Genomic DNA, 51,798 nt, shown 5'->3' on the forward strand with positions numbered 1-51,798 from the left:
AAGAGCCCACCGCGCACTCAGTAATGAGTGTGGCAAGGTAAACCCCACCGGGAGCAAGACCGAATAGAAATGACGTGCAAGATTTTACTTGCAGCCAGTTTCCAGGTGAGTCATTTGGGTAGGTTGCACGAGGCGGATGGTAACATCCGTCCCAGATGAATGGTTGCCATGTAGAGTGTAAACTTTACCATACAGAACCCGGCTTACAGGCCGACTGATATTTTTATAGTTTTGGCACAAGTTTTCAAAAAAATTATGTTTAAATTGCACACTTAAAAAAATGTTTTTTAAAATTATAACATTTCTTTAAATATAATGAATTAATGTGTGTATTAGGATAACTTTAACTGCATTTTCTTTTGTTAAGATTAAATGTGAAGGTTAAGGTGTGGTTATGATGACATCATTTGCCATTGGTGGTTATTGATGCGGAAAATATAAATCAAGATGGGTTATTTTGATAGGGCAGGGTAACGAAACTGAGAGCCATATTCCAGTATTGTTGCAGCCAGTTTTAGCTGCGCTTGTACCATTAGCTGGGGCAAAAGTAATTGATGGCACCTTTGGTGCTGGGGGGTATACGCGTGCTTTGCTTGATGCAGGTGCAGATGTTATTGCTCTTGATCGTGATCCTCATGCAATCCGTGAGGGACAATTGCTTGTCGATCAATTTTTTCCACATCTTCGTTTGATGCAAATGGAGTTTTCACGGTTGGATTGTGTGGTGGAAGAAAAGGTGGATGCAGTTATTCTTGATATTGGCGTATCTTCAATGCAATTGGATGAAGCTGAACGGGGATTTTCTTTTCAAAAAGATGGTCCGCTAGATATGCGAATGGCACAGACTGGTTTTACAGCAAGTGATGTTGTTAATTATTTAAAAGTCAATGAATTGTCCCGTATATTTAAGATATTGGGTGAAGAGCGTCATGCGGGTCGAATTGCGCGGATGATTGAAAAGCGTCGTCGTATTCGTCCTTTTTTGCGTACATGTGATCTTGCTAATGCTATTGAGGTTTTAGTTGGTCGTAAACCAGATGATCGTATTCATCCTGCAACACGTGTGTTTCAGGCGCTTCGTATTTATGTTAATGATGAGCTTGGTGAACTTATGCGAGGTTTATTGGCTGCTGAAAAAGTTTTGAAAACAGGGGGGCGTTTGGGAGTTGTTAGTTTTCATTCTCTTGAGGATCGCATAGTAAAAAGATTTTTTTCTGCTCGTTCAGGAGAAGGGGGAAGGTCGCGCTATCTTCCTGAAATAAAATCTAGTCCAGCAACATTTTTGCCTTTGTTTAAAGGTGTGAAGACTGCAAATGAAGAAGAATTACAAAAAAATCCTCGTGCACGTTCTGCAAAATTACGTGTAGGCATTCGTACTCAAGAGGATGTCATTAAAGCGGATATGGAATTGTTTGGTTTGGCAGAAATTACCAGTTTTAAAGGCAGTAAGAAATGACATTTTTTCGTACATTGGATGTGGTTTTAGTGACTATTATGATTTGTATGGCAGCTATTACTTATAAGGTAAAATATGATGTCCAAAAACAAATTGGCGAAGCATACCGTCTTGAACGGGAGATTACAGCAGAAAAAAATATGGTAAGGCTTTTGCATGCTGAGTGGGCTGTGATGATAGAACCATCACGTATGCAAAAACTTGCAGAATATTATCAAAAAGAGCTAGGTTTGGAGATAATACAACCTCGTCAGATTGTAGAATTGAAAGATATTCCAGTACGTTTATATGATCAAATTGACGAATTGATTAAGAAAAATACCTTTGAAGAAGATAAGGCTCTTCTTGTTAAAAATCATGTTTCTCAGAATAATAACGTTATTCAAAAAGGTGTGCAGTAATGCGATTATTGCTCCTGTTTTCACGGAAAAAGAAATATTTAAATGACCAATTGAGCAATCCAGATCTTCCTATTTATCACTCATATTTTAACCGTTCACGATTGATTTTTTCTCTACTGTGTTGTCTTATTCTGTACGGTATTATGGCAAAATGCCTTATTTCTTATGGGCTTCAAGGTGGCCAGATTGAAGAAGCAAAAGGACCGGGAGCATTACAGCTGGCTGCTCGACCTGATATTATTGATCGTAATGGGCGTTTATTGGCAACAGATATTGAAACTTACTCACTTTTTGCCGAACCACGTCGCATTATTGATATAGATGAAACAATAGAATTGATTTCAACAGTTTTACCTCAGCTTAATTGGCAAGAAACTTATAAACGCTTAAAAAGAAAATCTCGTTTTTCTTGGGTCCAACGTGGGTTAACTCCGACACAAAAAGCGCAAATTATGGCACTTGGTATTCCAGGTATTGGTTTTCGTACTGAAGTACGTCGTTTTTATCCAGGTGGGCCTATAGCTTCGCATATTCTTGGTATGGTTAATGTTGATAATCAAGGCATAGCAGGCATAGAAAAATATATTGATGATACGGGTTTGAGTGTTCTTCGAGATGCTGGTCTTGCAACTGAGGCATTATTGAAACCAGTTCAACTTTCGATTGATATACGTGTTCAGGCAATTGTGCGTGATGAGCTTATGAAGGGGATGAAGCGCTATAAAGCGCTTGCTGCAGGAGCTGTTATTTTAAACATCCATACCGGTGAGGTCGTTGCTATGGTATCTGTGCCTGATTTTGACCCTGGGAATCCTGTTGATGCTCTTAAAGGTGACCGCCTTAATCGGATGACAGCTGGAACTTTTGAAATGGGATCAATTATCAAAAGCTTTACTACTGCGATGGCACTTGATTCAGAAGTTTTTCATTTAAATAGTATCATTGATGCTTCAAAACCAATTCAAGTAAGTCATAGTCGTTTTATTCGTGATTTTCATGGGAAAAATCGCTTCTTAACACTATGGGAGGTTTTTGTTTATTCTTCTAATATTGGCTCTGCTCGAGAAGTATTAGAAATAGGAGTTGATGGACATCGTGATTTTTTGAAACGACTTGGTTTACTTGATCGTATGACAACAGAATTACCTGAGGTTGCTACCCCTGTTTTGCCACGTCGTTGGCGGGATATAGATTCTATGACGATTTCTTTTGGTCACGGTATGGCAACAACACCATTGCAAACAGCGGTAGGAACAGCTGCTTTAATGAATGGTGGTTGGCTGATTGAACCCACATTTTTAAAGCGAACTGAAGCGCAAGTTTTGCAACATGCTAAACAAGTGTTACACCCCCGAACTAGCCAGGATATGCGCTACCTTTATCAGTTAAATAGTACTATTGGTTCTGGGCGTAATGCAAAGGTGGAAGGTTATCGTATTGGCGGTAAGACAGGAACGGCTGAAAAAGTTGAAAATGGAAAATATTCTAAGAGGAAGAATTTCAACAGTTTTCTTGCTGCTTTCCCTATGGATAATCCCTCGTATGTTGTTTTAACAATTGTTGATGAACCTCAACCTGAAGATGGTAAACATTCAGCAGTAGCAGCAATGAATGCGGCACCAATGCTTGCGAATATTATTCGCCGTTCAGCTAGTTTTCTTGGAATAAAATCAGATTTAAAAAAAGAATATGAGATGACTTTAAGTGCAAGTAATAATGCTGCATTATTTAAAACAACGGTAAAAAATTAACATAAAGATAAGCGATCATGTTTCTTGGAGCATTGTTTACAGAATGTATAGAAGATAATTGTCTTGCCTCAATTGAAATTACCGGAATAAGTTCAGATTCTCGACAAGTGTTGCCGGGCTACGTTTTTGTGGCTCTTCAAGGGAATAAAGGTGATGGCAGGCAATATGTGAATGACGCTATAAAGCGTGGTGCACGAGTAATAGTTACAGATTATGATTGTATCCTTGAGGAGTTATGTGTTCCGGTTTTGCGTGTTGTGGATGTACGCCATAGTTTAGCCATTGCAGCTGCACGTTTTTATGGTGTTCAGCCTGAAATTGTTACAGCTGTTACGGGGACAAGTGGAAAAACATCGGTTGTGTCTTTTGTTAGGCAAATTTGGAAGCATGTTGGGTTTTGTGCAGCTAGCATAGGGACAGTTGGTGTTGTTTCTCCTAAGCGTAATGATTATGGTTCCCTCACAACACCTGATCCAGTAATGTTGCAGCGCTTGTTATGTGAGATTGCTGGTGAAGGTGTTACGCATGCGGCACTTGAAGCTTCTTCGCACGGTCTTGATCAGGGTCGACTTGATGGAGTGCGTTTGGCAGCGGCAGCTTTCACAAATTTAGGGCGCGATCATATGGATTATCACACGTGTGTGGAAGATTATTTGCGTGCTAAAATGAGGTTGTTTGATACGCTTTTACCATGCGATGCGCCCGCTATTATTTTTGCGGATGATGTTTATTCACAAAGGGTGATTGATCATGTTACCCAAGCAGGGCGCCCAGTATTAACAATTGGACGTAAGGGGAAGTTTATTACAATTAATCGTATTGAGCACCAGCGTTTGAAGCAATGTGTTGAGTGTCGTATAGGAAACGATATTTATACATTTGATTTGCCTCTTGCAGGGGAGTTTCAAGTGACTAATTCACTTATGGCTGCAGGTTTAGCAATTGCGACAAGTATACCTGCAGATAGTGTTTTTCGCTCTTTGAAAAAATTGCAAGGAGCACCTGGCCGGTTAGAGTTGGTGGGAAATACAAAAGATAATGCATTTGTTTATGTGGATTATGCTCATAAACCAGAGGCTTTAGAGCAGGTATTACTTTCTGTTCGCCCCTTTACATTGGGGCGTTTGATTCTTGTTTTTGGTTGTGGTGGTGATCGTGATCAGGGCAAAAGACCCTTGATGGGAAAAATTGCAGCAAGCAAAGCTGATATTGTTATTGTTACTGATGATAATCCTCGCACGGAAGATCCTGCGAAAATTCGAAAAGATATTTTACAAGCAGCATCAGGAGCAATGGAAATGGCAGATCGTGGTGAAGCTATTGATTATGCTGTGAGGTTACTTGAAGCTGGAGATACATTGATTATTGCAGGAAAAGGTCATGAAAATGGTCAAATTATAGGAAAGACAACGTATCCTTTTTCAGATCATTTAAGAGCAGTTTCTGCTTTGAAAGAACGAAATAAATGACAGTTTTATGGGATAAACAGACACTTCTTTCTGTTATGAATGGTCTATCGATTGGATGTTTGCCAGATGCTTTTTCGGGGATTTCTATTGATAGTAGATCTCTTATAGAGGGTGATATTTTTTTCTGTATTAAGGGTAATAGTCTAGATGGTCATGATTTTGCTGCACAAGCTTACGCGAAAGGTGCTGGAGTTCTTGTGGTTGCACAAAATCGTTTGGCTAAAATGAAGAAATTAGCTGCTCCATTGATTGTGGTTCCCGATGTTTTAAAAGCGTTAGAAAAACTTGCGCAAGCAGCACGTGAGCGTTCAAAAGCTAAAATTATAGCTGTCACAGGTTCTGTTGGAAAAACAACGACAAAAGAAGCTCTTAAACAAGCGCTTGGAAGTGTTGGAAGGGTTTATGCTAATCTTGGTTCTTTCAACAATTGTTGGGGTGTTCCTCTAACTTTGGCGCGTATGCCTGCGGATAGTGATTATGGTATATTTGAAATTGGTATGAATCATAAGGATGAAATTCGTCCTTTGGTAAAATTAGTTCGTCCGCATGTAGCTTTGATTACTCATATTGCTGCTGGACATATAGGTTTTTTTAAAAATCTTGAAGAAATTGCAGATGCAAAAGCTGAAATTTTTGAAGGACTGGATGATGGAGGTGTAGCTCTTTTAAATGCAGACAGTCATTTTTTTTCTCGTTTAGTTCAAAAAGCAGAACAATGTGGTGTAAAAAAAATCTTGAGTTTTGGAGAATCGCAGGATGCTAATTACCAGGCAAAAGAGATTCATCTTTTGACAGACTGTTCTTGCGTGACTATGCATTTTTCTAACCAAGATATAACGGTTAAAATTGGTGCTCCTGGACGACACATTGTACAAAATATTTTAGGCGTTTTAGCGGTTTGTGATGTGGTTGGTGCTGATTTAGTACGTGTTTCACTTGCTTTAAATCGTTTTTCTCTTCCAAAAGGCAGAGGTAACCGCTATCGACTATCTTTACCAAATGGAGGAGAATTTTATTTAATTGATGAAAGTTATAATGCCAATCCTGCTTCTATGTGTGCTGCCCTTGATCTTCTTGCTGCGGGGCCAGTCGGTGTACGTGGTCGGAAAATAGCAATTTTGGGTGATATGCTTGAGTTAGGAGTTTATAGCGAAAAGCTTCATCGTGGTCTGGTGAAGCCAATATGTATTTCTGGTGCCAATCCGGTTTTTTTGGTTGGAAAAGCAATGAAATTTTTAGCTAATGAGCTTTCTACTTATGTCAAAGTTCATTATTCTGAACATACTGAGGAACTTTTACCGCTTATTTTAAAAGAAATTTCAGAAGGCGATCTTATTATGATTAAATCATCTCATAGTATTGGTTTGTCGCGTATTGTGGTGGCTCTTCTTGATCGCTATAAAAAAATGTCTTTATAATTTTACCGGGTTTTTTGCACTATGATTTTGTTACTTTCTTCGTTGAGTGATTGGTTACCAGGCGTTAATGTTTTTCGTTATATTACTTTTCGTACTGTGTTAGCTATGCTGACATCAGGTTTAATTGTTTTTTTGTTTGGCCCTAGTATCATTGCCTCTCTTAAAGTGCGGCAAGGAAAGGGGCAGCCAATTCGAGCTGATGGTCCTCAAACCCATTTTAAAAAAGCTGGAACACCTACCATGGGTGGATTAATGATTTTGAGTGGCATTGTGGTGTCGACGCTTCTGTGGTGTAATTTATCGAACGCTTATCTTTGGGTATCATTGTTGGTTATGCTTTCTTTTGGGATGATTGGTTTTTATGATGATTATCTTAAAGTGACAAAGCAAACAGACAAGGGGTTTTCCGGTAAAGCACGGTTGGGTTTAGAGTTTTTAATTGCGACAACTGCTTGTGTGATTATTGTAAAGATAGGTTCACCAGGATTGGCTTTACCTTTTGTGAAAGACTATTTTATTAATTTAAGTTGGTTTTTTATTCCTTTTACTGCTTGTGTTATAGTAGGGACCGGTAATGCGGTTAATTTAACAGATGGTCTTGATGGGCTTGCTATTGTTCCTGTAATGGTTGCTGCTTTATCGTTTGCGTTAATCGCTTATCTGTCGGGTAATATAAATTTTGCTGATTATTTACAAATCCACTATGTACCTGGAGCTGGAGAATTGACTGTTTTATTAGGAGCAGTTGTGGGTTCTGGTCTTGGCTTTTTATGGTTTAATGCACCTCCGGCGGCTATTTTTATGGGTGATACCGGTTCGTTGGCACTTGGAGGGTTGTTGGGTGTTGTTGCTGTAGTGACTAAACATGAAATTGTTTTAGCTGTTATCGGTGGGCTTTTTGTTTTAGAAACGCTGTCGGTTATCATTCAGGTAGGCTGGTTTAAATTGACGAGAAAGCGTGTATTTCTTATGGCACCAATTCATCATCATTTTGAGAAAAAGGGGTGGACTGAAAGTCAGGTTGTGGTACGCTTTTGGATTATTTCGATTGTTTTAGCGTTGATTGGTCTTTCAACACTTAAGTTGAGATAAGATTGTGATTCCAGTTGAATGTTATAAAGGTCAAAAAGTTGCCCTATTTGGACTAGGGCAATCGGGATTAGCTACGGCGCAGGCACTGATTACTGGTGGAGCTGAAGTAATTGGGTGGGATGAGAATCCTTCTAGCGTAGAAGCTGCTTATAAAGAAAATATCCCAACGAGAGATCTTCGTTATGAAGATTGGTCAGAATTTGTTGCGTTGATTTTAGCGCCTGGGGTACCTTTAATTCACCCTCAACCTCATTGGACGGTTGATAAAGCACGTCAGGTAGGTATAGAAATTATTGGTGATATTGAATTATTTGTTCGCGCACGGAATCATTTTTTACGTCAACATAGTTTTTGTGATCAGGATGTTCCATTTATTGCTATTACAGGTACGAATGGTAAATCGACCACTACTACTTTACTTGCCCATCTTTTAGACAAAATGGGTTATGATGTACAAATGGGAGGAAATATTGGAACTGCGATATTAACTCTTAAACCATTTGTTAAAAAACGTATTTATGTTATTGAATGTTCATCATTTCAGATTGACCTAAGTCCTTCTCTTCAACCTACAGTTGGTCTTTTGTTAAATCTAACACCTGATCATATTGACCGACATGGCAGCTTTACTCATTATGCGCAAATCAAAGGGCGTTTAGTTTCTAAAGCTTCTCATGCTCTTGTTTCAGTTGATGATGCCGCCTGTCAAGTTTTATATCAACAACTTATAAATGAGGGGCATCAAGTTAAAGCAATTTCTAAAGAACACCGTATTGATGATGGTTTTTATGCAGAAGGAACAAAACTCTTTTCTATTAGCCATGGGCAGCGTCGCTTTCTTGCAGATCTTGCTACAATAACTTCGTTACGCGGTGCCCATAATGTGCAAAATGCTCTTATAGTTTTAGCGACATTGCAGGTGTTAAAAATTACCGATCTGCATATAGAGAAGCATTTAGCAAGTTATATGGGGCTTGCCCATCGTATGCAGCAGGTATGCAAGATTGGATCGGTTTTGTTTATTAATGATAGTAAAGCTACTAATGCGGAAGCATCAGCTTGCGCGCTTGCTACTTTTAACGATATTTTTTGGATCGTTGGAGGGCAGGCAAAAGAAGGTGGAATTGCTCCCTTAAAAGGATTTTTTGATAAAATTCGTAAAGCTTATTTAATTGGTGCTGCTGCAGAGGATTTTGCCTGCACTATTGGCTCTGCTTTTCCTTTTTCAATGAGCTTAACTTTGGAAAATGCAGTACGGGAAGCGGCTATTGATGCAACTCATGCTAATGCAAAAGAAGCTGTTGTTTTGTTTTCGCCAGCTTGTGCGAGTTATGATCAATTCAAAAATTATGAAATGCGTGGAGAGACCTTTATTTCTTTGGTTAGACAGTTGAAAAAAAACGAATTATAAAAAATTTATTCTACCATTAACAATCCAGAATCTTTTTTAGTGTAATTTAGTTTTTGAAATGCTTGCCAAAAAAAATAGAAACATCATATCGCTTTGAGTGAAATGATAAAAAGGATAAAGTGAAGGTGATGATTACTCGTGCAAATCAAGATCCGATTGCTAATTGGTGGTGGACAATTGATCGTTTTATTTTTGCTGCTTGTCTGATTTTGATGGGGATTGGCGTTATGTTATCTTTTGCAGCTAGTCCCGCTGTTGCAAAAAAAATAGGAATTGCAGATAGTTTTTATTTTGTTCGTTGGCATATCATTTTTAGTATCCTTGCGTTTTTTACTATGGTTACTATTTCTTTTTTTTCGCCCTATAATATTCGTCGTTTATCCATTCTTTTGTTATTTGCGACACTTATTCTTATGGTCGCAACTTTATTATTTGGCTCTGAATTAAAAGGGGCACGGCGTTGGATTTCTTTGTTTGGTTTTTCTTTGCAAGCTTCAGAATTTATGAAACCAGCGTTTGTGGTTGTGTCAGCTTGGTTGTTTTCAGATCAAATGAAACATTATGGTAGGTTGCGCTATACATTGTCTATTGCACTTTATGCTCTTTGTTGCACACTTCTTGTTTTACAGCCTGATATTGGTCAAACACTTTTGATTAGTGCAACATGGGGTGGTTTGTTTTTTGTTGCAGGTGTATCTCTTACTATTATTTTGTTCTTTGTTGTTTTAGCGGTTTTAGGAGGTTTTTTAGCTTATTTTTTTGTTCACCATGTGCGCGAACGTATTAATGGTTTTTTGACAGGTGAAGGCGATACATTTCAGGTGGATGTCGGACGTGAAGCTATTTTAAATGGTGGGTGGTTTGGTCAAGGGCCAGGTGAGGGGATAGTTAAGCGCATTATTCCTGATAGCCATACAGATTTTGTGTTTTCTGTTGCAGCTGAAGAATATGGTATTATCTTCTGTTTATTGATTATGGCTCTTTTTGGTTTTATTGTTATACGTTCACTTTATATAGCGTTGAATACGCGTGATTCATTTACGTGTTTTGGTATTACTGGCATGGCGATAATGATTGGTTTGCAATCGGGGATTAACATGGCAGTCAATCTTCATTTGATACCTCCAAAAGGTATGACATTGCCATTTATTTCTTATGGTGGTTCATCTATGGTGGCGATTGCTATTTCGATGGGTATTTTGCTTAGTTTAACACGCCGTTGGCCAGAAACGCGGTTTTCAGCTTTTCCTCCGCTTACTGTTTAGGATGTTACCTAATGACGCATAAAAAAAAGGTTATTGTTTTGGTTGCTGGAGGTACAGGTGGGCATCTTTTTCCTGCAGAGGCACTTTCTGTTGAATTAAGACAGCGCGGATATGATGTTCATTTGGCAACGGATGAAAGAGCTAAGTATTTTGTACATCATTTTGATAAAAAACATATCCATATTATTTCATCAGCAACATTAACACGATATCATCCTTTTGCACTTATAAAAACATTTTGGCATTTGTTAAAGGGAATATGTCAGTCGTGGGTACTTTTTTATAAATTACGTCCTGTTCTTGTAGGGGGGTTTGGTGGTTATCCTACCTTTCCACCTGTTTTGGTTGCTGCCTTAACGAAACATGTAACATTTATTCATGAGCAAAATGCTGTTATGGGCCGTGCTAATAAAGTTTTAGCATCTAGGGTCAATGCAATAGCAGGTGGTTTATTGTCAGTTAATGGAATTTATGCTTATAAAACGTTTCTTACAGGCAATCCTGTTCGTGAGACTATTTTAAAAGCGGCAGAAATTCCTTATTGTTCTTCTACTGAGGACAAGCCATTTCATCTTTTGGTTTTTGGTGGTAGTCAAGGGGCTTCTACTTTTTCAAAAATTGTCCCTGAAGCGATTGCTTTACTTGATGATAATATCCGTAAACGTTTACGTATTATTCAGCAGGTTCGTGGTGAAGTGATGGATTTGGTACAAATTTATCGCAATATGGAGGTGGAAGCAAAAGTTGCTCCTTTTTTTGATAATATGGCTGAACATATTGCTTGGTCTCATTTCATTATGTCACGTTCTGGTGCTTCAACGGTTTGTGAAATAGCTGTTATTGGTAGGCCAGCTTTATTGATTCCCTATCCTCACGCTTTAGATCATGATCAAGCAGAAAATGCGGCAATACTTGCTACAATAGGAGCAGCTCAAATTATCGCTGAAAAAGATTTAAATGCACAAATACTTTCTTCTCTTTTAAAGAAAGCTTGTCGTGAACCGCATTTATTAGAAAAACAAGCGCTTGCTGCAAAAAAGGTTGGGCAACCTCATGCAACCAAAGTTCTTGCGGATATGGCTGAAGCGTTGATTGCGGGAAGGTCATTATCAGACATTAGAAAGGAGCTTTTTAATGAAAATGCCGCTTGATATTGGCCTTATCCACTTTGTAGGTATCGGTGGTATTGGTATGAGTGGAATTGCTGAGGTTCTTCATAATCTTGGTTATAAAATTCAAGGATCCGATCAAACAGATAATGCAAATGTGGAGCGTTTACGGGGTAAAGGGATTAACATTCATATAGGTCATCGTGCTGAAAATTTAGAAGCGGCAAAAGTTGTTGTTATTTCTACTGCTATAAAAAAAACAAATCCTGAATATATTGCTGCTAAAGAAAAGCATTTGCCAATTGTTAGGCGTGCAGAAATGTTAGCAGAATTGATGCGTTTTCGCCGGGCAATAGCTGTTGGTGGTACACATGGTAAGACAACCACCACATCCGTGGTAGCAGCACTTCTTGACGCTAGTAATTTTGATCCGATGGTAATTAATGGTGGCATTATCAACGCTTATGGAACCAATGCACGTATGGGTTGTGGAGATTGGATGGTGGTTGAAGCCGATGAAAGTGATGGTACATTTTTAAAGTTACCTGCTGATATTGTTGTTGTCACCAATATCGACTCTGAGCATTTGGATTATTATGGTAGTTTTGATGCTGTACGTGAGGCTTTTCGGCAATTCGTGGAGAATGTGCCTTTTTATGGTTTTGCTGTTATGTGCCTTGATCATCCAGAAGTTCAAACATTAGCCAGTCGTATTGATGATCGTTGGGTAGTGACTTATGGTGCTAATCCGCAAGCTGATGTACGTTTTCTTAATCTTTCGATGGAAGGCCAAAAAACGCATTTTGACGTTCTTATTCGATCCCGAAAAACAAATGAAGAAACTGAATTGAAAAATTTGGTTTTGCCTATGTCAGGGCAACACAATATTTCTAATGCTACTGCGGCGATTGCTATTGCACATGAGCTTGGTATTTCAAATGAATCTATTAGAAAAGGGTTAGCAGAATTTTGTGGAGTAAAACGGCGTTTTACACAGACGGGAAGTTGGTGTGGTGTTGAGATATTTGATGATTATGGACATCACCCAGTTGAAATAAAAGCTGTTTTAAGTGCAGCTCGTGAAAGTGCAAAAGGGCGGGTTATTGCGATTGTACAACCGCACCGTTATTCACGTTTGCATGATTTATTTGATGATTTTGTCACTTGTTTTAATGATGCTGATACAGTGATGATTGCACCGGTTTATGCAGCTGGTGAAGAAGCAATTACTGGTTTTGGTTCTAAAGAATTGGTTGAGCATATTCAAATGGCAAGCCATCGTGATGTGCGCTTGGTGAATACTCTTGAAGATATTACTTTAATTATAGCTACATTAGCAAAGTCTGGTGATTATGTTGTTTTTCTTGGTGCAGGTAGCATTACACAATGGGCTTATGCTCTACCTAAACAATTAGCGGAACTTAATAGAAATGGTGAATTTTCAGCCAATTGATGGTAAAACGCTGTTGGCGCAATTACAGCCGGCGTTGAAGAACATACGGGGTAAATTTGCTCCCAATGTTGAGATGCGTAAGGTGACATGGTTTCGTACTGGTGGATTAGCTGAGCTTTTTTACCAGCCTTCTGATGAAGCAGATTTAGCTTTGTTTCTTCAAGTGCTACCGGAGTCTATTCCTATAACAATTGTGGGGATTGGTTCTAATCTTCTTGTACGTGATGGGGGGATTCCTGGGATTGTTATTCGTCTTTCAGCAAAAAGTTTTGGGCAATTGGAGCAGGTTTCTCCAAAGCGCCTTTTGGTCGGTGCTGCTACGGCAGATAAACATTTAGCAGCAGCGGCTTTAGAAGCTGAGCTTTCTGGTTTTCATTTTTATTATGGTATTCCTGGTAATTTGGGCGGAGCATTAAAAATGAATGCAGGGGCTAATGGTATTGAAACAGCTGAACGTGTTGTTGAAGTCTATGCGCTTGATCGTAAGGGTGAGCGCCATGTCTTGAGTCTAAACGATATGCATTATTCGTATCGTCATTGTAATGTTTCTGAGGAACTTATTTTTACTGCAGCTGTGTTGGAAGGAAAGCCAGGAGATAAAGATAATATTCATGCTGCTATGAATGAAGTTGTTCTGCATCGGGAAAAAGTGCAACCTGTTCGCGAGAAAACAGGTGGGTCAACTTTTCGTAACCCTAAAGGTACATCTGCATGGCGCGTTATTGATGAAGCAGGGTGTCGTGGTTTACAGATCGGTGGCGCTCAAATGAGTAAGATGCATTGTAATTTTATGATTAATACAGGTCAGGCTACAGGCTATGATCTTGAACAGTTGGGTGAAACTGTACGTGCTCGTGTTTTTGCTCATTCAGCCCATTATTTAGAATGGGAAATACAGCGCGTTGGTCAATTTGAACAAGATCATATTGTTCCTTGTTTTGATCAGTTTTATTGATTTATTTAAATCACTAAAAAACTGAGTCATTTCAAAGAGATAAGAAAAATTTTCTATTAAAAATCAACAAATTAACAGAAAAGCTCTTGCTTCATGCTCTTGATTCTGATTCATTATAGAAAATGCTAGGATGTTGATTCGCAAAGATAAATCTAGTTTGTTCTTATGTATAGTATGCGTTGTTTTAGTAGAGTCTATATCTAGTATGTCAAGAGGAATAGATTGTTATGAAAGATAAGCGTATAGCTGTATTGATGGGCGGATTTTCATCTGAGCGCTCTGTAAGCTTATCTTCAGGTGCTGCTTGTGCTGATGCTCTTGAAAAGCAGGATTACCATGTAATTCGTGTGGATGTTGATGAGCAAATTGCTGCTGTTCTTAAGCAGTTGCAGCCAGATATTGTTTTTAACGCATTGCATGGACCATTTGGTGAAGATGGTTGTATCCAAGGTATTCTTGAATATTTAAAAATTCCTTATACTCACTCTGGAGTGATGGCGTCAGCTTTAGCAATGGATAAAGGACGTGCGAAAGTCATTGCTGCTAGCGCTGGTGTACATGTTGCCCCTTCTTGTGTGATGAATCGCTTTGCTATAAGGCGAGAGCATCCTATGGAACCACCGTATGTCATTAAACCAGTGCGTGAAGGGTCAAGTTTTGGTGTGGCGATTGTAAGTGATGATGAGGCTTTGCCGCTGCGTAATATTATAAGTAGTGAATGGGCTTATGGAGATGAAGTGATTGTCGAGAAATACATTCCTGGGCGTGAACTTACTTGCGCGGTTTTAGGGGATGAAGCTTTGGATGTTTGTGAAATTGTGCCTGATAAACATTTTCAATTTTATGATTATGATTCAAAATATAAGCCTGGTGGTTCTTTTCATATTTGTCCTGCACAACTTTCATTAAATATTTACCAAAAAGTGCAAAGAATGTCTTTGGCGGCACATCAAGCTATAGGTTGTCGAGGTGTTAGTCGTTCAGATTTTCGTTTTGTTGAGGAGACAGAGGAGCTAGTTTGGCTCGAAATTAATACGCAGCCTGGTATGACACCGGTTTCTCTTGTTCCTGATATAGCGAAAGCGAGTGGCCGTACTTACGGTGATATTGTTAAATGGATAGCGGAGGACGCGTCGTGTATGCGTTGAGTATTGATAAAATAAATGTTCTGATGGTGCAGTCAGTGCCAGTTTTTCCGCGTCTTTATCGTCGCTTTCGTCGGTTTATATTTCAGTTTGTTGCCAGTATTTATGTGCCTCGCCATTTTGGTTCTTGTGCCGTTTTGTTTTTTTTCTTTCTTTCGGTGCTTTATGGGATTTCGTTTAATGGTCAGATGGATAGTATTATAAAATCTGCACCATTGAATTTTGGTTTTGTAGTAACTGATGTCGATATGAATGGCAATAAGCGTGTAGCAAGACAGGATATTTTGAAGATTTTAAGGCTTGATGCTTATCCGTCAATTATCAATTTTGATGTTAATAAAGCGCGTTTTATTTTAGAGCAACAGGCTTGGATTCAATCGGCTGATGTTCAGAAGATTTATCCTAATCGTGTGCGTATTTCAGTGATAGAGCGTGAACCATATGCTATTTGGCAACATGATGGTATAATGGATATTGTTGATCATACAGGGTGTGTGATTGCTCCATTTCAGGCGGGTTTGGTTCAGAATTTGCCTCTTGTGGTTGGTCACGGTGCGCAAAGTGCAGCAAAATTATTTATTCAAGAACTTTCGGTATATCCGCAGTTGAGCGACCGTGTCCGTGCTTATGTACGTGTAGGTGATCGGCGTTGGGATATTGTTCTAGATAATGGGATGCGTATTATGCTGCCTGAAAAGGGAGCTATTAAAAGCCTTTCTTCTCTTATTAAAACAGGTGCAGTGCAAGATCTTTTTGTACGTGATGTTTTAAGTGTTGATTTGCGTCTTTCTGATCGGATAACGGTTTCTTTATCGGATGAAGCATTGGCACGTCATCGTGCTGCTGTGGCAGAAGAAGAGCGCGTCTTGAAAGCGGGGGGTGTATAATGTTGCTTGGGTCGCATCATAGTGGAGGGCGTAAAACACGTTTTTTAACAGTTCTCGATGTTGGTTCAAGTAAGATTGTGTGTCTTATTGCTTGTTTGCATCCTTTGAGGCATACACACCATTTACATGCTCGTACACATTCTATGGAAATTTTGGGTTTTGGTGTGCAACGTTCACGTGGTATTAAATCTGGTGTTGTGATGGATATGTATGCGGCAGAACAGTCTATACGTTTGGCTGTTGGTGCAGCAGAAAAAATGGCTGGTTTAGTGGTAGATTCAGTAATTGTGAATTTTTCTTCAAGTCGGTTAAAGAGTGCCTTTGTTAATGGTGTTGTGCGTTTGGGGGGGCGTAAAGTTACTACACGTGATATGCGTATGGCATTAGCAGATGTTTCGCGTAAAGCTTTTAAGGCTGAACGTCACGTTATGCATTCAGTTCCAGTGTCTTATGCATTGGATGGAGATAAGGGAATTTCTGATCCTGTTGGGATGATGGGAGAGTTATTTGGTGTTGATGTGCATGTTGTGACGGCAGAAACAGCACCTTTGCGTAATTTAGAAGCGTGCATTAACCGTGCTCATTTAAGTGTTGAAGCGATGGTGGCAACACCTTTTGCGAGTGGTCTTTCGGTTTTAGTTGATGATGAGGCACGTTTAGGAGCAGCGTGTATTGATTTTGGTGGTGGAACAACGACATTTTCTGTGTTTTCTGAAGGAAAATTTGTTCATGCAGATGCATTTGCAATTGGGGGGCATCATATAACTCTTGATGTTGCTCGTGGATTATCGATGTCTATTGAAGAGGCTGAGCGTTTAAAAGTTGTATATGGCTCAACATTTTCAGCAGATTGTGATGAGCGTCAGATGATTAATGTATCAGAAATTGGAAATGAACGTCGTGAAATCCAGTATCCATGCGCTGTTCTTGGTCGTATTATTCGTGCGCGTGTTGAAGAAATATTAGAAATGATGCGTGATTGTTTGAACCGTTCAGGTTTTGGTCACATCATTGGTAAGCGTGTTATTTTGACCGGGGGAGCAAGCCAATTAGCGGGTTTGCCGGAAATAGCACGTAGTATATTGGGGAGAAATGTTCGTGTAGGGCGGCCTTTGGGTATTTCCAGGCTTCCTTCCTTTGCTAAAGGGGCGGCATTTTCATCTGCTGTTGGATTGTTAATTTATCCGCAATTGGCGGGGTTTGAAGAAAAAACAGTCCAAACTGCAGTGAATCATTTATCGACAAGCGCGGATGGATATTTCAAACGTGTTGGTCAGTGGTTGCGTGAGAGTTTTTAGTAAATATAGGAATGAAATTAATTTTTACCGTCTTAATTTGCGGTGCTTTATGAGAAGGAAAAGAAAATGACGATTAATCTGCACCGGCCAGATATCGCGGAATTGAAACCACGCATTACCGTTTTTGGTGTTGGTGGTGGTGGTGGAAATGCCGTCAATAATATGATTAATGCTGGCCTTCAAGGAGTTGATTTTGTTGTTGCCAATACAGATGCACAAGCTTTGGCTATGTCAAAGGCTGAGCGTGTAATCCAGCTTGGTGCAGCAGTTACAGAAGGTTTGGGTGCTGGTGCTTTGCCGGAAGTTGGGCAGGCAGCTGCAAATGAATGTATTGATGAGATTATGGATCATCTTGCAAATTCCCATATGGTTTTCATTACGGCAGGTATGGGTGGAGGCACTGGAACAGGGGCAGCACCTGTTGTTGCTCGTGCAGCGCGTGAAAAAGGTATTTTGACTGTAGGTGTTGTAACAAAGCCATTTCAATTTGAAGGTGCACGCCGTATGAAAACAGCGGAAGCTGGTATAGAAGAATTACAAAAATCTGTTGATACATTAATTGTTATTCCTAACCAAAATCTATTTCGTATTGCAGATGAAAAAACAACATTTGCCGATGCTTTTGCTATGGCTGATCAGGTGCTTTACTCTGGTGTTGCTTCTATCACGGATTTAATGATTAAAGAAGGATTGATTAATCTTGACTTTGCTGATGTTCGTTCTGTTATGCATGAAATGGGTCGTGCGATGATGGGAACAGGTGAGGCTTCTGGTGAAGGACGTGCTTTAAAAGCTGCTGAAGCTGCTATTGCAAATCCTCTGTTAGATGAAACCTCTATGTGTGGGGCTCGTGGTCTTTTGATTTCCATTACAGGGGGCCGTGATATGACTTTGTTTGAAGTGGATGAGGCTGCTAATCGTATTCGTGAAGAAGTTGATGTTGATGCGAATGTTATTTTTGGTGCCATTGATGATGATTCACTTGAAGGTCTTATTCGTGTATCGGTGGTTGCAACAGGTATTGACCGTGTGGTTAGTGATGTTGTTCAGCCTTCTGGTGCTAAATTTCAACGACCTGCAGTTTCAATGCGTAGGAGCGATGGTGCACTAGAACAAACTACTTCTCAATCATCATCATCTTCTTCTGAATCAATGGTAGATGTAATGGAAGCGCTTGAATTGGAAATGAATCAATCAGTTGAAGAGCCATTTCGCCCTAAAAGTCAAATTTTTACGCGACCTACAGATACAGTTGCTACACGAAGTACAAATGCTCTTCCTTATGGGCAAAATATGCCTCATGGGCAGATATCAAATACACCGCGTATGCAGGTTAATCGTGTTTCTGCACAGCCTTTAGCTGCAGCAGTTAGTATGGAGGCGACTGCGCATGTTCTTAATGAAATGACTGAAATTGTAGAACAGAAGGAAAAGAAAGTACAAATACAGCCTCACTCAACGTCGGCGCATATTCCTGAATTAAAAGATTTTTCTTCCGTTTCTCTTGAACAGGATGTGCATTCTTCCATTTCTGATCAGGGTCCACGTAATCTTTGGCAGCGTTTAAAGCAGAGCTTAACGTATCGTGAGGAAGATAAACTAGAAGCCCGGTTGGAGCCTGCTGTAAGACCTTCTCAGCATGAGGAATCTGAAAATTCTAATGAAAACAGTCAAATGCTTTCTCAGGATGCTTCTGTTTATGTTCCACGTTGTTCTACTGAATCACAGCCACGCGTATTACAAGATCAGCGTACTTTGGTAAGTGAAGAAGATCAGTTGGAAATACCTGCATTTTTGCGTCGCCAAGCGCATTAATAAGATAAAAGGGTAGGAAGGAAGACTCTTTATCGTAATAAATTATAAGTAAAATATGTTGAGTTTTTATATAAGATTCTATATTTTTTATAAGCCCGCTTTATAAATAAGTGGGTTTATTATTTTACGCAGAAATAATTTGTTGCGGATTTTGTTAAGACCTTTAAAGATCATCAAGAAAATTAAGAAGTGATATTATGCGTTTGATGAAAAGGTATCAATCGACTCTTAAGGATGCAGTGACGTTTAAAGGATACGGTGTGCATAGTGGGTGCTTATCTGTAGTAAAAGTTTGTCCAGCCGATGTTGGGTGTGGTATTATCTTTAGACGTTTTGGGGAAGACGGAAAAGAACAAACGTTTCAGGCACATGTATCGCAAACGGGAAAGACTGAATTATCAACAGTGCTTGGCCATGGAGATGTAAGGGTTGAAACAATTGAACATTTGATGGCGGCAATTGCTGCTTATGATTTAGATAATCTTATCATTGAAGTGTCAAGTAATGAGATACCTATTTTAGATGGTACTGCATGGCAATATTGTCAGCTTTTCGAGAAAGTAGGTATTGTACAGCAGGCAGTGTTGCGTCCTTATTTTATTATAAAAAAACCAATGCGAGTTGAAACAACCAATGGCTTTGCAGAATTTTTGCCGTTTAATGGCCGCCGTTTTGATGTTACAATCGATTTTGCTTCATCTGCTATTGGGAAGCAGCAATTAAGTTTTGATCTTACGTCACAAGCATTTCGAGATGATTTATCACGTGCACGTACCTTTGGTTTTGTTAAAGATGTAGAAAAATTGTGGACTTCTGGGAAAGGATTAGGCGCCTCTTTAGAAAATTCTCTTATTATTGGTCTTAATAACCAGATCATTAATTCAGATGGCCCTTATTTTGAAAATGAATTTGTTAGGCATAAAACTCTTGATGCAGTTGGTGACACTGCTTTGCTTGGTGCGCCTTTTATTGGATTATTTCGTTCACATTGCAGTGGGCATGCACTTAATTCACAATTAGTTAAGGCTGTTTTGACAGATGAGTCGTGTTACGAAAAAAGTATTTTGTAGTTGGAATAAAAAGAGTTGAAAAATTTTATTTAAGCTTCTTTGATTTTTAAGGGGATGATTGACCAAAAACTACTAAATTAGTTAGTCAGTTTTAAAATGATATGACATAAAGCTTTTTGATAAATAGCTTTTACTCCAAGGTGATATTTTTGGGAGGCTGGGAACATTATGAAAAGGTCTAATATGTATATTAAAAGTATGGCACATAGACAATCTAACATTGTACGCAAAATATTGATTGGGATCTTAGGAGGGGGGCTGTGTTTATTAGCGGGTTGTTTAAGCAAAGATACAGATGCTTTTAATCCAACTATGCATGTTTTAATAATGGACCCACCAGATGTATTATATAATCAAGCGCTTACTAACCTTGATCTAGGGCGATATGATGAGGCATTGAAGAAGTTTTCTATTATTGAAAAGCAATACGCTTATACTGAGTGGGGCCGTAAATCTTTAGTTATGGGTGCTTTTGTAAGTTACCGATTAGCCAAGTATGATGATGCAATTAATATGGCACAGCGCTATATTACTCTTTATCCAAATGCCAGTGATTCTGCTTATGCTTATTATATTGTTGGTCTTTCTTCTTTTCATCAGATTCGTGATGTTACACGCGACCAACGAGATACCAAACGCGCTATTGCCGCTATGCAGCTTTTAATAGAACGCTACCCAAACTCTAAGTATATAAAAGATGCTAAAGATAAAATACGCTTTGGCCGAGAACAATTGGCTGGTAAAGAAATGCAGATTGGACGCTACTATGAGGAAGGCCGGCAATATCTAGCAGCAAGCAGAAGATTTCGCACAGTGGTTGAGGAGTATTCGGATACAAACCAAATTGAGGAAGCGCTTTTCCGCTTAACTGAGGTTAATCTTGCTCTTGGTTTAATTGTAGAAGCGCAGACAGCAGCAGCTATTTTAGGGCGCAATTATCCAGAAAGTAAGTGGTATAAATTCTCTTATGATTTGTTACAGAAAAATAGAGTGTTACCGCAAGAGCATAAGTCTTCTTGGATTTCACGTGCTTTAAGTGATGATAAAAATGAGGCACGTTGATTTCATATGCTGATACAGCTTTCGATTCATAATATTGTTTTGATCGAGAAGCTCGATATTAGTTTTCCCATGGGGTTATTGGTTTTAACTGGGGAAACGGGTGCTGGAAAATCTATTTTACTTGATTCTTTATCATTAGCTCTTGGAGGGCGTGGAGATGCTTCACTTGTACGCCATGGTGCAGTGCAAGGGCAGGTGACAGCTGTTTTTGATGTGCCTATTTCACACCCTGTGCGCCAGCTTATACGTGAGAATGGTTTTGATAATGAAGGAAATATCATTTTACGACGTGTGCAATCAAATGATGGTCGTAGCCGTGGTTTTATCAATGATCAGGTGGCTAGTGTTGCATTGATGCGCAATGTTGGTCGTATGTTGGTTGAAATTCATGGACAGCATGATGATCGTGCACTTGTTGATGTTGATACGCATCGCCAGTTATTAGATGCTTTTGGTGGACTTGAGAGTGAGGCAGAAAATGTACGCAAATGTTATCGGATATCACATGAATTAGAGGAACATGTGCAACAGCAGCGTATCAAAGTGGAAGCTGCTACACGTGAGGCTTGTTACCTTCGTGCAAGTGTGGAAGAACTTGAAAAATTTGATTTTACAATTGATGAAGAAAATACACTGTCTCTTCGTCGTGCAGATATGTTGAAACTGGATAAAATAGCGACTGATATTAAGGAAGCTGATGATCTTTTCAATGGTCCAAAATCACCAATTTCTATTCTGTCCAATTTGGTGAGACGTTTAGAACGGAAAATTCCTGAAGCACAGACAATCATTACACCTGTAGTTAAGTCCATTGATGATGCATTGCAGGCACTTTCAATAGCGCAAGATGGTATTGAAACAGCAATGCAAGCATTGAATTTTGATTCTGGTGAATTGGAGCGAATAGAAGAGCGTCTTTTTGCTCTTCGGGGATTGGCGCGTAAATACCATGTTTCTGTAGCTGAATTATCTCAGTTATGTGATAAAATGAAGGAAGAACTTTCTGATTTTGATTCTGCTCAGACCACATTGGAGCATTTAGAAGCAAAAGCACAGGAGGCACAAAAAAATTATGATACATCTGCACAAGCCCTTTCCATGAAACGCCAAGAAGTGGCGCACCGTTTATCTACGAGCGTTATGGCTGAGTTGCCAGCGTTGAAGTTAGAAAAGGCAGAATTTACTGTGAACGTGCAAAGTAATTCTGAAAAGCGTAATGCAGATGGTATAGACCGTGTTGAATATTGGGTACGAACAAATCCTGGATCACGAGCTGGACCAATGTTGAGTGTAGTTTCTGGCGGTGAATTGTCGCGTTTTTTATTAGCATTAAAGGTTGTCTTGGCTGATCGTGGATCAGCTCCTACGCTGATTTTTGATGAAATTGATACAGGAATTGGTGGGGCTGTGGCTGCTGCGATTGGGCAAAGGTTGCTGTGTTTATCAAGAAGTGTTCAGGTTTTTGCTATTACACATGCACCTCAGGTTGCAGCCAAAGCTCATATTCATTTTCTTGTTTCAAAAGTTGAAGGCGATAAAGGGCATTTTGTTACGCGTATTCATAAAATGGAAGAGTGTGAACGTACTGAAGAAATTGCACGTATGTTGGCAGGGGAACAGATCACTGAAGAGGCACGTGCAGCAGCCCAAAAACTTTTAGCGCAGATATAATTGATTAATGATTAAGAATACAGGCGAATATATATTTGTTTGAATTCTATTGATAACAAAGAATTGAGATTCATATAATTATAAATTGCACGGCTTGGAATAAAGTATATGGACAAAAATGCGGTTAAAAATCTTACTGCTCTTGAAGCGGCAAGTGAGTTAGAGTGGTTAGCAAAAGAAATCGCACGTCATGATGTTCTTTATAATAATAATGATCAACCTGAGATTTCTGATGCACAATATGATGCTCTTCGTCGTCGCAATACGGAAATTGAAACTCTATTTCCTGAATTAATTCGTGCAGATTCCCCTTCGTATAAAATTGGTGCACCAGTTTCAGAAAAATTTGAAAAATCTGTTCATGCACAGGCGATGCTTTCTCTTGATAATGCGTTTAATGTTGAAGATGTCAGTGAATTTATTGAGCGTGTTCGCCGTTTTTTAAAATTTCCATCAACACAGACATTAGAAATGACGGCTGAACCAAAGATTGATGGCTTATCTTTATCTTTGCGTTATGAGCAAGGGAAACTTGTGTGTGCTGCAACGCGTGGTGATGGGTATACAGGTGAAAATGTAACTGCAAATGCACGAACAATTTTTGATATTCCAAAGGTTTTACAGGGTGAATTTCCTGATATTATTGAAGTTCGTGGTGAAGTTTATATAAGGCAAGAGGATTTTCAAGTACTCAATATTAACCAGCAAAAAGAAGGAAAATTAGCTTTTGCAAATCCTAGAAATGCAGCGGCTGGCTCTCTACGCCAGCTTGATTCACGGATAACTGCTAGCAGAAAGCTTAAATTTTTTGCTTATGCTTGGGGTGAGGTGAGTGAAATGCCGGCTAAAAGCCAAATGGAGATGGTGAATAAGCTAAAAGAATATGGCTTTGTTATTAATCCATTTACAAAAGTTTTCGAAAAAGTAGAAGATCTTATCTCATATTATCATTTTATTGAAGAACAGCGGCAATCTTTAAGCTATGATATTGATGGGGTTGTTTATAAGGTTAATGATTTAGGGTTACAAATGCGTTTGGGATTTGTATCTCGTTCACCACGTTGGGCAATTGCACATAAATTTCCATCAGAAAAAGCTACAGCACTTTTAGAAGGTATTGATATTCAAGTAGGCCGAACTGGAGCACTAACGCCAGTTGCACGCCTTGCGCCTATCACTGTAGGTGGGGTTGTGGTTACCAACGCAACTTTACATAACGAGGATTATATTAAAGGGGTTGGTCGTAAAGGTGAACCAATCCGTGAGGGGCGCGATATCCGTGTAGGTGATACAGTGATTGTACAGCGTGCTGGTGATGTGATTCCTCAGATTGTTGATATTATTTCTAGCAAGCGTCCAAAAGACGCAATTCCTTTCGTTTTTCCTCATTATTGTCCTGCTTGTGGGAGTCATGCTGTTCGTGAAGTAGGTGAGGCAGTGTGGCGATGCACAGGTGGGCTTATTTGTTCGGCACAAGTGATTGAGCGTATTCGTCATTTTGTTTCACGTAATGCTTTTGATATTGAGGGGCTTGGTAAAAAACAGGTGGAATTTTTCTTTAATATTCAAGATGAAACGCTTTGTATCCGTTCACCGGTTGATATTTTCACTTTAGAGGAACGCCAAAAAAAAGCTTTGACACGTTTGGAAAATATAGAGGGTTTTGGCAGTCTTTCTGTCCGCAAGCTTTTTGACGCTATTAATGCACGTCGAGAAATTCCTTTAAGTCGTTTTTTGTTTGCATTAGGTATTCGTCATGTTGGTGAAGTTAATGCACAACGTCTTGCACGTGTTTATCGAAATTATGCTGCTTTTGAAGCTGCTATAATGGCAGCTATTGTGCCACATGATAAGGCAGATGAAGGTAATGAGGAGTGGACAGACCTGATCAGTATTGAAGGGATTGGAGTTCGTGTTGGCAGAGCAATTATTGATTTTTATCAAGAAGCACATAACCGTGATGTGTTATCAGCCTTGCTTCAAGAAGTGACACCTCTCCCTGAGGAAGCTATTGCAACAGATTATTCGCCAATAGCAGGAAAAATAATTGTTTTTACGGGAACTTTAATGTCTATGTCGCGAGATGAAGCAAAAGCATTAGCAGAGCGGTTAGGTGCCAAAACATCTGGTTCTATTTCTAAAAAGACTGATCTTCTTATTGCAGGGCTTGGAGCGGGGACAAAATTGACCAAAGCAAAAGAGTTAGGTGTTGAGGTTATCGATGAAGATAACTGGTCCCAGTTGATTAAAGAGTATTATATTTAAATTTTTTTGATGATATATTCCAATTCGTTACCCTTTGTACAATTATAATTTATAGTTTTTTATCTCTGCTTACGAGAAGTACGCATTTGTTTTTCCAAAATGCTAAAAAGAACGCTTTGATAACAGAATAAATGTGTACTTTTATTCAATTAAAGAGGCATTGTGGCTTCTTTTGCCCATTTTTTTTCTTCTGTACTAAGATAAGGTGCATTCACTTTATAAACGTGCGCATGATAGTCATTAAGCCATTGTCGCTCTTGAGTTGTCAGAAGCTCTGGTAGGATTAGCCGTTGATCAATAGGGCAATTTGTGAGTGTTTCAAATGATAGCATGTCTATATCGCCAGAAGTAATTTTTTGTGCAGGTTTCACAATCATCAAATTTTCAATACGAATGCCAAAAGCTCCTTCACGGTAATATCCTGGTTCATTAGAAATAATCATTCCGGGAATGAGTTCTTGACTTCCGTAACGTGAAAGATTTTGTGGACCTTCATGAACAGAGAGGTAAGAGCCAACTCCATGGCCGGTACCATGTGCATAATCAAAACCAGCTTTCCATAAAAAGATACGTGCTAGAACATCAATATCTTGTCCGCGTGTACCTTTTGGAAATCGTGCGGTTGAAAGAGCAATCATACCTTTAAGAACAAGAGTAAAACAGCGTTTTTCTTCTTCTCCAATAAGGCCAATTGCTATTGTACGTGTGACATCTGTTGTGCCGTTGCGATATTGTCCACCTGAATCAACAAGATAAAGCTCACCGGCATTGAGTGATTTGTTTGTTTCAGTCGTTACGCGATAATGAACAATTGCACCATTTGCGCCTGCTGCTGAAATCGTATCAAAGGAAAGGTCTTCGAGTTTTGTTCCCATTTTTTTTGCTGTTATTATACGAAATTCTTCTAATTTTTGTGCGGCAGAAATTTCACTAATTGTGCCTGGCGTTTGTTTATCCAACCAAGCAAAAAAGCGGGTAAGTGATACACCATCGCACAAATGAGCTTTACGTGCACCGTCTAATTCTGTGCTATTTTTTATAGCACGTGGCAAGGCAGCTGGGTCAGTAAGCGTAATGAAAGAATTATTTTCATCTTCAATAATAGTACGCAATTTTTCGCATGTTCGCAGTGGATCTAAAGCAAAAATCATTCCTTTTTGAACATGATCTTTGATCTTTAGAATGAGTTTTTCCGGTTCATATAATTTTACGTATTGTTTTAGATAGTTTTTCTGTTCTAAACTAAGTTTTTTGCTATCAATAAATAAGGACGACGTTTCTTTGGTTGAAATGAGAGCAAAACAAAGGGCAAAAGGTGTGTTGGAGACATCATTGCCCCGTATATTGAATGTCCATGCAATGGAAGCAGGATCTGTGAAAATAAAAGCATTCGCTCCGGCTTGCTGTATGTTTTCATAAATTAATGCTAATTTTTCATCGGCTTTACATCCTGCATATTCAAGAGGATGAATTGATAAAGCAGTTTGCGGTAATTGTGGTTGGTCTTGCCAAATAAGGTCAATAGGATTGGCTTTGGTTGCTATAAGCTTTCCTCCTACTTTAAATTCTAATGCTTTTCTTAATGTGGCGGTAGCAGCAATAGTATGAAGCCATGGGTCAAAGCCAATGGAAAGTTTGTGCCCATTTTCTTCTAACCATTGTGAGGGTGAGCAAGCCATCAGATCTTCATAATCAAAAATCTGAGGATCAGTTTGCTGGCGGACTTGGAGTGTATAACGCCCGTCTGTAAATATAATAGCTTTATTTTTTAAAATTAATGCCATACCAGCAGATCCAGTAAAACCAGTTAGCCAGCTAAGGCGCTGAGCGTGCGGTGGAATATACTCTCCTTGATGTTCATCTGCTCTTGGTACAAGAAAACCATCTAGCCCTATACGTTCGAGTTCTTGACGAAGGGCAAAAATACGCTCTGCAGCATGGGTTGGATTTGTTATAACATCAAAAGATTGATACACACGATGTCCTTTTTTATTTGAAATGTAAAGTAACCCATCCTTGGCGGTGGTATGTTTTAATATGTTGTAAGCCTTGTTTTACATAAGCTTGTAAAACATGGTTATGCTGTTCTTCAAGGATACCCGATAATATAATAGATCCATTTTTTTGCAAAGCTTGGGTCATTTCTTGTGCAAGTTCGATAAGAGGGCCGGCGAGGATATTAGCAACTATGAGGTCAAAGGGTGCATGTGATGCAATTGTATCATGATTAAAGCCCGTTGCTGTAATAGCTGTGATATATCTTTTAACACCATTGAGTTTAATATTGTGTTGTGCAATTTGAACAGCAATTGGATCGCTATCAGATGCAAGTATAGAAATGGGTTTAAGCATTGCCATACCAATGGCTAATACGCCACTCCCTGTACCAAGATCGAGAGCATTTTGCGGATTTTCAGTTTGCATAATTTTGGTGATCATTTCTAAACAACCAGATGTTGTTTCATGGTGACCTGTACCAAAAGCTTGATTGGCTTCAATTTCAATTGGCAAAACATCAGGTGGGATATTTTTTCGGTCATGACTTCCATAAAGAAAGAAAGGACCTGCATATACAGGTTTTAGCCCTTTAAGACTTTGTTGGACCCAGTCAATATCAGGTAAAATTTCTATATTAATTTTATTAGAGTCTAGAGCAAGAATATCTGCAAAGCGTTTGTACGCACTGTTTTGGTTTTCCTTGTCAACATAAAGTGACAGTTCATAAATAGCGTTTTTTTCATCTATTTCTACCAAAGCAAGAGGATATCCTTCTTCCTCAAAGGCTTCTTCCATAAGAGTATAAAACTGCTCTGCCTCGTCTTTGAGGGCTGTACAGAATAGACGAATTTGTTGAGACATATTTTTTCTTTATTAAACGCTTTTTAATTTAGTTTGAAATGAGCTTTTTAAGCCGTTTAATGGCAATATCATCTTTTAATTGATTTTCATTTTCTTCAGTATTGTAAGGAATAATACCAGCTAGTTTTCCACCTTTTTTAAGCAAGAAAATTGCAGCTGTATGATCGTAAGTATAGTTACCATTTGTTCCGGGCACTTTTTCTGCAACAATGTTGAAAGAAGATACCATTTTATGGACTTTTTCAGGATCTCCACTTATACCAATAATATTGTTGGTAAAATTGCTTAAATAATCACGTAGTACTTCTGGTGTATCACGTTCAGGATCGACAGTTATAAACCATATACCTAATTTATCAGCGTTAGGGCCAATTTCTGTAAGCCACCGATCAAGATCTGTCAATGTAGTAGGGCAACTTTCAGGGCACATGGTGAAACCGAAAAAAATTGCTGAAGGTTTACTTCTAATATCAGCTTCAGTAACAGTTTGGCCATTGGAATCGATGAGTGTAAAATCATCACCGAGTGGCTTATTTTTCCACGCATCATAAGTAAAAACGCCAGCGAGAAATATGATTGTTAACCCAAAGATGTACATTACATTTTTCATAGCTTAACCTCTTTGAATTTTATAGCTTAATTTTAAAGCATCAGGAGTGCTATAATGCTGACAGATTAGTTTTGCAATCTTTGTTTCAACATTACGAAGCGTGATTTGTGCTGTAAGTTTCATAAAAGAATATAGATCATAAAATTATCATATCACCAATGAGTAATAATGAGCAATGAAGTGTTGTATTTTCTATGTGAGGGGTAATTTTATTATCTAAAATCAGCATGCTGTTTTATTGTTTTGTAATGCAAAACAACTGATATGAGATGAATAAATTTTAAAAAAATTTTAGAGGCTGTAAAAATTATTCTGATATTAAACGGTAATAAAATTGCGTAAAGCCAGTTATTTGGAAATAAGCGTGCTAATGGTTTTTTGTCGTTAAGCTTTAGTTACAAAGTCATCGAGAACACGTTTTTCACCGGCTTTATCAAACAAAATAGTCAATTTATTACCACCTATTGCTGAAATATGACCATAACCAAATTTGATATGAAAAACGCGATCATTAATTGAAAAAGCTGATGGTGTATCAGACGCAGATTGAGAGATGCCTTTTTTTTCAATATTTTTTTCCTGATGAAATTGAATGGGACTAAAATCTAAATCACTATTTTCATAATCAGTTTTCTTAATATAACCGGATAATTGTGAGCTCCAATTATTATGTCTTGCTTCTGTTTGATTTTTGTGTGCACTCTTCCACCCTAGTTTTGAGTACTGACCGTAACCACCATAAGATGTTTCATTTTCTAGCACTTCTATATGTTCTCTTGGCAATTCATCTAGAAAACGGGAGGGAAGGGTAGATTGCCAAAGCCCATGAATGCGTCGATTAGAGACAAACCATATATGCAGATTTTGTTGTGCTCTTGTTAGACCTACATAAGCAAGCCTGCGTTCTTCTTCTAGTCCTGCACGGCCACCTTCATCTAGTGAGCGTTGATTTGGAAAAAGTCCTTCTTCCCAACCAGGAAGGAAAACTGTTTTAAATTCAAGCCCCTTAGCTGAATGAAGGGTCATAATATTAACTGCATCCATATTTTCATTATGTTCAACATCCATGACCAATGAAACATGTTCTAAAAAACTGTGAAGATTTTCAAATTGTTCCATAGAACGAATCATTTCTTTAAGATTTTCTAGACGTGTTGGTGCTTCTGGCGAACGATCTTCTTGCCACATTTCCAGGTAGCCTGAATCATTAAGAATCATTTCAGTAAGCTCTGTAAGTGGTGTACGTTGTGATAGGTTTTGCCAGCGATGGAAGTCTTCAATAATGTTGCGTAAAGCGTTTCGTGCTTTAGGTTTTAGTTCATCCGTTTCGATTATTTCAATAGCAGCAGAAAAGAGAGAGATAGCGCGTGCACGTGCGTTATTATGAAGGTGGCGTAATGTTGTCTCTCCTAAGCCACGTTTGGGTGTATTAATAATGCGTTCAAAAGCTAAATCATCAGAAGGTTGAGCAACAACACGCAAGTAGGCCAAGGCATCACGTATTTCCATTCGTTCATAAAAACGCGGCCCTCCAACGACACGATAGTTAAGACCAAGTGTTATAAAACGTTCTTCAAATGCGCGCATTTGAAATGATGCTCGCACTAATATAGCCATATCATTTAACAAATGCCCAGATTGTTGTGCTTGTTCAATTTCTTTCGCAATGGCACGTGCTTCTTCTTCCGAGTCCCACGCAGCATGGACTTTTACTTTTTTTTCTTTGTTGTTTATTTTATCTGAGAAAAGTGTTTTTCCAAGTCTTCCCTGGTTGTGAGAAATGAAATGAGAAGCCGTTTTAAGAATATGCGATGTAGAACGATAATTGCGCTCTAAACGGATGATTTTTGCAGGAGGAAAGTCTTGTTCAAAGCGTAATATGTTATCAACTTTAGCACCACGCCATCCGTAAATAGATTGATCATCATCGCCAACACAGCAAAGATTAACCTCCCGCCTTGAAGATTGTTGCGCTAAAAGACGAAGCCAAAGATATTGCGCTGTATTCGTGTCTTGATATTCATCCACAAGAATATAGCGAAATTTACCATGATATTCATGAAGAATATCTGGATTATGTTGGAAGATATTAATGGAATGAAGCAAAAGATCACCAAAATCACAAGCATTGAGACTTTTTAACCGATCCTGATAGCTGTGGTAGAGTTCACGCCCCATACCTTTAGCAAAGGAATAGGAATCACTTTTTGAAATATGATCTGGTAAAAGCCCTTGATTTTTCCAAGCATCAATCATTGTTGCCAAACTACGTGCCGACCAGCGCTTGTCATCTAAACCTGCGGCTTGAATGAGCTGTTTTAGAAGACGAACAACGTCGTCAGTATCAAGAATGGTAAAATTGCTTTTTAAGTCGATAAGTTCTGCATGGCGGCGTAAAATTTTTGCACCGATGGAATGAAACGTTCCAAGCCACGGCATACCTTCAATAGCTTCACCAACAAGTTCAGCAATACGGGTTTTCATTTCACGCGCTGCTTTATTTGTAAAAGTAATCGCTAATATTTGCTTAGGGTGGGCAAGACCAAGGTGCAAAATATGAAAAATGCGTGTGGTAAGAACACGTGTTTTTCCCGTGCCAGCCCCGGCAAGAACTAACAGAGGCCCTTCTGTGTTTATGACAGCTTCTCGTTGTTCTGGGTTAAGTTTTTCCAAATATTCGGGCTCGTATTGTGCTTTTTCTTTTGCTATTATAGCGCCGGGAGTTAATTCAGAATTATTTTCAGGCTTATGGGGGAGCTCTTCATCTTCAAAAAATGGTACGTGATTAGAAAAGTCATTCATTATATTTTTTATGTATTATTTTTTTGATTGAAACGCTAGTTTTAAAATTCTTCTCGGGGAAAATCTCAACATTTTTAGGTGAATGAGTTTATAAAAATAACAGAAACGAAACAAAAGCAGTATTAAAACTGTTAGGTGAGAGATTATAAAGTACGGTAAAACACATAATAAAACTGAAATATTAAATTTTCAGTCTTTTATTTTCAATATTAAGGGTCATTAAATATAAAAATTATTTTTTTTGCGAACTATTTTTTATCTCTGAAATGGTTATTCTAAAAATCTACTTGTAAAAAGCTTATCAATATAAGCGAATAGTTTTTTATGAGCTGTTTTTGACCAAACATTTATTTTCCTCTTTTTTCTCATCATTGTTAGATAGATGGTTTTGATCAAGAAATTTTTGAGTTTTTAAAAGTTCTTTTTTATCAAAAAGTTTCTCAAGTTTTGTTCGTCCAAAACGATAACGATTTTCCTCTGCACGAGTAATTTGCTCAATACGTTTCTGCTGTTTTCGAAATTGGCGAAGGTTAATCACTTTAGTCATGGACAGATTCATTTATTTTTTCGAAAAGAGTCTAAAGAAACAACATCAGCACTTTGTTTGGTATCATTGTTTGAAGGTTCTTTATCCATTTTGAGATTCTGTGTTTTTATGAGCTCATTTTCTGTTTTTTGTTTGTTTAAAGAAATATCGGATGTATGTAGAGCACTTTCTGGATTTTCATTTTCTTCAGAGGCGGGATTAGCGGGCAAATCAAATGCCGCTTCAAATGCCGCTATAGGGTCATAAAAAACTTGAATGGAGGCAAAAGGAATAATTAATTTTTCAGTAATTTCTCCAAAGGATAAAGTGACTTCAAAAGCGGTTTCTGATACGTTCAAGTCTCTAAATTGATGTTGTAATACGATTGTCATTTGATCAGGATAACGACTTTTGAGTCGAGAAGAAATTTTGACTGCTGGTGCTTTTGTTGAAAAGGTAATAAAAAAGTGATGATTACCCGGAAGACCTGCTTTAGCGACTTCTAGCAAAACTTTGCGGATAACTCCACGGAGCGCATCCTGAACGAGAATATCGTAACGGATTTGATCTTGAACCATTGAAGTTTATTCCTTTTAATTTATGCAGTTATTGAAGTGCAAGTAATATAGTGCAAGCGAAATATTTCTTTAAGCTGGCAATATTTTTCTACCACATATTTGATAATAATTCATATATCTTGTCGATCAAAATAAATACTTATAAAAGTGAAGGCTTCTGTTGCCAGGTGCCTCCGAACCCCGCTTAAACCTGCGACGGTTTAAGGCTTAATTTGAAGCCTTCGCACTGCTTAAGCAGCGAGACGTACTTCCGCATAGTTGTCGTTTGCAACTACTAATTTAGTCCGATGACGGTGGTACAATGCCGAGTAAAAGAGCAATCTTTACACCCTTGTCGATCCTATTTCGCCCCCACCAAAGTATAAACTTTGTTGATTATATTTTGGTGGAGGCGCCGGGTACCGCCCCCGGGTCCAATGAGTTTATTCCATTGTCCATTTATTACCATAGCTGGAAAACCAACACTTTAAATATAGATGAAGAACAGTCTTTGGGAAAGAGGGAATTGTTAATATTTTAAATCTTTTCATTATTGATAGGTTTCAAGATTTTATAATGTGATTGTAAAGTGTAATTATTCATTCTTAGTTTTATGTATGAAATGACATATTATTTAGTAGGGTAACTTATATAAAACGATTTTGATGAGGTAGGCTAAAAAAATGCTTAGATATCGCTTAGCTTTGACTATAGGTAACTAAATGCAGCCACTTTCTGCTGGATAAAAGAGAGTGTGAAGTGAACGCAAAACTTATTGGATGATAAAAACAAAACACTGAAACGGCTATTCCAAAAGCGATGGTATGATATTGAGAAATTGTGAAAAATTATACAGCTTTTTATTATAGTTACTAAAAAAGCAAATGCACTTGATAAAATTTGAGATTTTAGCGTCAAACTATAAACTATTTTATACAGTCAAAAAAAGCCCGAGAAAACTGGGCTTTTTAAATTGATGTTTTTAAAAAATGAAAAGCTTACTGGATTTCATCTTTTTGAAGATATCCATTTTTTCGAGGATCTGGCATCAAAACAATTGCGATGAATGCAATTATCATCATGCCGGTTATATAAAAATAGAAGACGGATCCATATCCAATATCTTTTAATCCAAGTGCTACAGATTCGGCAGAACCACCAAATAGCGCGTTAGCAATGGCGTAAGATAAACCAACCCCTATTGCACGAACTGAAGAAGGGAACATGTCTGCCTTTATAATACCAGAAATGGATGTGTAGAAACTTAGAATGCATAGCATTCCAATAATAATTGATAAGGCAACCCACATATTATTGGTGTTACCAATTATCTTAAGTCCGGGAATGGTGAAAATGATAGATAAAAGACTCCACATAAAGAGTGAAGCTTTTGTTCCAATTTTGTCAGCTAAAGCACCAAATGCTGGCTGGAATAACATAAAAACAAAAAGAGCTATTGTCATTATGGTTGTAGCTGTGTGTTTGTCAAACCCGCTGGTAGTGATCAAATACTTTTGCATATAAGTTGTATAGGTATAAAATGTGAGTGATCCTCCAGCTGTAAAACCAATAACCAAAAAGAAAGCTTTTCTATGGTTGCGCAGAAGTTCCATAAGGCTACCTGCTTGTTTTTTTAAACGACTTTCTTCAGTGGTTGTTTCATGGAGAGTACGACGTAAAAAAATCGCAACAATCGCTGCTAGTCCACCAATGGCAAATGGAATACGCCACCCCCACGCTTTTAACTGATCTTCTGTAAGATAAAGTGCCAGAATAAATATAACAAGGCTAGCTAGAAGCTGACCACCAATCAGTGTAGTATATTGGAAAGAACTAAAGAAGCCCCGGTGATTTTTAAGAGCAACTTCACTCATATAAGTTGCTGTCGTACCGTATTCACCGCCAACAGAAAGTCCTTGAAGCATACGAAGTAAGAGAAGAAGAACTGCTGCTGTTGCTCCGATAGTTTCGTATGTGGGAAGTATAGCAATTAAAAATGAACCTCCGCACATCATAAAAACAGAAATAAGCATTGAACGTTTGCGGCCATAACGGTCAGCGATATAACCAAAAAGCCATCCACCAATTGGGCGCATAAGAAAACCAATAAAAAAGATTGCGGCAGTTTTTAAGAGTTGGGCAACAACATCACCATCTGAGGGAAAAAATTGCGACGCAAAGTAAATAGAAGCAAAGGAGTAAACATAAAAGTCATACCATTCTACCAGATTACCTGATGCACTAGATACAATAGATATAATACGTTTTTTTGTATCATGTGCTGCTAAAGTTACATTATTTTCCATATTATCCCTCTTGAGTTCATATTGGCTTATTTCCTTTTACAGTATTTTATCTTTTACGTCATCAAAATTTAGATTACATAATAATAATTTCCTGTGAAAGGTGCTTTTTGGTTTATTTAAATTGTGTTTTTATGAATTTTGGAATTTCAGTTTCCTGTAATAAGTAGAATCAGCCATAATACTTTTATGAAAGTTTATCTTGATCTTTTATCCCATGTTTTAAGTAACGGTGTTGATCGTTTAGATAGGACAGGTGTGGGAACGCGATCGATTTTTGGATATCAGATGCGATTTAATTTGCAAGCAGGATTTCCACTTTTAACAACAAAAAAGTTGCATTTGCGTTCAATTATTTATGAGCTTTTGTGGTTTCTTAAAGGCGATACAAATATTGCGTGGCTAAAGGAACATGGCGTATCTATTTGGGATGAATGGGCCGATAAAGATGGAAATCTTGGTCCTATTTATGGTTTTCAGTGGCGTTCTTGGCCTACACCTGATGGGCATTATATTGATCAAATCAATAATCTTTTAGATATGATTAACACAAATCCTGATTCGCGCCGTTTGATTGTATCAGCATGGAATCCTGCATTAATAGAGGAAATGGCTTTACCACCTTGCCATTGTTTATTCCAATTTTATGTTTCTGATGGCAAATTGTCATGCCAACTTTATCAGCGTTCGGCAGATATTTTTTTAGGGGTTCCATTCAACATTGCTTCTTATGCGTTATTAACGATGATGGTTGCTCAAGTTACTGGTTTGAAAGTGGGAGATTTTATTCACACTCTTGGCGATGCTCACCTTTATGTTAACCATTTTGAACAGGCAAAACAGCAATTATCCCGTACACCGGGTGTTTTACCTGTGATGTTTATAAATCCAGAGATAGCAGATCTTTTTTCTTTTAAATTTGAAGATTTTAACTTGCTTAATTATGAAGCTCAACCTCATATCAAAGCGCCGGTGGCAGTATGAAGCTTCCAGTTTATTTAATTGCGGCTGTTGCTCAAAATGGTGTTATCGGTTGTGAAGGCACAATGCCTTGGCGTTTATCAACAGATTTGCAGCGTTTTAAGGCTTTGACTTTGGGTAAGCCCATTATTATGGGGCGGAAAACTTGGGATTCTCTTGGGCGTCCCTTACCAGGGCGCACAAATATTGTAATTACGCGCAATCATACTTTTACAGCTGAAGGTGCTGTTATCGCTTACTCTTTGTCTCAAGCTTGTGGTATAGCAGAAGAGGTGGCCACTCAAAATGGTGTAGATGCAGTTTTTATTATTGGGGGTGGTGAAATTTTTCAACAAGGATTAGTGATTGCTCATAAAATATTCTTAACAGAAATTTTTGCATCTATTGAAGGTGATAGTTTTTTTCCCATTTTTGATAAAGAAAAGTGGACTATTATTGAAACACAATATATTCCACAAGGAGACAAAGACAATTATCCGACGCGTTTTGTAATTTATGAACGGCAGTAGCCATTTAAATGAAAGAATTTATAGATTGATTGTAAACAGGTCATAGACCTTCTATAAGGTCAATGGTTAAGTTTTGAAAATGGTTGGTTGTGATTCATAGCACTATTAAAGAGGTGATGATGCCCTGGACAAATCAAAATGGCAATGGCCCATGGGGCGGCGATAGAAATAAACTTGGTGGTGATAAAAAATTACCACCTAAGAATCCTTTCGGTTCTGGTGGCAATAGCGGTGGTGATAATGGCTCTAATATTGATGATATTCTGCGTAAGGGGCAGCATCAGCTTAAGCAGTTTGGTGAGAGCGGTATTTTCATTGTGTTAGTTTTGTTTGCTATTCTTTTTTGGTTATTTCAGTCTATTTATATTGTGCAGCAAAATGAACAGGCAGTAGAATTGCGCTTTGGTGTTCCTAAAACAGGCGTCGTTGGTGATGGTTTGCATTTTCATTTTTGGCCAATTGAAACCTATATGAAAGTGCCTTTAACGGAGAAAACAATTGCGATTGGTAGCCAGTCTAATCAGGCACAACAAAGTGAAGGTTTGATGCTTTCAAGCGACCAAAATATTGTTAATGTAAATTTTTCTGTATATTATAGGATTTCAAATCCTAGCCAATTTTTATTTAATGTGAGCGATCAAGAAGGAACAGTACGTCAGGTTGCTGAGAGTGCAATGCGCGAAGTGATTGGTTCACGACCTGTTGATGATGTTTTACGCGATAAGAAAGAAGAAGTGGCTGATGATGTCAGAAAGATTATTCAGTTAACTGCAAATAAATATCAACTTGGTGTAGAAATAAACCGTGTATCAATTAGTGAGGCTGCTCCCCCTACTAAAGTTGCTGCTGCGTTTAACTCTGTCCAACAAGCAGAGCAGGAACGTGGGCGGATGATTGAGGAGGGTAATCGTGTGCGTTTTACTAAGATTGGCTTAGCTAATGGTGAAGCTTCACGCACACGGGAAATTGCAAAAGGTGAAAAAGCACGGATGATTGAAGAAGCAACAGGGCGTGCTCAACATTTTCAAGCTATAGCTCGTGAGGCTGCAATTGCGCCTGAGGCTGTTCGCTACCGTTTTTATATGGAAACAATGGGGCGTATTCTTTCTTCACCTAATAAATTAGTTTTGAATCAAACAGATTCTCCAGCAATACCTTATTTACCACTGAATGAATTGTTGCGTAATTCATCAGAAAAAACAGCGACAACATCAACACATTCCTCATTATTATTGGGGCCTAGTGTTTCTGGAGGGCGTTAATTATGCAGCAATTTCGTTTCTTTTTTATTTTGGGTATTATAGTATTTGCTCTTATTACTTTATGGGCATCTATTTTTATTGTTTATCCTCGTCAGCAGGTGGCGATTAAGCGTTTTGGACAGATCGTTAAAGTAGAATCTAATCCTGGTATCTATTTTAAGGTCCCTTTTTTGGATCAGACAGTTATTATTGATAACCGGCTGTTGCGTTATGATTTGCCTACACAATCTGTGCAAGTGCGTGGTGGTGCCTATTATGAAGTAGATGCATTCTTTATCTATTGCATTACAGATCCTAAGTTGTTCTTGCAACGCATTGCATCGGGCCGTCCACACATTGCTGCGCGTGAAAATCTTGCACCACGTTTTATTGATGCTTTGCGCGCTGTTTACGGTAAACGAGAATTCAAAGCAGCTTTATCGGACGAACGTGGAGCAATGATGGCTGAGGTACAACGACAATTTTCTGTGGATGCAGGTTCGTTGGGTATTACTATTGTTGATGTGCGTATTCGTAAAACCGATTTAACTGATGCTGTTTCTGAAGATGTATATCGACAAATGGCGGCTGAACGTGAGGCAGCTGCGGAAAATATTCGTGCTCGTGGTCAACAAGAGAGAGATCGTATTGTGGCAGAAGCTAACCGTGAATATGAAGAAATTGTAGCAGCAGCAAAACGTGATGCTGAAATTACACGTGGTGAAGGGCAGGCTGAAAGTATTCGTCTTTTATTAAATGCTAGAAAAACCAATCCATCGTTTTATGATTTTTGGTTGGCAATGGAGCAGTATAAGAATTTGGAGCAAACTTCGATGGTGATTTCATCAAAGGAGGATTTCTTTTTCTATTTCCGTAATTTACCGCAAACAAAATCAAATGTTAGCACTGATGGTTGATATGGGGTAATAAAACTGATAAAAAATGAAGAAATAGATCACAGCTGTGGGCTTTGCTTTTTCATTAAAAGCTTAACGTGTGGCCATTTTCTTTTATGATGAAGTTTGTATGGTATTGTAATGGACATGTTAGTTTTGCAGAAATGAATTTAATAATGCTTTTTTCGGCATTAAGCAGACGCATGTTATAGGTAGAAATATGTTACTGAAACGCTTTGTCACGATAATCATTATCTGTATGGTTTTGTCTTTATTAAGATCAGTAAGTTGGTCTAATGTTACTTTACAGAAAGATATATCATTATCAGTTCCTGATTTAGCTGCTACCCTTTTAGATACAGTCGTAAATATTTCTACAACGCAAATAGTTTATGGGACTGAGCAAGATGAACATACTCCTGCTCCTGTTATTTCGAAAGATTCATTACTACAGGAGTATTTTGATGATTTTTTTACACCAAAAGATGGTCAGGAGAGGAGTCAGTTTCAAAAAGTACGTTCTCTGGGATCAGGTTTTATAATTGATGCGCAAAAAGGGCTTATTGTTACAAATTACCACGTTATCGTAGATGCTGATGATATTGAGGTTAATTTTACTGATGGCACAAAGCTAAAAGCGAAATTACTTGGAAAAGATAGTAAGACAGATTTAGCTTTACTTCAGGTAACACCAGGAAGCAAAAAATTAACAGCTGTACGTTTTGGTAATTCAGAAAAAGTACGTATTGGTGATTGGGTTATGGCTATCGGTAACCCTTTTGGTTTTGGTGGTAGTGTAACGGTTGGAATTATTTCTGCACGTAATCGTGATCTTAATGCTGGTCCTTATGATAATTTTATTCAAACAGATGCAGCAATTAACCGAGGAAATTCTGGAGGTCCATTATTTGATAGAAATGGTGAAGTGATTGGCATTAATACAGCAATTGTTTCGCCTTCTGGAGGATCAATTGGGATTGGTTTTGCTATACCATCTGATATGGCTATTTCTATTATCAATCAATTGCGTGATTTTGGGGAAGTAAGACGCGGTTGGTTGGCTATTCGTATTCAACCTGTAACAGATGATATTGCAGAAAGTTTGAAATTAGACCAGGCTGTTGGGGCATTAGTTGCGGGTAAAATCGAACATGCAAAAGTAGATAATAGCCAATTACACGTTGGTGATGTTATCCTTTATTTTGAGAATACTAAAATAAAGAATGCACGTGATTTACCGCGTTTAGCAGCAGAAAGTCCTGTAGGGAAAGTGGTAAATATTACGGTTTTACGTGATGGACAGGAAAAAACAGTAAAAGTTAAACTTGGTCGTTTAGTTGAAACTGATTCAAATGAAAATAAAGCGGAAAAATCTGATAAGAAAAAAAGTAGCGCAGATACTATTACAATGCAGCTTATGGGCATGACATTATTGGCACTTAACTCTGATTTACGCCAACGTTATTCAATTAATGATAAGCTTAATGGATTAGTTGTAACATCTGTAGCACGAGATAGTGCGGCTGATAAAAAACGTATTGGAGTTGGTGAAGTAATAGTTGATATCAATCAAAGTGCGGTCACAACAGTTGATGATGCTAAAAAACGTTTTCATAAATTACGTGAAGCAGGACGCAAAAACGCTTTATTTATTATTGCTCGTCCTGATGGAGAATTGCGATTTGTAACAATCCGAATGGATTGATGTTTTGCAATACCTTTGTTTTCGTTGTAAAAAATAATTTTTATAAGGCAGTGCTTTTATGCGTAATGCCAATTAAAAAGAGCTGTTATCGTTTATAGATAACGCAGTAATGTTAACAATATCTGTATGCAAATTCTAATTTTTAACCCATTTAGAATATATTTTATCGTAATTGAAATTCATACGTACAAAAAAAAGTTTTTATAGAGAGTAGTTTTAATTTCTTTATTAATCGTAATGCTTTAATCTTATTTTAGAATTATTGTATTGCTTGTTTTACCTTTTAAAGAATAAAAATACTGTTGCGTTAGCTTTTTCTCTTTATTTAAGTGTGTCAATGCTTCTTGTGTTCACATTTTAAGGAATTCTATTTACAACGTTATAGGTAAATACTGAATTTAATATTAATGATGGGCATTGCAATTAAGTGATTGATTAATGGATATAAAAGGCTTCCATTCATGACACAGAGAATGGTTACATTGATAGCTGGTCCAACGGCAAGCGGAAAGTCAAAACTTGCATTTAAAATAGCTCAAGAGAAAAATGCTATTATCATTAATACTGATTCTATGCAGATTTATGATGTGTTGAATATTTTAACAGCAAGGCCAACAAAAGCTGATACTTTGATTATTCCACACTATCTTTATGGTTATGTAAGTCCCGCTTTTAACTATTCGGTAGGGCAATGGTCGAGCGATGTTGAAAAGCTTTTAAGCTCATTTCCGTTAAAACCACTTATTTTTGTTGGGGGAACAGGGCTTTATTTTCGTGCGCTTTTAGAAGGGATTTCAAAAATCCCTTCTATTCCAGATGCTATACGAGAAAAATGGCGAATGCGACTTTATAAGGAAGGAGCTGAAAGTCTTTATCATGAGTTATTGCAGGTTGATGCTGCTCTTTGTGAAAAAATTGCTCCACAAGATGGACAACGAATTATTCGTGCTTTGGAAGTTTATGAATCAACAGGTAAGAGATTAAGTTGGTGGCAAAAGAAAAAAACGAGATCCTTAATTGCGCAAGATTGTTCAGAGAAAACTCTTCTTATTCCCCCACGTCAATTACTTTATGAACGCATTAATGAGCGGTTTAACCATATGGTTGAAAGAGGAGTGTTAGAAGAAGTAATTGCTATGAAGAAGCTCATGCTTTCTCCTTTACTACCAGCGATGAAAGCTATAGGGGTACGTGAACTTATGGCTTATTTAGATGGATATAAAAGTTTTGAAGATGCTATTGAAGAAGCAAAAATGCAAACTAGGAGATATGCAAAAAGGCAAATGACATGGTTTAATAACCAATTTGATGACAAATGGAATCTCATTTATTCATAAAACAAAGAGTAGGAAAAAATATCACAATTGTTTAAAAAAAAGAGAATATTTTGAATGAAAAATTTTTCAAAAAGCAATTTTCAATTGACGAATAACATTAATGAAATTAAAATCTTTGTCTATAGAAAGTGCTCTTATCGTTGCTTATAAAGATAAGAAGTTCGATTTATGATATTTTCTCCTTATATGCTATAGGCTCCTTTGGAGCCTTTTTTGTTATGCTGTAAGAATAGACGAGTAGAAAAAATGACAGATCATCCAAGAACAAAAGAGAGAGCAGATGGGAAGATAATGTCGGGGGCTGAAATGGTAATTCAGGCTCTCATTGATCAGGGGGTTGAACATATTTTTGGTTATCCTGGTGGAGCTGTTCTTCCTATTTTTGACGCGATTTATAAACAAGATTCATTTCAACATATTTTAGTGCGTCATGAACAAGCAGCAGGTCATGCGGCGGAAGGCTATGCACGCAGTACCGGAAAAGTTGGTGTTGTGCTTGTAACTTCTGGTCCGGGAGCAACCAATGCTGTAACTCCTTTGCAAGACGCATTGATGGATTCTATCCCTATTGTTTGTTTTTCTGGTCAGGTACCTACAACTTTGATTGGAACAAATGGTTTTCAAGAAGCGGATACAGTTAGTATTACGCGGTCTTGTACTAAACATAATTGGCTTGTTAAAGATGTGAATGATCTTGCACAAATTATTCATGAAGCATTTCATATTGCTCGATCGGGGCGTCCAGGGCCAGTTTTAGTTGATATTCCTAAAGATATTCAATGTGCTTCAGGTGTTTACAGGGCGCTTCAAGCTATAACATCTATACATTATCATGCCCAACCAAAAGAGGATACAAAAGCTATTGAACATGCTGCTTCTCTTTTAGCAGAAGCTAAACGACCTGTTATTTATTCTGGTGGTGGTGTTATTTCATCAGGACTTGAAGCTGTACGACTTTTACGTGATTTAGTTCAATTAGGAGATTTTCCGATCACTTCAACATTAATGGGGCTTGGTGCTTACTCTGCTTCTGGCAAAAATTGGCTTGGAATGCTCGGAATGCATGGAACTTATGAAGCTAATATGACCATGCATCATTGTGATGTCATGTTAGCTCTTGGTGCACGGTTTGATGATCGTGTTACTGGGCGGCTTGATGCATTTGCACCTCATGCGCGCATTATACACGTTGATGTTGATCCTTCTTCTATCAATAAAATAGTTAAAGTAGACGTTCCTATTATTGGGGATGTCGCCTATGTTTTAAAAAATATGATACAATATTTGTGTGCACTACAACCTGTATTTAATAAGAAAAGTCAGGATGAATGGTGGACACAAATTAATCAATGGCGTGCTCGTAATTCATTAGTATATGTCAAGAAAAAAGATGTTATTATGCCGCAATATGCTCTTGAACGGCTTCATGCTCTTACCAAAGATGCCAATACTTATATTACAACTGATGTTGGGCAACATCAGATGTGGGCTGCACAATATTGTCGTTTTGAGGAACCAAACCGTTGGATGACTTCTGGTGGTCTTGGAACAATGGGGTATGGTTTTCCTTCTGCTATTGGTGTTCAAATTGCACATCCTAATGCACTTGTTATATGTGTTTCTGGTGATGCTTCAATTCAGATGAATATTCAAGAACTTGCAACAGCAGTTCAGCATAATACACCTGTAAAGGTTTTTATTTTGAACAATCAGTATATGGGTATGGTCCGCCAGTGGCAGCAATTATTACACGGCAATCGTTTTTCTAATTCTTATATAGAATCGATGCCTGATTTTGTTAAATTGGCACAGGCTTATGGAGCAGTTGGTATTTGTTGCTCAAAACCAGATGAACTTGATGATAAAATTCAGCAAATGATTGATTGCGATAAACCGGTTTTATTTGATTGCCATGTTGATAATTTAGAAAATTGTCTTCCTATGATTCCGTCTGGGTGTGCACATAATGATATGCTGTTGCCTGATGAGGCCAATGATGAAGTAGTTGCTAATGCTGTTCCTGTTACAGGAAAATTATTCGTATAGAGAGTTTGAAATCTGTTATATTCAATTGAAAATTTTATTTCAGCTTATTTCACTATTTGTGATCATGATTAATAGAAATTGGTATGTCGGTTTTAAGTTGATAATAAGCCGGATATTTTAGCATATATCATTGATTTATTTTTAGAATATGGAGATTATTGCCGTTTATTGTATGTGTTGATTTGGCTATTTGTCGGTCAATTGGAATTTTTCTTCAATAAGAATAGGCTTAATTAAGGGGTTATAGGCGATGGATAGTACAAGTTTTGTAAATATGGTGAAAGTATTTTGTGTAAAATTAGTATGACGATGGACTATTTTAATTTTTAAATTATTGAAAACCTATCTAACATTGATCAATTTGGTAAATGCTTTACGTTTTTTGAAGTTTATAAAATATACTAAAGTTTGGCTCAAAAATGAGCTGAGATTTTAAAACACCATAAGGAATAAGCTTATCTTTGATAATAGTTTTTATTTTCAAAATGCTTGCTCTTTTTGCTCGAATCTTGTCTTGATAGGCCATGCAGTTTTCATCAGAACAAGATAATGCGCTGAAGGCTGTAGCCACGTGGTTGAAAGACGGAAGTTCTCCTGTTTTTCGCCTTTTTGGCTATGCAGGAACCGGAAAAACAACACTTGCTCGCTATTTTGCAGAAACAATAGATGGTTCTGTTCAGTTTGCTGCGTTTACAGGTAAAGCAGCACAAGTTTTGCGTTCTAAAGGGGCAAGTAATGCTCGTACTATCCATTCATTAATTTATTGTCCTCGTGGTGAGCAAGAAGTTTCTGATGAAGTAACAGGTAAAACATCTATAACACCAACATTTTCATTAAATCGACAAAGTCCAATTGCGCAGGCTAAGCTTGTTGTTGTCGATGAATGTTCAATGGTAGATGAACAATTAGCACGTGATTTGATGAGTTTTCGCACGCCAATTCTTGTCCTTGGTGATCCAGGTCAGTTGCCTCCCATATCAGGGGGCGGTTTTTTTTCTAGTGGTACACCAGATTTTCTTTTATCAGAAATTCATCGACAAGCGTATGATAATCCAATTATTCGCCTAGCTATGGATGTACGTGAGGGGCGTGATATTGCTTATGGAGATTATGGGCTAGCACGTGTTGTTAAGCGCAAAGAACTTGATCAACAATTGGTATTAGATGCTGATCAACTTTTGGTGGGGCTGAATCGAACGCGCTATCTTTATAATAGGCGTTTGCGTGAGTTAAAGGGATTTATAGAAAAATATCCGCAGGTTGGGGACAGGCTTGTATGTTTGCGCAATGATTCAACAAAACGTTTGTTAAATGGCTCTTTGTGGACAGTTATGACTTCAAAGAAGGAACTTGTTAAACTAGGTATTCATCTTCTTGTTAATTCGGAAGAAAGCGAATGGGGAGTTGTAAAAATTAAACTTCTCAAAGCAATTTTTGAAAATCCTGAAGATGAAATTTCATGGCAAATAAAAAAGAGATATGATGACTTTGATTATGGGTATGCATTGACTGTTCATAAAGCTCAAGGATCTCAATGGGATAATGTAGTTTTATTTGATGAAAGTTTTGCATTTCGTGATATGAATGCATGTTGGCTTTATACGGGGATTACGCGCGCAGCAAAACAGTTAACAATTGTTAGATAGGATGAGAAATAATTTTTATTGCCTGATTTTACAGGGAATTGTATTTTTCTCTGTCTTTAAAATTTAATAGAAATGGAAGTGTGTATGGCAGTAAAACTTTCAGTTAATCTCAATGCTGTTGCTGTTTTGCGTAATCGGCGTCATCTGCCATGGCCGAGTGTGACAGATATTGGGTATAAAGCACTTACAGCTGGTGCAGCGGGGTTGACAGTTCATCCGCGGCCGGATGAAAGACACATTTGTTTTTCTGATTTACCAGATATACGTTTTTTAATTAACAATAATTTTCCCACTGCTGAATTTAATATTGAAGGTTATCCAAGTGATATGTTTTTAGATATAGCAGAAAAATATGCTGATCAAATTACACTTGTGCCTGATGATCCAGCTCAGTCGACATCCGATCATGGTTGGGATTTTTCTAATGATGCGGAGTTTTTAACACCTATTGTACAACGCTTAAAAGAAAAGAAAGTTCGTGTCTCGTTATTTGCTAATCCAGTTGTAGAAGGTCTTGATATTGTTAAAAAGATTAATGCCGATCGTGTAGAGTTTTATACCGGAGCTTATAGTGGAGCATTTAAAGATAAAGAAAAACAGAAGCAGGAGTTAGATAAACTTGTATTGGCGGCCAAAAAAGCCAGAAAGTTGCAATTAGGTATCAATGCAGGACATGATTTAACAGTTTCTAATCTTCCTGCTCTTGTTGATCGAATACCTTGGCTTGATGAAGTTTCCATTGGCCATGGGCTTATCGCTGATGCGTTAGAATATGGAGTACATGAGACTGTTCAGCGTTTCATTCGTTTATTAGTATAAATTTTTACTTATATTAGTTTGTTAATGTGGGGTAAAATTTTCTTGTAAATCGGAAAAATTGCTTGTTTTATGATTTATCCAAAATCATAGTCGTTAGAAAATCGCGATTGATATTATTTGCGATTTAATAGCTTTATTCCAAATAGCGAATTAGATGTTCGTTTTAGGTTAAAATGAGTCTTTAACAAGTGTAGAATCAAAATATTACAATGTGTCAAGTGCATTGTTTATGGTTGACGTAAATATTTTATTGTATAGTCGGTGTTTTTATAATTGTTATCAGTCGTTTAACATGGTATTTACCTATTTAATCTGAAAATAAAAGTAAGAAATAAGCTTTAAAAAATTATTTTTGTTAAATAAGTGGAACTGTACAGATGATTATCAATCATTTTGGAGAGCGGTTGTATTTTATCATAGGGTAGGTAAGATTGGTTTTAATGCCAAAGTATGACTAGGTTATCATGTTTATTATGATTTTTTACTATTTATTTTGAGATCTAAATATATTTAAAAAAAATTCTTCGAATTTATAGCTTTGTTGTTTGCAATATGCGAATTTAAAAATTATTCAATTACCATCTTATTATGAGTGGAAGTTTGAGCATTTGTAAGGTGCAAAATACGTAGAGTGGTTTTTTACTCTTTATTTATTGAGTGAAAGACATTTAAGCTTCAATTAAATGTGGATATAAAGGAATATTTTCATGCGTGTTTATTATGATTGTGATGCCAACGTTAATTTAATTAAAGAAAAAAAAGTAGCAATTATCGGTTATGGTTCACAAGGACGTGCACACGCGTTAAATTTAAAGGATTCTGGTGTTCAAAATATACAAATTGCTTTACGTCCAGGATCGGCAACGGCTAAAAAAATCAAAACAGATGGTTTTAAAGTTGTTGATGTTTCTGAAGCAGCACAGTGGGCAGACCTTATTATGATGGCAACACCTGATGAGTTGCAGGCTGATATTTATAAAGAATATGTCCATGATTATTTGCGTGATGGGGCGGCGATTGCTTTTGCTCATGGTTTGAATATTCATTTTGGCTTGATTGAGGTTAAGGAAACCATTGATGTTGTGATGGTTGCTCCCAAAGGTCCAGGCCATACAGTGCGTGGCGAATATCAACGCGGTGGTGGTGTTCCTTGCTTGATTGCGATTGCACAGGATGCTTCAGGTAATGCGCATGATGTGGCGTTGTCTTATGCTTGTGGTATTGGTGGTGGACGTGCCGGTGTGATTGAAACAACTTTTAGAGAAGAATGTGAAACAGATCTTTTTGGTGAACAAGCTGTTCTTTGTGGTGGGCTTGTTGAGCTTATTCGTGCAGGTTTTGAAACATTGACAGAAGCAGGTTATGCACCTGAGATGGCTTATTTTGAGTGTTTACATGAGGTTAAATTGATTGTTGATCTCATTTATGAAGGCGGTATTGCAAACATGAATTATTCAATTTCCAATACAGCGGAATGGGGGGAATATATGTCTGGTCCACGCGTAATCAATGGTAAGGCCAAAACAGAGATGAAACGTATTTTAAGGGATATTCAAACAGGTAAATTTACATCAGATTGGATGCAAGAATATAAAGCTGGTGCGGCCCGTTTTAAAAGTATTCGACGTTTAAATAATGCACACCCTATTGAAGAAGTTGGTAAGAAACTACGCGCTATGATGCCTTGGATTAGCTCTAATGCTTTGGTTGATAAGGAACGTAACTGAGATTTGTTGGGTTATGTGTAAAAAAGCTTAAGTATAAAGCTGGGTAACAAAAACTCTTTTTTATGATGTGCTTTTACGCATAACCTTTATTTTTTGTGTCTGATAAAATTCTTCTTTCCAAATATAAAGTACATAATACTTAAGAAAACAAACCAAAGTGATGTGTATTTTAAAGCTGCTAAAGTATCGGATTCTAACGTCAATAAAGAGATAATAAAGGCGAAGAAAGCCAGAGTAACCCAGCACATAAAAACACCTCCTGGCATTTTATAGATAGATATATCATGTTGCGTAGGGTAGTTGCGGCGGTAAGTAATATAGCTGATTAAAATCACAGACCATACAAATATAAATAAAATTGCTGAAATGGTTGTAACGATTGTAAAAGCACCTATAGCAGTTGGAGATAACGATGAGAAAGTGTAACCTAATAAAATGCACAGGCAAGAGAAGACTAATGCATTGGCTGGAACGTGGTTGTTGGAAAGTTTTCCTAAAAAAGCAGGAGCTCCCTGTTTAGTGGCAAGGCCGTATATCATACGGCTAGTAGAAAAAATACCGCTATTTGCAGAAGATGCCGCTGATGTGAGAACGACAAAATTGACTATGCCAGCAGAGATTGGAATACCAGCAAGTAAAAACATTTCTACAAATGGACTTTTATCTGGAACAACTTGATTCCAAGGTATGACTGACATAATTACAACAAGAGAGAAGATGTAAAAGAGTACAATACGAATAGGTATTGAGTTGATTGCTTTTGGTAATATCTTTTCAGGTTCTTTGACTTCAGCTGCGGTTGTTCCGGCCAGTTCGATGCCAGTAAAAGAAAAAATAGCAATTTGAAATCCAGCAAAAAATCCAGTGATTCCTCGAGGGAAGACATTTCCATCATTCCATAAGTTACTAAGAGAGGAAACAGTGCCATTTGGGGAAGTAAAACCGATAAAAACCATATAAAATCCAACAATAATTAATACCAGAATTGCTATGATTTTGATAAGACCGAACCAGAATTCAAGTTCACCAAATAATTTTACGGCTACAAGGTTAAACATTAAGAAAAAAAGGATACAAATAGGAACGGGAATCCATGGGTTGAGTGTAGGCCACCAAAATTGTGCATAACTAATGATAGCAATAATATCTGCAACTCCGGTTACAATCCAGCATAACCAATAAGTCCAACCAATGAAAAAACCAATAGTCGGTCCCAATAATTCGGATGAAAAGTCCATAAAGGATCGATATTGTGTATTAGAAAGTAACAATTCTCCCATAGCCCGCATTACAAAATAGAGAATACAACCAATAATGGCGTAAACTAGTATAATTGAAGGGCCTGCAACGCTGATTGTTTTGCCTGATCCCATGAAGAGACCTGTTCCGATAGCACCACCAATAGCAATAAGTTGTACGTGGCGATTATCTAATCCACGTTGTAATTCCTTTTTATAATCTTCAGCTAAATTTGGTTTATGGTCCATTTTTAGGAGATCCCCTTTATTATTTAAGACTAAATTACGCTAACAAAAAGACAATTTCCATATGGAAGCATGATACAAGTGAGTCGTAAAGTAGAAAAACACTTTCAATAACTTTAAAGGTGTCGGGTGGTTCATAGAGAAGAAAAGTGAATATAATATTGGTAAGACTACATCAATTTATTAAAATAGAACAATGGAAGTTAACCTATAAGCTTTAAGATATTACTTTTGTAAAGCAGGCTGATGATTGATAAAATAAGCGTAAAATTTATTATTCAAGTGATAACTGTAATTATGTTTTCTACACAAAGGGGACATGATTATAGCCGTTTTACTTACTATACTTTTTTATGAGTGAAGTTTGTTGGCAAGATGAGTGTATACTGAAATGAGTTACAATCAACAAACCTTAATAAGAATTGATATAGCCTATTTCAACATTCATAAATATGTTTTCAATGTTAATTTATTTTATTGAGAAAGTTATTGTATTTATAGTTTTGTCATAGTGTCCAATTTGCCTATATTATTTAATATAATGGACGACTCTTATAAAGCATTTTTGCTATAAAATTTAAAAGAGAGTGATAAGAGAAAAGGCACAATGAATATTGAAAGTTGTTGGTAATAAAATGAGAAGGAGTTTCAATTTTTAATAGAAATGTTGTGATATTATCACTAAATTTAACAATAAAATCTTATAGAATAAATGGTGGGTGATGAGGACGTACCGGTTATTAATAAAATCAATAAGTTACTGCAAAGGTAAGGGAACTTGTACTTATTGATTCTATTAAGTTTTTTTGCACTCTATCCCGCACCTTTTTGAAATCTTTTTATCGCTTATTCCTATCCATTTTTCTTAGATAGTCAGATTTGTCGACATGATACTTGACTTTTATTATTAGTAGTCGTATAGTTATAGTATACGATAAGGAATGGTAATGGCAATTGTGAGCTTCAAGCATAAAGGCTTAAAATTATTTTACACAACGGGCTCCACAAAAGCTATTCAAGCAGCTCACACAAAAAAGTTACGTATTATTTTAACGGCTTTAACAAGTGCTACGTGCCCTGAAATGCTGAAAGCACCTGCTTTTAAAATGCACTCTCTTAAAGGTGAATTTGCGGGCTACTATTCCATATGGGTTAACGGCAATTGGCGCATTACCTTTCGTTTTATCGGAACAGATGTTGAACTTGTTGATTATCAAGATTACCATTGATGAAAGGAAGTAAAACAATGATGCATAATCCTGCACATCCAGGTGAAGTTCTAAAAGTAGCTTTTTTGGAAGAAATGGAGATAACAATACAAAAATTAGCCGACCATCTCCATGTGACAAGAGCTTCTCTATCAAGAGTTATTAATGGACATGTTTCTATGAGCACCGAGCTTGCAGTTAAATTAGAATTAGCGGGTTTTAGTAAAGCGAAGTTTTGGTTAGATATGCAAACAAACTATAATTTATGGCAAGCAATGCAACGGGCACAACCATCTATTCGTCCTCTGGTTTCTGATACTACTCAAATGTCGCTTTGATTTCATCACTGATTTTGATAGCTTTTAGTTTGTTTTTAAGACTAGGGTTCATAACACTAACTTTTTTGAAGCTTTTTAATTGCTTCTATAGCGAGTCGTTTTCTATCAGCAGTTTTTGTGTAGAGAGATGCCATGTCATCTTCGGTCCATCCAAAAATTGCCTTAAGTTGTGCAACAGTAGCCCCTGCATTGGCAGCTCTTGTTGCAGCTAATTTTCTCAATCCATGTGCTGATTTTTTTACACCAGCTTCATTACAAGCATTTTTAAATAAGTTACCAAAGGTTTCTTTGATTAGTTTTTTGCCTCCTCTCCCACAAATAAATGTCTCATTTCCGACGGGACCCGTTTCAAGAGTTTTTGCTAATTCGGGTAAAATGGGAAGAAACACATCTGTCTGAAATTTGCTTTTTTCCGTTTTTAAATGAATGACATTATCTTTAACGTCTTTCCAACCAATGCGTACAACATCCCCCCTTCGTAAGCCTGTGTAGAGAAGAACATCAATCCACACACGTTCATGAGTCCCAAGAGGCCATTGTTGATAGTATTTATTGATATCTTCTTCCGTCCAAGCAGGGAATCCATCCTTGTTTTTGAGAGACGGTCTTTTAACCCCTAAAGCAGGATTATCTTCCAAAAGTCCTTGTTCAACGGCCCACGTAAAAAGGCCATTAACTGTTTGTAGAAAATTCCGGGCATTTGCTGGTGTTTCCTTGCGTCGTTCAACACCAGCTACAATATGTGACTTTTTAATTGCTTTGTACGGAATATCTCCTATAGCATCTGATACTTTCATTAAAATGAGTTCTTTTTGTCTTTTCGTAGCATGAGCTAGGTTATGCCAGGTGACGCTGTTAAAATATTGTTTTAGGAGCCATATGAAACTACCTTCAACCAGTTTACCAGGTTTAGATTTAGGGAGTGTGTATCCTTGTAACTCAGAAAGCGCTTTTTTATAGTCGTCGACAAATTCTTGTGTCCCATAGGTTCCACGCACTCTACGCCTTTGACCATGCCCGATACGCACATACCATATGGTTTTACCATAGCGTGTAATTTCCTTAACAAGGTGAGGAGGCCGTTGTTTAGGCATAGCATGACCTTACATACCAATATCAAAATCATAATCACCCTTTAAGAGATCTAATCTGTCTGGATGAGTAGCTGTATTTGGTACGGCGATATCAGCTTTAAGATAAATTAAGAGTTC

The 51,798-nt window shown here is 37.6% G+C and carries 40 protein-coding genes and 2 other RNA genes (1 of these 42 cut by a window edge); 32 read left to right on the forward strand and 10 right to left on the reverse strand.

Features of this window, described 5'->3' with window-relative positions; genetic code table 11:
* From rnpB to ligA, 20 genes are all read left to right on the forward strand, one after another.
* Positions 1-222, forward strand: an RNA gene (gene rnpB, locus ME3_RS06710) — RNase P RNA component class A; it begins 167 nt to the left of the window's first position.
* 235 nt (positions 223-457) lie between these two features.
* The gene (gene rsmH / locus ME3_RS02560; RefSeq protein ID WP_007476852.1) at positions 458-1,456 is read left to right on the forward strand and encodes a 16S rRNA (cytosine(1402)-N(4))-methyltransferase RsmH; all 999 of its coding nucleotides are present in this window, start codon (positions 458-460) and stop codon (positions 1,454-1,456) included.
* Entirely contained in the window at positions 1,453-1,857 is a 405-nt protein-coding gene (gene ftsL / locus ME3_RS02565) for a cell division protein FtsL (RefSeq protein ID WP_007476853.1), read from the forward strand. Before rsmH ends, ftsL begins: the two co-directional genes overlap by 4 nt.
* Complete coding sequence (locus tag ME3_RS02570; RefSeq protein ID WP_007476855.1) at positions 1,857-3,608, forward strand: peptidoglycan D,D-transpeptidase FtsI family protein; 1,752 nt, start codon at positions 1,857-1,859, stop codon at positions 3,606-3,608. The genes ftsL and ME3_RS02570 overlap by 1 nt, the downstream gene beginning before the upstream one ends.
* Before the next feature lie 17 nt (positions 3,609-3,625).
* Positions 3,626-5,077: a UDP-N-acetylmuramoyl-L-alanyl-D-glutamate--2,6-diaminopimelate ligase gene (locus tag ME3_RS02575; protein ID WP_007476857.1), complete on the forward strand. Its 1,452-nt coding sequence runs from the start codon at positions 3,626-3,628 to the stop codon at positions 5,075-5,077.
* A complete protein-coding gene (locus ME3_RS02580) occupies positions 5,074-6,495 on the forward strand; it encodes a UDP-N-acetylmuramoylalanyl-D-glutamyl-2,6-diaminopimelate--D-alanyl-D-alanine ligase (protein WP_007476858.1) in 1,422 nt (473 codons plus the stop codon). The genes ME3_RS02575 and ME3_RS02580 overlap by 4 nt, the downstream gene beginning before the upstream one ends.
* Before the next feature lie 21 nt (positions 6,496-6,516).
* Positions 6,517-7,587 carry a phospho-N-acetylmuramoyl-pentapeptide-transferase gene (mraY, locus tag ME3_RS02585; RefSeq protein WP_007476859.1) on the forward strand — a complete coding sequence of 357 codons (1,071 nt, stop codon included), beginning with the start codon at positions 6,517-6,519 and terminating at the stop codon, positions 7,585-7,587.
* A gap of 4 nt (positions 7,588-7,591) precedes the next feature.
* The gene (gene murD / locus ME3_RS02590) at positions 7,592-8,998 is read left to right on the forward strand and encodes a UDP-N-acetylmuramoyl-L-alanine--D-glutamate ligase (RefSeq protein WP_007476860.1); all 1,407 of its coding nucleotides are present in this window, start codon (positions 7,592-7,594) and stop codon (positions 8,996-8,998) included.
* A gap of 128 nt (positions 8,999-9,126) precedes the next feature.
* The gene (locus tag ME3_RS02595) at positions 9,127-10,263 is read left to right on the forward strand and encodes an FtsW/RodA/SpoVE family cell cycle protein (protein WP_198002713.1); all 1,137 of its coding nucleotides are present in this window, start codon (positions 9,127-9,129) and stop codon (positions 10,261-10,263) included.
* 11 nt (positions 10,264-10,274) lie between these two features.
* Positions 10,275-11,414: an undecaprenyldiphospho-muramoylpentapeptide beta-N-acetylglucosaminyltransferase gene (murG, locus tag ME3_RS02600; RefSeq protein WP_007476862.1), complete on the forward strand. Its 1,140-nt coding sequence runs from the start codon at positions 10,275-10,277 to the stop codon at positions 11,412-11,414.
* Positions 11,398-12,825 carry a UDP-N-acetylmuramate--L-alanine ligase gene (murC, locus tag ME3_RS02605; protein WP_007476863.1) on the forward strand — a complete coding sequence of 476 codons (1,428 nt, stop codon included), beginning with the start codon at positions 11,398-11,400 and terminating at the stop codon, positions 12,823-12,825. Before murG ends, murC begins: the two co-directional genes overlap by 17 nt.
* Positions 12,803-13,780: a UDP-N-acetylmuramate dehydrogenase gene (gene murB, locus ME3_RS02610; protein ID WP_007476864.1), complete on the forward strand. Its 978-nt coding sequence runs from the start codon at positions 12,803-12,805 to the stop codon at positions 13,778-13,780. Before murC ends, murB begins: the two co-directional genes overlap by 23 nt.
* Positions 13,781-14,007: 227 nt before the next feature.
* Positions 14,008-14,928, forward strand: a complete 921-nt coding sequence (locus tag ME3_RS02615; protein WP_007476866.1) for a D-alanine--D-alanine ligase — start codon at positions 14,008-14,010, stop codon at positions 14,926-14,928.
* Positions 14,895-15,812: a cell division protein FtsQ/DivIB gene (locus ME3_RS02620; RefSeq protein WP_198002711.1), complete on the forward strand. Its 918-nt coding sequence runs from the start codon at positions 14,895-14,897 to the stop codon at positions 15,810-15,812. Before ME3_RS02615 ends, ME3_RS02620 begins: the two co-directional genes overlap by 34 nt.
* Positions 15,812-17,110: a cell division protein FtsA gene (ftsA, locus tag ME3_RS02625; protein ID WP_007476870.1), complete on the forward strand. Its 1,299-nt coding sequence runs from the start codon at positions 15,812-15,814 to the stop codon at positions 17,108-17,110. The genes ME3_RS02620 and ftsA overlap by 1 nt, the downstream gene beginning before the upstream one ends.
* 66 nt (positions 17,111-17,176) lie before the next feature.
* Positions 17,177-18,925, forward strand: coding sequence for a cell division protein FtsZ (gene ftsZ, locus ME3_RS02630; protein WP_007476872.1), 1,749 nt, complete (start codon positions 17,177-17,179; stop codon positions 18,923-18,925).
* Positions 18,926-19,122: 197 nt separating this feature from the next.
* Entirely contained in the window at positions 19,123-19,995 is an 873-nt protein-coding gene (gene lpxC / locus ME3_RS02635; RefSeq protein ID WP_007476873.1) for a UDP-3-O-acyl-N-acetylglucosamine deacetylase, read from the forward strand.
* A 168-nt stretch (positions 19,996-20,163) separates the two neighbouring features.
* Positions 20,164-21,057: an outer membrane protein assembly factor BamD gene (locus ME3_RS02640; RefSeq protein WP_007476875.1), complete on the forward strand. Its 894-nt coding sequence runs from the start codon at positions 20,164-20,166 to the stop codon at positions 21,055-21,057.
* 6 nt (positions 21,058-21,063) lie between these two features.
* Entirely contained in the window at positions 21,064-22,728 is a 1,665-nt protein-coding gene (gene recN, locus ME3_RS02645; protein WP_007476877.1) for a DNA repair protein RecN, read from the forward strand.
* Positions 22,729-22,836: 108 nt separating this feature from the next.
* Positions 22,837-24,993, forward strand: coding sequence for an NAD-dependent DNA ligase LigA (gene ligA / locus ME3_RS02650; RefSeq protein ID WP_007476879.1), 2,157 nt, complete (start codon positions 22,837-22,839; stop codon positions 24,991-24,993).
* A gap of 149 nt (positions 24,994-25,142) precedes the next feature.
* Here the strand turns inward: ligA and ME3_RS02655 are convergent, their stop codons facing one another.
* From ME3_RS02655 to ME3_RS02685, 8 genes are all read right to left on the reverse strand, one after another.
* Positions 25,143-26,969 carry an aminopeptidase P family protein gene (locus tag ME3_RS02655; protein WP_007476881.1) on the reverse strand — a complete coding sequence of 609 codons (1,827 nt, stop codon included), beginning with the start codon at positions 26,967-26,969 and terminating at the stop codon, positions 25,143-25,145.
* Between the two features lie 13 nt (positions 26,970-26,982).
* Positions 26,983-27,852 (reverse strand): 50S ribosomal protein L11 methyltransferase, encoded by an 870-nt coding sequence (locus ME3_RS02660; RefSeq protein WP_007476883.1) that lies wholly within the window; start codon positions 27,850-27,852, stop codon positions 26,983-26,985.
* A 28-nt stretch (positions 27,853-27,880) separates the two neighbouring features.
* Positions 27,881-28,462, reverse strand: coding sequence for an SCO family protein (locus tag ME3_RS02665; RefSeq protein ID WP_007476884.1), 582 nt, complete (start codon positions 28,460-28,462; stop codon positions 27,881-27,883).
* A gap of 384 nt (positions 28,463-28,846) precedes the next feature.
* On the reverse strand, positions 28,847-31,264 hold the full coding sequence (locus tag ME3_RS02670; RefSeq protein ID WP_007476886.1) for an ATP-dependent helicase: 2,418 nt from the start codon (positions 31,262-31,264) through the stop codon (positions 28,847-28,849).
* 322 nt (positions 31,265-31,586) lie between these two features.
* A complete protein-coding gene (locus tag ME3_RS02675) occupies positions 31,587-31,811 on the reverse strand; it encodes a DUF4169 family protein (RefSeq protein WP_051011126.1) in 225 nt (74 codons plus the stop codon).
* An 8-nt stretch (positions 31,812-31,819) separates the two neighbouring features.
* A complete protein-coding gene (locus tag ME3_RS02680; RefSeq protein ID WP_007476891.1) occupies positions 31,820-32,368 on the reverse strand; it encodes an SspB family protein in 549 nt (182 codons plus the stop codon).
* A 146-nt stretch (positions 32,369-32,514) separates the two neighbouring features.
* Positions 32,515-32,870: a transfer-messenger RNA gene (ssrA, locus tag ME3_RS06815) on the reverse strand.
* A 475-nt stretch (positions 32,871-33,345) separates the two neighbouring features.
* Entirely contained in the window at positions 33,346-34,653 is a 1,308-nt protein-coding gene (locus ME3_RS02685; protein ID WP_007476893.1) for an MFS family transporter, read from the reverse strand.
* Between the two features lie 186 nt (positions 34,654-34,839).
* Between ME3_RS02685 and ME3_RS02690 the strand changes: the two genes are divergently transcribed.
* From ME3_RS02690 to ilvC, 10 genes are all read left to right on the forward strand, one after another.
* On the forward strand, positions 34,840-35,634 hold the full coding sequence (locus ME3_RS02690; protein WP_007476895.1) for a thymidylate synthase: 795 nt from the start codon (positions 34,840-34,842) through the stop codon (positions 35,632-35,634).
* Complete coding sequence (locus ME3_RS02695; protein WP_007476896.1) at positions 35,631-36,140, forward strand: dihydrofolate reductase; 510 nt, start codon at positions 35,631-35,633, stop codon at positions 36,138-36,140. Before ME3_RS02690 ends, ME3_RS02695 begins: the two co-directional genes overlap by 4 nt.
* Positions 36,141-36,259: 119 nt before the next feature.
* A complete protein-coding gene (gene hflK / locus ME3_RS02700) occupies positions 36,260-37,402 on the forward strand; it encodes an FtsH protease activity modulator HflK (RefSeq protein WP_007476898.1) in 1,143 nt (380 codons plus the stop codon).
* A gap of 2 nt (positions 37,403-37,404) precedes the next feature.
* The gene (gene hflC / locus ME3_RS02705) at positions 37,405-38,298 is read left to right on the forward strand and encodes a protease modulator HflC (protein WP_007476899.1); all 894 of its coding nucleotides are present in this window, start codon (positions 37,405-37,407) and stop codon (positions 38,296-38,298) included.
* 199 nt (positions 38,299-38,497) lie between these two features.
* Complete coding sequence (locus tag ME3_RS02710) at positions 38,498-39,982, forward strand: Do family serine endopeptidase (protein ID WP_007476902.1); 1,485 nt, start codon at positions 38,498-38,500, stop codon at positions 39,980-39,982.
* A gap of 461 nt (positions 39,983-40,443) precedes the next feature.
* Positions 40,444-41,319: a tRNA (adenosine(37)-N6)-dimethylallyltransferase MiaA gene (gene miaA, locus ME3_RS02715; protein WP_007476904.1), complete on the forward strand. Its 876-nt coding sequence runs from the start codon at positions 40,444-40,446 to the stop codon at positions 41,317-41,319.
* 246 nt (positions 41,320-41,565) lie between these two features.
* Positions 41,566-43,365, forward strand: a complete 1,800-nt coding sequence (locus tag ME3_RS02720; protein WP_007476906.1) for an acetolactate synthase 3 large subunit — start codon at positions 41,566-41,568, stop codon at positions 43,363-43,365.
* 524 nt (positions 43,366-43,889) lie between these two features.
* Entirely contained in the window at positions 43,890-45,011 is a 1,122-nt protein-coding gene (locus ME3_RS02725; protein WP_007476907.1) for an ATP-dependent DNA helicase, read from the forward strand.
* Positions 45,012-45,095: 84 nt separating this feature from the next.
* Positions 45,096-45,830: a pyridoxine 5'-phosphate synthase gene (locus tag ME3_RS02730; protein ID WP_007476910.1), complete on the forward strand. Its 735-nt coding sequence runs from the start codon at positions 45,096-45,098 to the stop codon at positions 45,828-45,830.
* Positions 45,831-46,537: 707 nt separating this feature from the next.
* On the forward strand, positions 46,538-47,557 hold the full coding sequence (gene ilvC, locus ME3_RS02735) for a ketol-acid reductoisomerase (RefSeq protein ID WP_007476911.1): 1,020 nt from the start codon (positions 46,538-46,540) through the stop codon (positions 47,555-47,557).
* An 86-nt stretch (positions 47,558-47,643) separates the two neighbouring features.
* On the opposite strand, the gene cycA is transcribed toward ilvC, so the two are convergent.
* On the reverse strand, positions 47,644-49,044 hold the full coding sequence (gene cycA, locus ME3_RS02740) for a D-serine/D-alanine/glycine transporter (RefSeq protein ID WP_007476914.1): 1,401 nt from the start codon (positions 49,042-49,044) through the stop codon (positions 47,644-47,646).
* 944 nt (positions 49,045-49,988) lie between these two features.
* Between cycA and ME3_RS02745 the strand changes: the two genes are divergently transcribed.
* Complete coding sequence (locus ME3_RS02745) at positions 49,989-50,270, forward strand: type II toxin-antitoxin system RelE/ParE family toxin (protein WP_007476916.1); 282 nt, start codon at positions 49,989-49,991, stop codon at positions 50,268-50,270.
* Positions 50,271-50,287: 17 nt separating this feature from the next.
* Positions 50,288-50,587: a HigA family addiction module antitoxin gene (locus ME3_RS02750; protein WP_007476918.1), complete on the forward strand. Its 300-nt coding sequence runs from the start codon at positions 50,288-50,290 to the stop codon at positions 50,585-50,587.
* 56 nt (positions 50,588-50,643) lie between these two features.
* On the opposite strand, the gene ME3_RS02755 is transcribed toward ME3_RS02750, so the two are convergent.
* Complete coding sequence (locus ME3_RS02755; protein ID WP_007476919.1) at positions 50,644-51,681, reverse strand: tyrosine-type recombinase/integrase; 1,038 nt, start codon at positions 51,679-51,681, stop codon at positions 50,644-50,646.
* Positions 51,682-51,798 lie beyond the last annotated feature (117 nt).

Origin of the sequence: Bartonella melophagi K-2C, assembly GCF_000278255.1 — a bacterium.
Lineage (GTDB): Bacteria > Pseudomonadota > Alphaproteobacteria > Rhizobiales > Rhizobiaceae > Bartonella > Bartonella melophagi.

Excerpts from the sequence above, each read along its gene's own strand:
- ftsL (WP_007476853.1), top strand. The coding sequence starts at position 1,453 with ATGACATTTTTTCGTACATTGGATGTGGTTTTAGTGACTATTATGATT.
- ME3_RS02570 (WP_007476855.1), top strand. The coding sequence starts at position 1,857 with ATGCGATTATTGCTCCTGTTTTCACGGAAAAAGAAATATTTAAATGAC.
- ME3_RS02575 (WP_007476857.1), top strand. The coding sequence starts at position 3,626 with ATGTTTCTTGGAGCATTGTTTACAGAATGTATAGAAGATAATTGTCTT.
- ME3_RS02580 (WP_007476858.1), top strand. The coding sequence starts at position 5,074 with ATGACAGTTTTATGGGATAAACAGACACTTCTTTCTGTTATGAATGGT.
- mraY (WP_007476859.1), top strand. The coding sequence starts at position 6,517 with ATGATTTTGTTACTTTCTTCGTTGAGTGATTGGTTACCAGGCGTTAAT.
- ME3_RS02595 (WP_198002713.1), top strand. The coding sequence starts at position 9,127 with ATGATTACTCGTGCAAATCAAGATCCGATTGCTAATTGGTGGTGGACA.
- murG (WP_007476862.1), top strand. The coding sequence starts at position 10,275 with ATGACGCATAAAAAAAAGGTTATTGTTTTGGTTGCTGGAGGTACAGGT.
- murC (WP_007476863.1), top strand. The coding sequence starts at position 11,398 with ATGAAAATGCCGCTTGATATTGGCCTTATCCACTTTGTAGGTATCGGT.
- murB (WP_007476864.1), top strand. The coding sequence starts at position 12,803 with ATGGTGAATTTTCAGCCAATTGATGGTAAAACGCTGTTGGCGCAATTA.
- ME3_RS02615 (WP_007476866.1), top strand. The coding sequence starts at position 14,008 with ATGAAAGATAAGCGTATAGCTGTATTGATGGGCGGATTTTCATCTGAG.
- ME3_RS02620 (WP_198002711.1), top strand. The coding sequence starts at position 14,895 with ATGGATAGCGGAGGACGCGTCGTGTATGCGTTGAGTATTGATAAAATA.
- ftsA (WP_007476870.1), top strand. The coding sequence starts at position 15,812 with ATGTTGCTTGGGTCGCATCATAGTGGAGGGCGTAAAACACGTTTTTTA.
- ftsZ (WP_007476872.1), top strand. The coding sequence starts at position 17,177 with ATGACGATTAATCTGCACCGGCCAGATATCGCGGAATTGAAACCACGC.
- lpxC (WP_007476873.1), top strand. The coding sequence starts at position 19,123 with ATGCGTTTGATGAAAAGGTATCAATCGACTCTTAAGGATGCAGTGACG.
- ME3_RS02640 (WP_007476875.1), top strand. The coding sequence starts at position 20,164 with ATGAAAAGGTCTAATATGTATATTAAAAGTATGGCACATAGACAATCT.
- recN (WP_007476877.1), top strand. The coding sequence starts at position 21,064 with ATGCTGATACAGCTTTCGATTCATAATATTGTTTTGATCGAGAAGCTC.
- ligA (WP_007476879.1), top strand. The coding sequence starts at position 22,837 with ATGGACAAAAATGCGGTTAAAAATCTTACTGCTCTTGAAGCGGCAAGT.
- ME3_RS02660 (WP_007476883.1), bottom strand. The coding sequence starts at position 27,852 with ATGTCTCAACAAATTCGTCTATTCTGTACAGCCCTCAAAGACGAGGCA.
- ME3_RS02665 (WP_007476884.1), bottom strand. The coding sequence starts at position 28,462 with ATGAAAAATGTAATGTACATCTTTGGGTTAACAATCATATTTCTCGCT.
- ME3_RS02670 (WP_007476886.1), bottom strand. The coding sequence starts at position 31,264 with ATGAATGACTTTTCTAATCACGTACCATTTTTTGAAGATGAAGAGCTC.
- ME3_RS02675 (WP_051011126.1), bottom strand. The coding sequence starts at position 31,811 with ATGACTAAAGTGATTAACCTTCGCCAATTTCGAAAACAGCAGAAACGT.
- ME3_RS02680 (WP_007476891.1), bottom strand. The coding sequence starts at position 32,368 with ATGGTTCAAGATCAAATCCGTTACGATATTCTCGTTCAGGATGCGCTC.
- ME3_RS02685 (WP_007476893.1), bottom strand. The coding sequence starts at position 34,653 with ATGGAAAATAATGTAACTTTAGCAGCACATGATACAAAAAAACGTATT.
- ME3_RS02690 (WP_007476895.1), top strand. The coding sequence starts at position 34,840 with ATGAAAGTTTATCTTGATCTTTTATCCCATGTTTTAAGTAACGGTGTT.
- ME3_RS02695 (WP_007476896.1), top strand. The coding sequence starts at position 35,631 with ATGAAGCTTCCAGTTTATTTAATTGCGGCTGTTGCTCAAAATGGTGTT.
- hflK (WP_007476898.1), top strand. The coding sequence starts at position 36,260 with ATGCCCTGGACAAATCAAAATGGCAATGGCCCATGGGGCGGCGATAGA.
- hflC (WP_007476899.1), top strand. The coding sequence starts at position 37,405 with ATGCAGCAATTTCGTTTCTTTTTTATTTTGGGTATTATAGTATTTGCT.
- ME3_RS02710 (WP_007476902.1), top strand. The coding sequence starts at position 38,498 with ATGTTACTGAAACGCTTTGTCACGATAATCATTATCTGTATGGTTTTG.
- miaA (WP_007476904.1), top strand. The coding sequence starts at position 40,444 with ATGACACAGAGAATGGTTACATTGATAGCTGGTCCAACGGCAAGCGGA.
- ME3_RS02720 (WP_007476906.1), top strand. The coding sequence starts at position 41,566 with ATGACAGATCATCCAAGAACAAAAGAGAGAGCAGATGGGAAGATAATG.
- ME3_RS02725 (WP_007476907.1), top strand. The coding sequence starts at position 43,890 with ATGCAGTTTTCATCAGAACAAGATAATGCGCTGAAGGCTGTAGCCACG.
- ME3_RS02730 (WP_007476910.1), top strand. The coding sequence starts at position 45,096 with ATGGCAGTAAAACTTTCAGTTAATCTCAATGCTGTTGCTGTTTTGCGT.
- ilvC (WP_007476911.1), top strand. The coding sequence starts at position 46,538 with ATGCGTGTTTATTATGATTGTGATGCCAACGTTAATTTAATTAAAGAA.
- cycA (WP_007476914.1), bottom strand. The coding sequence starts at position 49,044 with ATGGACCATAAACCAAATTTAGCTGAAGATTATAAAAAGGAATTACAA.
- ME3_RS02745 (WP_007476916.1), top strand. The coding sequence starts at position 49,989 with ATGGCAATTGTGAGCTTCAAGCATAAAGGCTTAAAATTATTTTACACA.
- ME3_RS02750 (WP_007476918.1), top strand. The coding sequence starts at position 50,288 with ATGATGCATAATCCTGCACATCCAGGTGAAGTTCTAAAAGTAGCTTTT.
- ME3_RS02755 (WP_007476919.1), bottom strand. The coding sequence starts at position 51,681 with ATGCCTAAACAACGGCCTCCTCACCTTGTTAAGGAAATTACACGCTAT.